The organism is Streptomyces sp. NPDC002076 (assembly GCF_053593835.1).
This window is the reverse complement of sequence record NZ_JBSFDI010000009.1, coordinates 166737-224407: the sequence shown is the minus strand read 5'-3', so window position 1 is coordinate 224407 and position 57671 is coordinate 166737. Positions and strand designations below refer to the sequence as shown.

Below are 57671 nucleotides of genomic sequence, written 5' to 3'. Positions count from 1 at the left end.
ACCACCGCGGCCCAAATGCGGTGCAGCAAAGCCCAGTCGGGGTTGTCCCCGCTGAGAGTGACGGTGGCTAGCAGGTCGCATCCCCAGATGCCCTGCTCGTCATTAGGCGATGCAGTGATCACAGACCCTGCGATCTCTGCTACGCCCACGTGTACTTCCAGTGTCAGCAAGTCCGCGACTGGCCTGTCGCTCTCGCTGGAACCAGTACCGAGCCTGAACGCGGCCACCGAATCCCCGAACGGCCCCAACCACTCGCCCACCAGACGGTCGCCGCTCTCCAGCAGGTAGTCCAGCAGGCGATCAAGCGCCTCGTCGCCTCTGTCTTCTCCAGAGCGGCAGAAGAAGCTGAGTTGGTAGGCCACGATTCCCCCGTCGTCCGCGCTTGACCAGAAGTGCTTGCACTGCGTCATCATGCACGCCGCACTTGTGATCGCGGTCGGCGGAGTCTTCACGACTGGGTCAAGCTGCTGTGGTGGTGCGCGTCCTTGCTGGTGGGCTCGTGACGAAGTGGCGGTTGTCGCGGAGCAGGGCCCAGAGCACGTCGACGCGGCGGCGGGCGAGGGCAATGACGGCAGGGATGTGTTTGTGACCCTGGGCTCGCTTCTTCAGGTAGTAGGTGCGGTTGGGGCCGTCGCGGATGATGCTGGTCTGCGCGGAGAGGTAGAACACTCGGCGCAGGCGGCGGCTGTAGCGCTGGGGCCGGCGGAGGTTGCCAGTGCGGCGTCCGGAGTCTTTGGCGACGGGGACCAGGCCGGCTGCGGAGGCGAGGTGACCGGCGTCGGGGTAGGCGGCTAGGTCACCCGCGGCGACGAGTAACTCGGCGCCGAGGATGGGGCCGATGCCGGGCATCGACTCGATGACAGCGGCCTGCGGGTGGGTGTGGAAGGCGTCGCTGATCTGCCGGTCGAGTTGCTTGAGCCGTTCGTCCAGGGCCAGCACTTGCGCGGCGAGGTCTGCGGTGATGCCCGCGGCCGTGTCCTGGCCGGGCAGTTGGATGTGCTGGGCGTGCGCGGCGGTGAGGGCGGTGGCGGCGACACCTACGTCTTTACCGCATCTGCCGGGTCCGGGTATGGGGTGCGATGAGGGCTTGCGTGGCCGGTTCTGGTTCGATGCCGAGCTCGGTGAGGTGACGCGTGAGGCGGGTGTAGGCGTGCCGGGCGGCGTCGTGGCGTCCGGTGGCTTGGTAGAGACGGATAGTGTGCTGGGCGAGGCGTTCATGGTCGGGATGCAGGCCGCCCAGGTGTTCCAGTAGTGCAAGGACAGCGTCCAGCTCGTGTGGCGCGGCGCCGGCGCTTTCGGCTTGGCGGGCCAGGCGGAGGGCGGCGTCGGTGGCCTTCATGGTGAGGTGTTCGCGGATCGTGTCGGCCCACAGATAGTCACTGCCGTGGGCGAAGGGGCCTCGGTAATGGGACAGGGCGTCGCGCACGGCGGAGAGGCTATTTGCCCGGGATTCTTCCGTATCGGGGGCGGAGAATGCCTCTTTGAGGCTGGTGCTGAAATCCGCGAGGTCGGTTTCCACGAGTTCTGGATTGAGTTTGTGGAGTTCTCCCTGGAGTAGGACAAACTCCTGCGCCGTGATTCCGGTAGCGGCGCGCAGGGCGCGTCGTACGGCGCGGCGGAGGTTTTTGAGGGCGTTCTGGTCGCTGCCGGGGGCGAGGTGGAGTTTGTCGGCGATGTCGGAGGCGATGAGTCCTGTGGGGTGGGCGGCGAGGAGGGCGAGGAATTCGTGGACTTCGCCGCGCAGGTTGGTGCCGACGGGGTCTTGGTGGCCGCGGGCGTAGAGGGTGACGGGGCCGAAGACGTGGAGGCGTACGGGCTTGGTCTGTGCCGGTCTCGTGGGCTCGACCGCATTCGGGTGCGGGGGCTCGTCATCCGCCGGAGGCGGGGTGGGGGTTTCTGAATGTTCGGAATCGGGGCGCGGCGCTGGCGCGGGGAGAACGCGCAGGCGGGGGCGCTGGCCGTGGGCGGTGAGGAGGACGTCAGTCACGTCTCGTCCTGCTTCGGGCGTGAGGTGGAACAGCCGGAGTGTCCCTGGGTGGTGATCGTGTCCCTCGCTGGTGACGGTGCCGTCGTCGGCGATGTGCCACGAGATGGAACCGGGCAGCGAGGTGCCCAGGGTGAGGACGATCAGCGTTGCGGGGCTGCTGCGCGAGGCCAGGGCCTGCAGCTGTCCGGTGTGGGCCGCGTCCGGCGTGGCGAGTAGGAGGAGGGTGCCCGGCTCGGTCTCCGGAGCGGAGTGTGGGCTCGCCTGCGAGGCTGCCGCGGGCGGGGTGTCGTGCTCGTCGTGGGTGCGGGCGTGGGCGATCAGGTGCTGTTCTGCGGCTCGGACGGCCTCTGCGAGGTCGGCGCTCTGGGTCAGGGCAGTGAACTGAGTGGGCAGTCCGGGCAGCAGGCTCTCTGCCAGGTCGTGGGGGACGACCGCCGTGACGCGCGGTGGCCCGGGGCGCTGGCGTTCGGCGGCGGTGAGGACGCCGGCCAGCAGGGCGCGCGCGGCGCCCTCGGCGCCGGGACCCCTCCAAGCGCAGCCTCCGGGCAGGGTCAGCTCGTCGAGGGAAGCCTCGGCATCTTCCTGTACTCCGATGGTGACCGTGCCCGTTGGACGGGGCTGCTGAGACGGGGTGCGGCGGGGGGCCAGAAGGTGGGCATCGGCTGGGTGGCGGGGCCGGGTGGCCGCGTGGGCGGCCTGTGCGGCCTTGTCCACCAGCGGGCTCAGAGCGGGTACTTCCGTCTCGTGGCCGGGCTCGCGCTGGCGGTGTTGGTGCCAGTACCAGTAGCGGCGTGCGGCCAGCAGTCCGGCCGCCGCGGTGATGCCGATCAGGCTCGCCTCTCCGAAGCTGATGGCGGCCGGACCCTGTTGCGGAGAGGGCTTCTGGGTCGTGGCCTCGTCGTGTCGCACGGATTGTGCGGGAGCGTGCTCGCCATCCTCTTGTCGTCCAGTGTTCTTGCGCTGGTCGAGGGGCGGCGGCGCCGGCGCGGTCTGGGAGGGCTTCGTGGGTGTGGCAGCTGGTGCCGGATCCGCTGGGACGGGAGGAGATGTCGTCGGCGGGGTGGCGGCCCGGCCGATGGGGATGGTCAGTTGCCACCCAGGCCGGATCAGGTCTGGGTCGGTGAGCTGGGCTCCGTCGCCTTGGACGCGGTCCTTGTTGAGGGCATAGATGCGTGGCCACTTGAGCGCATCGCCCAGGTGGATGCGCGCGATATCCCACAGGGTGTCGCCTTCGACGACCGTGTACTCCGCGTGCCCGACGGCCTCAACCTCTCCGGGCGGTGTGGAGCGTGTTGAAGTGGGTCTGGTCGTCCCGGCGCGCGCCGAGGCCAGCTCGGCGACGGATGCCTGCTGGACCGAGACTGGGATGAGAGGCGCTGTCGCGGCGGTGTGCGGCCGTACCTCGCCCGGCGAGAGGGGCTGTTGGGCACTGGCTGTATCAGGGCGCCAGAGGCCGATCAGTGCGACGACGAGGGTGCCGATGCACAGCGCGGCAAGCGAGCCCTTCACCGACAGGGCGGCGACGTGTTCATGGTGCGCGTGACGGTCGCGCAGCAGTTGCGGGAGGTGGGTGGCGTACCAGATGGTCTCGCGGACCACGGTGGAGGCGAAGGCGGCCCAGCACACCCAGCCCACGATGGCCAACAGGTCGATCGTCATGGGGTCGCTGACCGGCTGGGCCAGCCGCTGTCCGAACTCGCTGAGGGAGGAGATGTGTTCGGGCCAGGGCGCACCGGTGGCTCGCCATAGGACGTAGGGCATTCCGGCCAGCAGGGTGAGCGTGACGGCCAGGGTCCCGGTGGCCGTGGCGGCAGCTGTCAGGCGCTGGCGCAGCTGCGGTGGATGTGTCATCGCCGGTTCGCTCTCGTCTGCCGGAGTGGATGGTGAAGTGAACGGTCCTATGGGGTGGTGCGTTCGGCGTGCGCGGTGCTGGTCGCGTGCATGGTGAGGGTGCGCAGGCCGATCAGTTGGAGGATCTGGGTGCGCTGGTGGTGGGTGACGTGGACGGTGACGGCTTCGCCCTTGACGGTGGCGGTGGCGCTGTCTCCGGTGGAGGCGACGTATGCGCGGGCCGCCGCTGCGGCCTTGTCGCGTACGAGCCGGACTTCTTCGCCGCGCCGGAGGCGGCCGATGTCCAGTTGTTGGGCGCCGGTGCGGGCGGCTTCCTGCGCCACATCCAGGGCCTGAGCCTTGCCGGTCAGGGCGAGGCCGCCGTCGACCACGATCCCGGCGAACAGCCACAGCGCGGCGAAGACGCAGACGACGAACGCGGTGACCTGCCCCCGATCGTCCCCGGCCGACAGCCCGATGCGGACCTGCGTCAGACGTTCTCGCAGTCGTCGTTTCACGGGGTGCTCCTGAAGGTGTCAACGACGGAGAAGGCTGTGTCGGCCAGCGTCACGTGGCCAGGCAGCCCGGTGTGGGTGAGGCGGCCCAGATCGGCGGTGCAGGAGACCCGTGCCGTCACGGTGGCGCCCGGCGTGAGTCCGCCGGTGGCAAGGCGGACGCTCGGGCGCCTGCAGGAGGCTCCCACCTCGCGCAGTGCTTCGTCGGCGGCACGCTCGGCCTGGGCGTGGGCGTCCTTCTCGGTGCGGGCTAGGGAGGCGGCGCGGGCTGCTTGGTGGGCGGCGTCCGCCACGACCAGACGGGCATCGGCGAGCAGCCCGAAAGCCACCACGACCAGGAACACGAGGACGAGCAGCGGCGTGACGAGCACCAGCTCCACCGCCGCCGAGCCCGTCTGCGCGTCGTCGCGTGTGCGGCGCGGCGCCCCGATCACGGCTGACCTCCGGTGGGTGTGGTGATCCTCTCCGTGGGGCCGGAGGCGGTGCCGGAAGCGTGCAGCACGAGGCCCGGGACGGGGAGCACGCGGATCACCGTCCCCTGCACGCGCACGGTGGTGTGGGTGGCGCTGCGCTCGGCGGTCACAGACGGAGAGGTCAGAACGCGGCTGCCCAGTGCTGCGAGGCTGCGTCGCGCCTGTGCCTGGCCGGCCGCCGCGGTGCCGTTCTCGGTGCGGGCGGCGGCCAGGGCCCGCTGGGCGGCGTACTGGGCGATGTGCCGTGCGTGCCAGACCAGCGCGAACTGCACCGCCAGCAGCGCGATCAGCAGCAGGGCCGGGACGACGAGCACCAGTTGGGTACTCGCCGCCCCGCGGTCGCCGCGCAGTCTGCGACGGAACCTGGTCACCGTTTAGCCGCCCAGGTCGATGCTGTTCGCCTTGGCGGTGACCTTGGCGACGATGATGCCCACCACGGTCAGGCCCAGGATCGCCAGCAGGGCGGTGACGACGATGGTCTCGGTGGTGTAGCCCGCGTCCGAGCGGGCCTGTCGGCGGAGTTCGGCCAGGTGCGCGCGTACCAGGCGGGCCAGGATGTCGAGTGGGAACATGGCGGAGCTCTCTCTAAGGGTTTCGTATGCGTACGGGTGGGCGCTTCAGGTGATCGACATGACGTGGGCGAGGGCCGGGTAGCCGATCAGCAGCAGGAACGCGGCGAACAGGCCGACCACGGGCAGCGACATCCGCTCGGTGGCCGCCTGGGCGGCGCCGTCGGCCTCCGAGATCCTCCGCCGCCGCATCGCCCGCGCCTTCGCCCCGAGCGAGCCGCGGATCTTGGCGCCTTCACTTCCGGCGAGGTTGAGCGTGGAGGCCAGCTCGGTCAGATCCGTCACGGCCAGGTGTCGTCCCAGATCCCCCAGATGAGACCAGGGGCTGGTGCGGGTGAGCTGGGCGACATGCAGGACGTGCCGCAGTCTCGCCGCCGCCCATCCCTGAGGTGCGGCCACGGCTTGGGCGAGGGCCTGCTGGATTCCGGCGCCGCCGGCGAGCGCGATCACCGTCAGGTCCAGGACAAGGCTGAGGGTGTGGCGCATCTCGCGGCGTCGCCGTGCGGCCTGCTGGCGTACCGACAGGTCGGGGGTGAAGAACAGCACGACGGCCAGGGCGAGTGAGCCGACCAGCGGCACCCACCAGCCCGCCCCGATACCGGCCCCCAGACGCAGCAGGAGCGTGGCGGCCCACGGGCCGACGAGTCCTGCGGCGGCGCAAACCGCCTTGCCCGCCAGATGCCGTTCCTCATCCGTGCCGCATACGGCCAGGTCCGCGCGCAGCAAGGCGGTGGGAAAACCCAGCGCCCGCACCAGCGGCACGGCACATCTGCCCAGCCGAGTAGCCCACTCCACGTCACCCGCCTCGCCCGTACGTGAAACCGTCTGCGGGACAGGAGTGTTGAGAGCGGTGAGGACATCGGCGAGCGCGGGCCGGGGTGGTCGCAGGCCGTAGACGAGGGCGGTCACCCCGGCGCCGAACAGGGCACCGAGCAGCATGACAATCACCGGGCACCTCCCGGTTCGGTACCCGCCGTGGTGCGGGAAGCGGTCGTGCTGATGAGCCGCACGGGTTCCTCGATGCGCCCGATCACGCTCAGGTAGGTGAAGCTCGCGGCGAACAGGGCACCCACCACGGCGAGCACCACCTGCCCGGTCAGCGAGTCGAAGGGGTCCATGTAGGGGCGGTTGAAGACCACCAGCCCCAGCACCATGCCCAGAGTGACGCTGACAGTGACGCGCACTCCGGTACGTACGCTCGCCCGTCCGGCGTCGATGCGCTGCCGCATGGCCACCTGCTCGCGCACCGACTCGGCCAGCTCCCCCAGCAGCGGCGCGAGGTGACTGCCCTGCTGCTCGGCCGCCATCACGAGCGCGGCGACCACGACATCGGCCAGTGGGTCATCGGCCTCCTGCGCGAATGCCCGCAGCGCAGTCGGCAGGGGATGCCCGGAGCGGACGGCGGCGGCCAGCTGCCGCATCTCGGGTTCGAGCGCTGCCGGGGCGATGTCCGCGGTCGCCAGCACCGCCTGCTCCAGACCGGCCGCGGCGGAGAGGGTGTCGCGCAGCATCTCCGTCCAGGTGGCCATCGCCTCCATCCGCTCCGTACGCCGGGCCGCGTGCCGGTCCGGGCCGAGCAGACCAGGAAGGGTGAGCACGGCGACCGTGGTCAGCACCGCCGCCACCGGCCATGTCGTCAGCACTCCTGCGGCCGCCCCGGCCGTCACCGCGATCACCACGCGCTGCGTGGTCCAGTCCGCAGGCAGCCGCGATACCAGTGCACGCCACAGGCCGGGCCGCCCCTCTCGCGCCGCCCGCCGCACAGCGCCGTAGCCGATGGCCACCAGGCCGAGCCCGAACACCGTCCCGCACGCGACCGCGACGCCCGTCGAGGCAGCGGGGCCGATCAGGCTGTTCATCAGGCTGCTCCCCACCACTGGTAGGCGGCTTCCCGGGCGTCCAGCCCGGCTGCGACCAGGTCATTGAGGGTCTCGGTGCGCGGTGGAGTGGCTGGCACGGCATGCCCGTCGGGGCCTGGGCGGTAGACCTCGTTGGAGACGATCTGTGCCCCGTCCGCGTCGATGACCTCGCGCACCGAATCGATGACCCGTCGGCCTGCGGCGTCCCAGCCCAGATGGACGACGAAGTGGACCGCGGAGGCCACCATCAGGTTCGTCGCCTCCAACGTGAGCCGTTCCGGGGATTGCGCAGCGTAGGAGGCGAGTTTGGTGAACACCCCGCGCGAGGTGGAGGCGTGGATGGTGGACAACGAGCCGTCATTGCCCTGACTCATGGCATTGCACATCGGGATGACCTCGGCCCCGCGGATCTCGCCGACGATGACCCGGTCCGGAGACATCCGCAGCCCCCACCGCACCAGCTCCGCCTGGTCGATGCCGCCCTGCCCCTCGATGTTCGGCTCCCGGGCCTGCATGGCCACCACGTTCGGGTGCGCCACCGGATCGGCGTCCAGACCGAGTTCGAAGGTGTCCTCGATCGTCACCAGCCGTTCCTCGGGCGGAATCTCGTGGGCGAAGGCTCTCAGCACCGTAGTCTTGCCGACATTGGTGCCACCGCCGATCACGATGTTCTTACGCGCCCGCACCAGCGCCCGCAGGAATCCCGCCAGCTGCTCGTCGCACACACCCAACCGCACGAGCTCCGCCATCGAGGTGGCCGGGAAACGGTGACGCCGGATCGTCAACGACACCCGCCCGGTAACCGCCATCACCGCAAACAGCCGGGAACCGTCGGGCAGCTGCAGGTTCAGGCGCGGCATGCCCCGGTCGAAGCGCCTCTCCTCTCCGCCCGTACGGGCAGCCAGTGTGCGGACCAGTTCCACCAGTTCCTCATCCGAGGCGGCCACCGGTGCCTCACGACGCCATGCGCCTACCGCGTCCTTGACCCACACCACATCGCAGCCGTTGACGCAGATGTTCTCGATCCGCTCATCGGCCAGCAGCCGCTCCAGGCGTCCGGTACCAAACAGCGCGTCCTTGACAGCTTGCGCGATCCGCTCCTCCACGGCGGCATCCATCACCGAACCACCCCGGGCCAACGCCTGACGCCGCTCCTCCCCCAGTTCCTCCGCGAGGAGAAGTCCCACAGTGGCCCGCCGCGCCGCTTCATCCTCCGCCGGCAAACCCGCCGACTCGCGCTCGTCGGCGTACGCCGCCAGCCGGGCCGCCACGCGCTGGCGCACCAGGTGCACCACTTCCTGTTCACCACCAGGCATCACCCCCGGCGGCATCAGCAGCTCGCTCATGATCGGCTCTCCCCGGCTCCCGGCACCCGAACCAGCCCCGTCCGACTCCGGCCACCCAGGTGCACCTCGTGTCTCTCGGTCACACGGCCACCGTCCGTGGCGTTCGCCCTCGTCGTGCTCTCCTGCGGATCTACCAGCTGACGCGCCAGCATGCGCGCGGCGGTCATCAGCGGTGTCGGACGGAACCCGGCGATGCGCAACGCGCTCTGCTTGGGGTTGTTCATCGCGGCCACGCCCTTGGCATCCCAGGGCAGGAAGACCACGTGCCTGATCCCGAGCGTGTTCGCGATCTCGTCAGCCGGGTACGGGCACGGCCCGACCACGGCCAACGTCAGCCGCCCGGCACACGCGTCAACGTCCAGGCCGAAGGCGGACACATGGGTCAGCGGCTCCGCCCCGCCGCGCGTCACCAGCACAACCTGATCCGCAGCCTGGAGCAACAGCTCGACATCCTCGCCAAGGCGGCCCACGTCCAGCAGCACCGTGCCAAGATCATGACCATCCCCCAGCAACACACGCCGCCCGGCCTCACCAGCCAGCAGCCGCACAGCCTCCCGGCACGGACCACGGCCGGGCACCGCGACCACCGCCCGCACACCGAAGGGCAGTTCACTCACCGCCCCCAGCAAAGAGCCCGGATACGGCTGCCCGGCCGCCGCCGCGACATCCAGCAGCGAGGGAGACGACGGCAGACCAAAGCGGATCATGAGGTCACCGCCGGAGGGATCCGCCTCCACCATCACCGGCCGCACCCCACCATCCACCCCCGGCGGCCACACCGCGGCAAGGGCCAGCGCCGTCGTCGTCACACCCGGAGCGCCCGAGACCGACCCGAGAACGACCATCCGCCTCACGGCGCCTCACGCCCCTCGGCAGGAAGCACCACCACGCGCGGATGCTCAAGCTGCGCCGCCCGCCGTGCCGCGCCGGTCTCCACCAACACCGTGACCACCCGAGGCCCGCCCGCCGACTCCGGCTCCCTCACGCCCGTCACCGTCCCCGCCACCGCCGATGGCGCCGTCTCCTGATCGCTGGCCGCTGCGGCACCGTCCGGGCCGGGAAGGACCGCAACACGCTCTCCGCGGGCGAGATCAGGCGGTGCGCCGCCCTGCTCCACGGCGAGCGCCACTTGCGAGTACCCCCTCGGAGGGAACACCGCGCTCGTGCCCACCTGGCCGGGAGCCAGCAACGATCCAGCGACCAGTGGCACCTTCGCCTGTCGCCCCAGCACGGTGCCCCGATCCGCGAGGGGCACCACACCTGCGTCCGCCGCCACCTCCACGGCACGCAGATCGGCCAGCTTCAGCACCCGCCCGGCCGGCACATCGTGCGCCAGCACGAGAACCTGCTCCCGCTCCCCCACCGCCTGCGCCACCAGGGCAAAGCCGACCGCTGAGACCACCACTGCCCCGGTCCCCGCCCACACCCAGCCCAGTCTGCGACGACGGGCGCCCGTCACCGGCGGCTGCTGTTCCGGGCCCGACCGGCGCGCTCCTGGCACCCGCGATCCGCCGCCGCTCAGAGCCGAAGAAGACATGGGGGCACCCACAACTCACCTCGCGATCAGAAGAATTCCAACGTTCACCGGCCCGCCCACGCAGGACAGGCCGCGCACTCAGCCCGCGTCGTCAGCGCGTGACGACGGTCTGTACCTCGTCCACCACCAGCTGCCGCTCAGCAGTCATCACCAGCCCCGGCACGACCCCGGTCTGCCCGCCTCCATGCCAGTCGACATCCCAGGTGACCTGCACCGACACCGTGTACGACCGGCCCGGCGCGGACACCGACGCTCGCTGATAGGTGTAACCACAGTCCGGCGACGACTCCTGGGGACTGTAGGCAGCCGAGTACGGCGTCCCCGGCCCCTGGCACACCACTTGCCCACCCTCACCCATCGACCACACCGCCCGCCGTGGCCGAGCCGTCGCCGTCACAGTCGCACCCTCCACCGAAGCTGACGCCGACACCGGCCCCCACGTAGAGTGCTCCACCCACATCCACGTCGGCACATGAACCACCTGCGCGAAGTTCTCGTCCGGACTCGTATGGATCACGGGCTTCGGCAACTTCAACCGCCTCACCGCCTGCTGGACGACCACCTCCACGGGCACCTGATGCCCGCCACCGCCCGGCTTTGGCTTCTCCGGCTTCTCGGGATCGAAGCGTGGCAAGATCCCCATACCGCCACCCATGTCGTATTCCCAACCGGTCGACGTGACCGTCGGCGGCCCTTCCGGTCCTCCCCCACCACCGCCGCCGCTGGGCTTCGCCACCGCGCCATGAGCCACCGGCCTGTCATTACCCGAACTACCCGGACTCCTTCTGACGCTCCGTGCCTCGGCATCGCAAACCCCAGGTGTGCACGTAACTGCGGAACCAGTACTCAACCCGTCATCGGCGGCAGCATGACGTGCAGGGAGTAGTACCACGATGCACAGCACCGCCATCACCATCGGCAAAGCGGAGCTGAGCCTCAACACGTTCCCACCCTGTCGATGTACAGACGCTCGACCGTCCAGGCCCCGTGTTGCTGTCGGACGGTCGCATCGACGCGATGGTGACCACCAGGAACATCGTCCTCTCGCTTGCCGTCTTTGGCGTAGTGCAGCCAATCGGTGGCATCTGCACAGTCCCGAATCACGACCGTCGCGGCATCACGCTTCTCCGCGACGGGGTCAAGACGCAGTTGCCCCTTGGTGACAACATCCTTCTTTCGATCCTGCGTCATCATGTAGCGCAGCAGCTCCAACGCCTCTCCCGAGGCATGCGCCTCCAGGCGCGGATACTTGGCATCCGATGTCTGCGCAGCGGCAACAAGATCGCCCCACATGGCCCGGTATGCATCCATCGCTTCTGCATGCTGCGCATTCGGCGTTCGAGAAACCGTCTTCTCCGGCAGCGGTTTGGCATCTGATGAACCGTCCGCGCAGCCGCCCAGGAACAGCCCTGCGATAGCCGCACTTGCCGCCGCCAGCGCCGCCGCCCGCCTTTGCGTTCTCACCCAGCCCCCACTTTCCGTCACCCAAACCGCTGGGGCGACAACTTTAAGTGATCGGATGCGACTGGAGTTACCCACCGCTGCAGTGCACAATCCCAATGAGTGGGGTGAATTCCGCTCCACAGCGTGACGGTGCGCTGCTCATATGCCGGTTCGCCATGAAGGCCCGGGCGGCCACCGGCTCTATTCGGCGCGCCCAGCTTTCAGGAACGCTTCGCAGTCCACGAGACGGCCGGGATTACGAACCAGGCCGTCTTCGTCCGCTTGCGGCTTCGGTATCCCCAGGCGCCCTTGGTGAGTTCATGGACGATGTGCAGGCCGCGCCCGCTCTCAGACAGTAACGCGTACAACGCCTCCAGGCCGCCCCCGCGGTTCTCCTCGGCCGGGGTGTACGGTGCCGTGGCCGGGAATGCGGGAATCTCCGGGATCTGCGGATCATGGTCTTCGACCTCGCAGATGATCCCGGCAGCGATGCAACGCAGGCGCATCTCGTACGGTCCCACCGCGTGTCTGGTGGCGTTGGTGACGAGCTCGGAGACGGTGAGTACCGCGTCGCTGATCACCTCGCCGTCGAAGCCGAGCTGGTCGAGGGCGCAGCGCAGGGCGGCACGGGCCTGGGCTGGGGCGTCGGGGGTGCAGCTTGTCCAGCGCCACACGACAAACGGGGTGGCGTTCAGGGCGTCGTGTGTGGTCATCGCCGCCCTCCTCGTGCCGCGTGGCGTCCGCGCACGACGCGGCGGTGGCGGCCACGGCCGGGACGTACGCACTCGCGCGCTTCGCATAGCGCGATTGGGCCGGCCGCCGTCACGAACGGCAGCAACAGCGCAGTGGTGAACAGAATCGGCGCCACGGCAGGGACCTCCCCGGTGATCGCGACTGGGTCGCGACCACGACACCGTGGCGCCGCGAAGAGCGGAACCCCACTCTGACCAGCTCTTTCAAGGACTTTTCGCCGCGCCGAACGCATCCGCTGACCGGTGGGCGTGAAGGGATGCAGCGGCTCGCGCTCGGCCGAGCCGGAGGCGGTTCGCGGGCAGTCCGCGGTCGACATACAGGTCGACTTCGGCGGGCGCTGCACCGATGGCAAGCGGGTCGAGCCCCACGGCGATGGCGAGTTCTCCTCGCTGGGTCAGCAGCCGTGCCAGCCGGGGATGCGCTGGCACTTGCACGGCAAACCGACAACCGTCGGGGTGCAGCAGGATGCGGGCGCCGGGGTGGAGGGTCACCCGCGGTCCGATGTCGGTCAGCGGCTGACCGGCTTCGACGAGGTGGAATGCGTCGGCGAGGGTACGCATCTGCTGTTCGATCCGCTCGTCGCCCTCACCGTGGCGCCGCCCCGGCGGGTGCGCGAGCAGCACGATCCCGAGCGGGTCGCCCTGGCCGTCGGCGCCGATCCAGGTCCAGACACCGAGCGCGGCAAACAGCCCCGCTGACACGGCCTGGGTTGCGGAGGGGGCTGGCGCGAGCGTGGAATCATTCTCGGCCCGGGAGGGGGCGTTGAGCTTGAACTCGGTCCATACCGTCTTGCCGGCCTCCTCATGAAAGGCCACGCCCCAGTCGTCAGCGAGCTCGGCGACCAGGAAGAGACCTCGCCCATGGCAGTCCTCGGCGGTGGCGTCTCGCACAGCCGGGGTTCCGCCGCCCTTGTCGCCCACCTCGATACGCAGCCGTCCGTCGCCGCAGACCACCCGCACAAGGAAGTCTCGTTCGGCGGGGCTGGCGTGTTCGATCGCGTTCGTGGCGAGTTCGGAGACGCACAGGAGTACTTCGTCGAATCGGTCGTCGAGCTGCCATGTGGTGAGGGTCTCGGCGACGAAAGTGCGCGCCTGCGCGGCGGAGGCAGGGTGGCTGGTGAAGTATCGCTGATGCTGCTGCACGGGCCGCCTATCCTTGCGTCTCAGTGCCGCTGGTTTGCCAGCCAGACGGGCGGCTCAACAGCAAGGCGAGCCGTTGCGCCGTGCCTGCCTCGTCACCGGACTCGCCCAGCTCGTACCCCCAGCCGGTGACGTAGAGCCCGTCACGAGTACCGACGGCCTCAGTGCAGGCCGGATTGACCGGGTTTACCACGCTTAGCCTTCGGTCATCTGTGTTTGTTACGGACAATCCCCATACTCTGAGCTGCTCCGCGAGAATGGCCGGTGCGGTGGTCGTGTCCATGCGACGATCTCACCGCAGTCCTGTGAGGCCCGGCATCTGACAACCTATGACACGGAGTTGATCATGCCTCTGGCTGTGACGATTACCGGCACACGGTCAACGGAGCACCGTGAACTCACCCGATACAGCAACTTGTTCAAGCAATTCCTAGGCCCATTCGCCAGTGACCAGGCGCACTTCTACATCGGGGGTGCGAAGGGCATCGACAGTCTGTCCATGCTGTGGCTTGCGGAGAACTCAGAGGCGAAGATCACGATTGTTGCGCCGGGCACGATCGCCCAGCAGCCGCCCGAAGCGCAGCAGGCAATCCAGCGGCGCCGTGAGAGGGTCCACGAGATCATCGAGCTGGGCGCGGAGGAGCTGCGGACACCGGCGTATCACGCGCGCAACTGCTGGATGGTCGACCGGTCCGACATGGTGATCGGCTTTCCGCTCCATGGTCCCGAAGGCACGTCCGGCACCTGGCAAACCATCAACTACTGTGCCCAGCAGGGGAAACCTCGCCTGATCGTGCCCGTGTCACCCATACAGCGGGCATCATGAGGGCATGAACGCGCACGACCGGCGCGTCGGCGCCGCCACCCTCAAGCGCCTCAGGCTGTCCCGCGGCTGGTCCCTCGCGCACACCGCGCGGGCCATCATCCACACGGCGTCGCGGCTCGGGCAACCCTTGGGCTCCAGCATCGCGAGTGTGCAGCGGTCCGTGGCCCGGTGGGAGAGCTCGACAGCGCCCATCCTGCCGGGCGAGCGGTATCAGCTCCTGCTCGGCCACGTTTATGCGCGCGGCTCCGACGGACAATACAGTCTCGGCCTTGGCTCGGACTTTGCCGAGCTGCTCGATGCCCTTGCTCACCTGGGGGAAAGCCAGCGCCAGCTCCACCAGCTGCGCGCTCTGCTCGTGCGCACCGCCACAGATGGGGGCGGTGGCCTGCTTGCGTTGCTCGGGCCGTCGACGCAGCGCGCCTTGAACGAAGCGCTCGCTGATCCAGCCCGTATCGACGGAGAGCTGCTCGGAAGAATGCGTACGGCCATCGACGACGTGAACGGGCAGGTCGGCAGCATCCCGTTCGTGCGCCTGCAATTGCTGCTCGCGCCCATCATCGAATCCTGCCGCCGACTCCTCGCAGATGCCGTGCCCCCGCCGAGGCTCCCCGAACTGTGCTCGATCGCTGCGCAGGCATACACCCTCGCCGGCCGTCTCGCCTTCGAGACCCGCGACGACGACGCATCACGCGCTCTGTACGCCGCAGCCACTGACACGGCCAGCCGCATCGGCGACCCGTGGCAACGCGCCGTCGTCCAAATGAGCCACGCTCTGGTCACCCTGTACTCGACGCCTGGTATCAGCGCCGCCCGTACCCTCGTCGATGCCGCCGTACGCGACGCGCGAGCCGGTGCGAGCATCACCGTCCGCGGTCGCGCTCACGCGCTGCAGGCAGAGATCGCCGCACGCGCCGGGGCCCAGCGGCACGCGCAGGCCGCACTGTCGCTGGCGTGGTACGACATGGACGGTGACCGGGAGGGCGATCCTTCATCGAGCAGCTTCTCGCCCGCCCACCTGCGCGGTTTCGACGGGCTGTGCGAGCTGTACGTCGGCGATCCTGCAGTGGCCCACGATGCGTTCGCCCGGTCCGCGCAGGCGCTCACCAGGCCACGCGAACGCGTGCAGCGCGCCATCGTTACCACCGATCAGGCTCTCGCCCGCATCCGGCTCGGCGATCCGAGTGCCGCCGCCGAGCTGCTGCACGAGTGCATCGACGGGGCCTCGAGCACGGGCAGTCGGGTTGCCACCATCCGGCTCCGCCGGGCACGGCAGGAGCTGCGTCCGTGGCGTACAGAGGGTTTCGTCGCCGATCTTGATGACCACTTGATCGGTGCTCTTGGGGCGTAGCGATGGTCGTGGAGGTGGGAGATGCCAGCAGGGGACAGTCGTTGCCTTGAGCCACCGGTCTTCGATGTAGCCCGCCATACTCGTCTTACCCCCAGCCTCGCCTTGCGTCTCTCGGCGCGATCTGTGTCGCGATCAGACACACAGACGATCTCCGTGTGCATGAAATTCCGAGTGCTGCTGAACTCCTCAGACCCGTTTTCCCACCCATGAGGGCCGGGCTTGTCAAGCGTAGGCGTGGTCCCGACCCGCGGCTTTTGTTCTGTGCCGAGGCGCTTTCGTTTGTGGGCCTTCCTGGCTTGTCCGGCAGGGCTCTGCCGTGCGGGGAGCCGCTGCTGTCGGGAGCGAGGAAGCGTCACGAGTCTTCAGGGGTGTGGTCGTTGATGTCCCCGATGTTCTGATGGCCTGGCGGAGTTGGCTCACATCCACCCATTCGGCGTCTGGCCGGGCAGGTCGGCGCCATGACCGTGGTTCGGGGATCCGGGCTGCTCAGTCAGGTCATCGAGCACGGGCGACGGCCCGTCTCATGGGCAAACGCGAGCTCACCCGGGGTCTGTGACCGCCCCTGGCGGTTGTCATCGGCTGCTGTCATCGGGACTCCTGCCGGCCGTGTGGGACCTCGGCTGCGCGCAGCAGATGGTAGGCGCGGGCCAGCAGGCGGCGGGCGATCGCGGTGGTGGCGATCTTCTTGCCCCGGCGCCGGGCGAGGCACTGGTAGGAGGCGGCGAATTCCGGCGAGCGTTTTGCGGTCTGGGCGGCCTCACACAAGATCCACCGCAGCCAGTCCGAACCCTGCTTGGAGATGTGGCCGTGCCGGACGGTCAGATCCGAGCTGCGGACGGTTGGGGTGAGGCCGGCCCAGGCGGTGAGCTTGCGGGCGGAGGCGAAGCGGCTGATGTCACCGATCTCGGCGACGATGATGAGGGCGGTGAGCGTGCCCACCCCCGGCAGCTGGGTGAGGGTTTTGACTCGCGGATCACCACGGGCGTGGGCCAGCAGCTGTTGGTCCAGGGCGTCGATCGGTTCTTTGAGCGCGTCCATCAGGACCAGGAGATCGTCGACCACTCGGCGTGAGGCGTCCGGCAATTCCAGGCCGTCCAGCCAGAGGCGTCCCGGAGCGGTGAAGTAGCTGCCGGGGCGGTCGCAGCCGTAGTCCGCCAGGACGGCATGCACACGGTTGCGCAGCAGAGTGCGCAGACGCACCAGCTGGCAGCGGTGGCGCAGCAGGGCCCGTTGCTGGCGGACCTGGAGCGGGGCGATCCACGCTTCCGGCAGCAGATCCGCGCGCAGCAGCTGCGCAAGGGTTGCCGCATCAACCTTGTCGTTCTTCAGCCGGGCGGAGGCGATGGCCTTGCACCGCAGAGGGTGCACGAGGTGCGGCTCGAAGCCGTAGTCCTCCAGCAGTTCCACCAGCCAGCCCCAGCCGTAGGCGGCCTCAAAGGCCACCGGGGCTCCGATTGGAAGATCCCCGATCACCGAGAGCACCGTCTCGACCCCGTTGAGCACGTTTCGATTCACCTGCACCGCACCGTCGTGATCAACGACCGCGATCTGCGAGCGCTTGCGGTGCACGTCGATGCCGACCTAGACCGACATTGAGGGCCTCCTTCCCGAGCACGTACGGGACCCGGAACCAGAATCCACCGGGCTGTGCACGGAAGGGGGCCCGGCCCTCATAGAGTCAGGTCAGGCAGCCCGGCGACGCTCGCGCTGCCGCGGGCCTTGTTCAGCGGGTTGAGGGCCGGGTTCGACCGCGAGTCCGCCTGCTGCTGTTCACTGAGCCACGCATCGAGGAGATACCGGCAGTACATGACCCTCCCGCCGGACCCCATCCGGAAGCTGGGCGGCCCCTGCCGTCGATGGCGCCACACATACAGGGTGTTCACCGAAATACGCACGTAACTTGCGGCGTTCTGAACATTCAGGAACGCGGCTTCAACTCCAGGCTTGGACTGGTTACGCATCGAGTGTCTCCGGGGTAAGCGCTGTAAAAACAGCGGACGTTCCATCCTTCCCGCCCACCGCGCGGCGAATCCGCACGGATGACTGCTGGCGAGCAGGATCAGAATCCGAAGAATCAGTGATTTGGTGCGGCTGCCCTGTCGTGATAGCGCAAGGTGTCGGTCAGCGTCTGCTGACGTTCGCGGCCTCGGGACTTGCGCTGGCAGACGTATGTTCCGGCTCGCTGAGGTCGCTCAGTCCGCCGCAGTATTGAACTACGGCCAGGGTCCACTTCTGCCGCAGGACGCTTGAATACTTCACCGGCGACCAGACAGGCCCTGCGGACGAGGTTCGAGCAGAGCCGTTCGGCGAACCCACCGAGTTCCCCAAGAACGAGGCGACGATCCCATGCCCTCGATCACCGAAATCATTGAGAGCTTCGAGATGCTGATCAATCTTGCCAAGTCTACTGCCGTGAAATTCCGGGGACTTGAGATCCACCGAAGCATCCCAGAATTGGACGCTATCGAGGCCATGTGCAAAGACGCTATCCCTACTGGGACGATGCCGTAGAGCACCAGAGCTACTTCACAAGCTTCCCCTCGGAGGGCTGGGGGGCCGACGGCCGTCGTAACGGCCGCAGTCATCTCACAGCCGAGAGCGGCCATCCAGTGCCAGCCGACAATCTCCTGCTGCGCCACGATGGGCCGTCAACCCGTGCTCGGCGGCCACTTATAGGCAGAGACAGTCTCGGCATATGGCTTCAGCATCGGTTCGACCTCGCGACGCAGGAGATCCGCGTCCGCGACGGACAGCGTAAGGGAGGGGCGACGCAGTCGTACGCTCCAAGAGGCGGGGTCGGGGAACGCCTCAAGGCGGCTGACGAAATCTCGCAGGACCAATCCTTCGAGGAAGGGCGCGAGGCCGTGGATCCGCAGATCGCAGCCCTCCGTGAAGGAGCGCTCGGCGAAGACCACAGGCTCGTCGAGGGTGCGCACCTCGCTTGCGACTTCCCCGCGACCGATCACGCGGCCCTGGTCCCGGGCAGGTTTGCCGAAGCAGCGGCGGGTGGAATACAAAAACACCTCGTCGCCCTCCCGAATAGTGCGAACCGCCCGAGCACGCGCTGCCGGGAAGGCCATGCGCTGCTCATTGAGGACCCAACTGAGGGCGGTGCGATCACCGATGATCACGAGGTGCGTGGCTGGCATGCGGCCCAGGATATCGACACGGGGCTCCAGGTTGGGCGCCATCCCGCCCGGTCCAGCCTCCACCCGGGCGCCCAAGCGGTGCGCCAGCGGGTGACGAGAGTGCCGCCCTTCGCCTAAGCCAGTTACTGGCCGCGCGAGAAGAGGGCTGCCTCCACCTGATCAGGCGCGACGCAATGCTTCTGTGCGTGGTCGTGCAACGCAGTAAGGTACTGCCCGTACTGGTCGGTGGTCCAGCCGTTCTCCGGCCAGGAGGCGTCGCCGGCCACCTTGGCCTTGGGGGGCGCGGGAGACGACGCTGTCCAAGATGACCGCTCGGCGCGGCCCGATGCCGGTGTCGTCGTGTCCGGCGAAGTAGAGCACCTTGGTGAAGAAGGCCGGGCCCAGGTGCGGGATGCGTTGGTCTTCGTGAAAGGCTCGATACGCGTCCGTGGCTCCTCGTTCACGGAGTATCCCGAGTGCGGCGCCGAGCTGGGCATCGATGACCGCAGACGTGGAGTGCTCGAAGATGCGCCCGCGTCGGCTCACCGATTGCGCCTTGGCGCCACTCCCCCGCACCAGGGCGGCCACGAGCAGGTGGCGGCGGCCCCTGACCGTGTCTGCTTGCCGGGCGACACTGAAGACGGTCCGCCGATCAACCCGAGGCCAACGTCCCACGCGCGCACAGGCGTCGAGGGCCGTTGGCTCCTTCGCGGCAGGGGAAGCGGAGACGGCGTGGCAGGCAGAATGCGGCACGGTCAGGCGCCCGCGACGGGCACCGCATCGCCGAGCTCTGCCGCGATGCGGCCAAGGGAGGCGCGCGGTGGTGCAGTAGGCGGTGTCGGACGGTTGACGCCGGGCACGCGCAGTAGGCACTCGGCGGAGGCGCGGAGGAGTTGGTTCTCGGGGATATCGGCGGTGTACTCGTCATATGCGTTCTCGACGGGGAAGGTTAGGCCGAAGTGGCGGCGGATCTGGTCGGCCTCACGGGTTCGGCTAAGCACGAGCAGGGAGGTCTCCTCAGTGGTGCATTACCCCTGCAGCGCTCCCTGGCGCAGGGCGCGTTTGAGTTGGTACTTCGTAGGCGTGGGCGAGCGCGGAGACGAGTTCGTCGTGCTCGGCACCCTCGACGGTCTCGTCGCGCCAACCTTCAGGTTGCGGGCGTAGCCGAGCAGGAAGAACAGCCGGGCGAACGGTGATCGAGGTGCTGCCCGCACCGTGAGGGTTGCCGCACCATACCTCAATCATTCCCCCTCGCGGATGTAGGTCACCCCGAACGCCTTGACCTGGCGGTATATCTGGTGCCTGGTAGCCAGGTCGAATGCATCACCGGTGACATACTGGAAGATATCGAGACCGCGGCCGAGCACGATCTTCCAGCCGGTGTCGGTAACGATCGAACGGTCGTGGATCGTGTTGGTGAACGAGACGTCGAGGTTGATGCCGCCGGCTGCTGCGCCCTGCTTAACCTTGAGCAGGAGCTCAAGCTGCTTGCGGACCTTGTCCTCACCGCCGTTGCTCTCTGAGGTGATGAGTTTGACGTTGACCTCGTCGGCGGCGTCTTTGACGGCTGCGATCTCCTCGATGAGTTCCATGAGGTTGCGGGCCTGGTGGAACTGGCGAATGTAGGGGTCTGTGATCGTAATTTGCCCAGCCCCGCGCAGGTAAGGGGCGAGCAGCGTGTCGAACGAGACGCCGCGCTGGTTCTCCTGGAACTCACGGTGCCCCTCGAACAGCGGAGCCACCACATGCGCGTGCTCATCCAGAGTCCTATCCTGGACGGTGGGTACCGCCGCGCCGGTCAGCGGTTCGATCGCGCTATCAGCAGCCTCGGAACGCTCGCGGCGCTCGCAGTGGTAGTAAGCCGGGTATTCGTCCTCCTCCAGGGTCGAGACTGCGTGCCAGGTGCCGCTTCTGTCCAGGTACCCGAACTTGACGTCGGCCATCGTCGAGTCGATCCGCAGGATCTGGTCCTTGACGCGCTTGCGCCCCTCGATCGCGAACCGCAGGATCTCCTCGATCTCCTCAGGCGCTGCGTCCCCGTGCGGGTAGAGGATCTTCATCAGCCCGGAGAACGTCTTATGGATCCCGTCGCGGTCACGCGTCGAGATGTCCGACGAGAGCGAGAAGTGTTGCTGGTAGCGGTCCGAGTAGTCTTGGGAGCGCATCGACTTGAGTACTTCGGCGATGTAGTCGACGACGAACCCGTAGCCGTCTGAGAACATCTCCCCGCGGATGGTGTCGACCTCCCACCCAGGGATGTAGTGGTGCAGCCGGTCGAGGTAGGCGGAGTCGTGGTAGCTCTCGGGCAGCTCGTCGAACAGGTCGGAGTGCTTGAGCATGTACGGCACGGTGTGCGAGGTATTGCCGACGAATACCATAGACGCCTCAGCGCCGAGCGTCTCAACGCCGCGGGAGAAGGACTTGTTCGCCATGTAGTTCTTCATGATGTCGACGAGCGCCCTGTCGGTGCGCTTCTTCTTGCCCGCGAACTCATCGAACGCGACAACATCCCAGTAGCCGACCAGGCCGATGCGCCCGTTGGCGTTGTTGACGAACAGCTTCGGCACAGTGACTTCGCCACCAGAGATGAGCATGCCGTGGGGCGAGAACTCTGAGAAGATATGAGACTTTCCGGTACCCTTGGGGCCAAGCTCAACAAGGTTGTAGTTACGCTCGACGAACGGGATGAGCCGCACGAGCTGGAGGAGCTTGGCCCTCCTCCCGAACAACTCGGGATTGAACCCGATGGACTGCACGAGCAGGTCGATCCACTCGTCAGTAGTGAACTCGCGCCGAGCCACCAAATAGCCCTCGATGTCGAAGTTCGACAACTGGATGGGCTTGATCGACCCGAGAATCCACGGCACGACCCGCGGGTCGGCACTGTGGAAGTACTCGATGTCGCAGATGCACCAGACTCCTCCGACGAGCAGCTTCGGGTGCGCCTTGATCGTGGCGGGCTCGACAAGCACGCCCTTGATGCCGAGGTTTGCGAACTCGGCCTCGTAGACGTCGTCCTTCTCGTTGAGCGTGGCCGTGACCTTGTCGATGATCCGGTGCCGCCCACGCTCGCGGATCGTGGATTTCACCAGCTCGGACTGATTCCGGTGCACGTAGTGGTCGGCCAGAATCTTACGCACCGTGTCGATGCCTGCCTGAATGGTGGCCTCGTCGTCAGAGGCCGCGTACTGCCCGAGCAGGTACTCCAGCACGTAGGACGGCACGATGGCGTTGCCCTTGACGGCCTTAACCAAATCCTTGCGTACGACGGCGCCTGGGAAGAGTCGGTTGATCTTGCGGTCCAGTTCACTCTGCACCGGAGCAGCACCGGCTCGCGCATCCGGGCCAACCGGTGCCTCCTGGCTGACCTCGCTCACTTCGCTCATGGCCGTACCCTCCCTAGAAGTCGAAGTCCGAGGCGAACGAGCGCTTCAGCGTGTACATCGCCTTGCCGTAGACGCGCCACTGGGTCGTGTTGGGGATCAGTTCCTCCAGGCGGAACTCGACCACCCTGTTGTTGTACTCGTTCGCATCTTGGCTGAGCAGCATGACGGCGCTCTGATACCGGTCACGCTTGTCAGCAGATTTCTGGTCGAACACCAGCTGAGCATGGTTCGAGATGAGGGTCTCGCCGAAGTACAGGCCGGCTCGCACAGTGCGTGGCTGGACCTTCTCGCTGACCGGCTCGGTCTGGAAGAGCTTGACGACCAACTGTCCGGTGGTGATCTTGTCCGACTCGGGCAGGATTTCGACGTTGACCAGCCGAGTGTCGCTCTTGCGCTTCTTGTTGATGGCGAGCACCGGCACGACGATCTCCTGGAGGCTTGCCCCACCGTGGACGAACCTCGCGCCGGAGCCCTTGAGTCGCAGTCGGTGGATCGACTTGGGAATCTGCACCTCGTAGTCGCTGTCGAGCCCGAGTTGCGCTGAGTTGAACGTCTTGAACGCCGGGTCCGTCTTCAGCCCTGTGCCCAGCACGTAGCGGCGTGCCTGCACGGCGATGTTGTCGCCCTGGGGGGCGACGGATAGGTAGCCTGCGTCGTCGAGCGCGGAGTCCTGGAAGAGGAAGCCGTGGTCGGCGGTCACGAGGATGTTGGTCGCGTTGGCGTTCGTCAGGCGCTTGACGAGGTCGACGAGCTCCTCCAGCGTCTTCTCCGCGGCCTCGAACACCTGCCGTTCGGTACCTTGCTTGTCCCCTATCGCATCGATGCGGTTGTGGTAGACGTACAGCACCTGGTGCTGCTGGTACAGCTCGCGAATCTCGTCGCGGGTCATACCGAGCAGGTCTTCGGCGGGGACTGCCGTGCCCATCACACTGGCGAGGATCTTGCTGCGATTGTCAGTCCCTGCAGACGGCTGGCCGTCCACATCGACGCGATCGCCCTTGCCGGCGTATCCGATCGTGGTGTGCGGCAAGAGCGCGGCCATCCCGAGCTGGGTGTAGCTCGGCAGCACACCCAGAACGGCATCAAGGGTCGCGTCGAAACGGTCCTCCTGGCGAATACGCGAACCCAGTTCGTCGGCGATCTCGTAGCGCAGGGCATCGGAAATGATGACGACGGCCTTACGACGGCCGTCCCGTGTGATGGGCCTGACGTGGTCAGCAAAGAACGAGGTCTGCGGCCGGAGCAAAGCGGAACGCCACCGGTCGACTCCATCAACATGCTGCTGCCAAGCGGCGCCCAGGGTGTAAAGGAACTTGTTCGCATAGAACGACTCGACCTGTGCTCGCAGTCCCTCCAGGGGTCCGGCGAACTCGGCGGTGCGGGCCGCGTGGGTGAACTGGCGGTAGAGCTGGTCGATGCGGAACCACTCGTGCCGGTACCGATCCAAGCCCTCGTCGAAGGACTGCATCGACAGGCTGAGCGTGCTGAGCGCGGTCAGCAGGTCGGAGGCGCTGCCGATCGCGGCGTACAGCTTGCGGTACCCGTCGATCCAGATGCTGGTCTGGCGGCTGCGGATGACCTCAGCGATCTCGCGGGCCGCGACGGTGCGGTCGGCGACCGCACGCGCAAGATCACTGATGATCTTCCGGTCGACTTCCTCAAACAGGTCATTGCCCAGCAGGTCCTGGAAGTCTGCGTCCTCGATCGTGCTCGCGTAGTCCAGGTCTCGGGCTACGCGTTTCGCGAGCGTGGTCATCGCCTTCTGGCTACGGACGTCGTAGCGCAGGCTTCCGAAGTCGAGCTGGATGTTCCGTAGCCCGCCGGGACGTTCAGATTTGAACCCGTCAATCGCCTGCCGGAACATCCACAGTACGAAGTCGTCGATGCTCGGGCTCTGCGACTCGTAGCCGTAGATCGAGGCGACGCCCTGCCAGAAGAAGTCGTCAAGGCCGTACTCGACGAGGATGCTGTACTTCGCCTCCGCACCATTAGCATTCTCGACCAGCAGGGTGCGGGTGATCTCCATGAGACTGTGCTCACGCTGCCCGAGCAGCACAGCCGACATCTTGGCTTGCAGCAGCCGCGCATCATCGCCTGCATGGAGCAGCTCCCTGAGGATCTGCACTCGCTTCGTCGCCCGGAAGAACTTCTCGTGTGCCCGCACGACCTCGCCGATGCCATCGGCGGCGAGCCCGAGTTCCTGCTGCACCAGTGAGGTCCGGTCCGCAGTGAACACCCCGTAGGCCAGCTCCAGGTCGAGCAACCAGTTGCCGATCCCTGTCGGCACGGCACCCGAGCGGTAGACGAGGAACTTCGTGTCAGGCTCCACGTGCAGCAGCCGGTGCTTGACCGCATACTCGTCGTTGGCGACACGCACGATGTCGACGCCATCCAAGCCGAGTGAGTCGAGGTCAGCGGCGTACTCGCCCTCGGGGTCGTGCCAGAACACCACCCGCTGCGTCTCGAAACGATGCTCCAGGTGTGACCGGACGGCGGATGTCTCAGTCATTGCTTGCCTCAAGGCCGGGAATCTTCTTCAGGGCGGCACCGAGCTTCGGGTAGTTGGTCTTCACGCCGTCATCGAGGTCGATCTGTACCTGCTGGGTCGCCAGCGGGTACAGCACGTCGTGCTCGTACTCGTCAAGCTCAAGCAGAACCTTGCGCAAGCGGTCGACCTCCTTCTGCGCGGCAGCCTTCTCCCGAGCCGTGCCCGTCCCCGCGGCGAGTCGCTCGTGGTGCTGTCGGCTGGCCTCCAACTTCGCCTTGTACTCGCGCAGGTACTCGTTCAGCACGGTCGAGGCGGTCGACGGCGTGTAGCGGTGCATGTAGATGAGGGCGTTGAACGATCCCTTGGGGCTGGAGAACATCCAGTAGATCGGGCGCTTCTTGTACCGCTGAACGTGGTCCTTGTAGAACGACTTCACGAAGTAGTCGCGCAGGTTCTTGACGCCGAGTGACTCTGTGACGAAGCGCAGATTCTCTTCAAAGTGCTGCTCGCCGAACGCCACCCGAAGGAACTGGCGGAATCGCGCCACTATGTCGTCCTCGAACCAATCGCCATCGACGATCGGAATCACATTGTCCTTGTCGGGCAAGAACGACGGGTCCGGCACCTTCGCGATGTAGTCCTGGAGCGTGTCGCCCTGGTTGGCGAGGATCAACCCCGGTTCGTCGAGGCTGTAGCGCCCGAGCATGCAGCCGACCGCGTAGGAGACGAGATCGCCGGCCCGCTGCTGGGCATACAGCTTCTCCTGCTCGGCTGCTGACTTGCCCTCCCCGAAGCGGGCGACTGGGTTGCAGTGCAGCGTGATGCGGTCAAGCGATACCTCGACGTCGACCTCAGACGCCAGGCCGTATGCTTCGGCGACCTCCGCGTTGACTTGGGTCTCCAGTTCCCGCGCACGAGCGGCGACGGCGATGCCGCGTTCCAGCGCATCGGCGACCGCTTTCCGCAGTAGGCTCTCGCCGTCGGCCACGACGTCCAGGGCGCCGAACTCCCATGCCGTCTCACGGCTGTTCCAGTCGGCTCTGTGAATGTCGACGAGTTCTTCGACGGAGGAGACGGCGGTGTCAGACACGTCGACGACCGGCAGCTGAGCGAGCGTGCCCACCTCGACGTTGAGGGTCGGTGACGTCGCTGCCAGCATCTCCCGGGCGACGGTCGCATTGCAGATCGCCGCCAGGTGCAGCAGGTCCCGTTCGTTCCCGAAAATCGACGAGCCGGCGTCGGCGAAGATGAAACCGGTCGGAAAGAGACGGAACGCGGGCAGCCCTGTCCCGACCTTCGACCAGGACACCGATGGGCGGAAGTACAGCTGCGGGCTGCGGATCACCGCCTTGGGGCGCTCGGCCATCAGCTCCCGGCCGTCATGCTCCCAGTTGACGACCCAGTCATGATTCCCGTACCACTTTCGGTAGTCGCCACCTTTGTTGTAAGGGAACCACTTGAACGCGCTTCCCGCGGCTTCCTCCCTAGTGAGGCCAGGGCCGAAGCGGTCGGCGCTCACCTCGGTCCACAGGCGGAGGAAACGCTCGTTGTCCGCAGTCGCCATTCCCTGCCGCGGTACCCCGACCTGCGCGAGTGGCCTCCCCAGAGAGAACGCCTTGAGCATCTGGGCGGACAGCCAGTAGGCGATCCTCATGTCCGGAACGGCCGTGAACTCACTCGGCGCGAACAGCGCGTATCGCTCATTGGTGACAGGGAACGTCAGGGGAACGCCGGTTGAGTCCGTCTCGTAATAGCGGACACACTGGAACGTGGCCTTCGCCCTATGATCGGGCACGTTCTGAATCACGGTGGCCGCGGTCCCGAAATTGATGCCCATGCTGGTGCTGCCTTTGCCGACGTAGGGCATGTGCACCATGTTCCGAATGCTCTTGCGCGTGACGATCGTTTCGCGGAGCTCCTTGTATGTGAGGAGGAACATCCACGCCTCCATCGTCACCATCGCGGAATACCCGCCGGACGCCACCATGTCGAACGATCGCTCGATGAACATGGAGAAGAGGTCGGACTTGGTGCTCGGATACTCCTCCTTGACGTACTGGGCGAGGCGGGACGCCATGTTCTTGCCGCCCATATATGGGGGGTTGGCGATCAGCACGTCGTAAGGCTGGGACAGGTAAGCGGCCTGCTTGATGACGATCTCGGCACGCTCACGCAGATCTTGCGCGAACAGTCCGTGGTCGTCGGGGTTACTCACCTGGAAGCGCTGCCTGACCGACTCAACCACGGCTCTCTTCGGCCGGATGAGGGCGCCGAAGGTGTCCGCGTGCGCGAACTGGTTCCAGAACGCCTCCTCGGAGGCACGGTCACCGTTGCCGGTGACGAGGGCATCCAGCTCGTCGGAGGTGAACGAGACGGGTTCGAGCACGCAAATGTTCGGCTCGACCTGCTTGTTGAAGAACGTTCGCTGACGAGCGCGGCCCTTCATCGTGAGCGCGAACGCAGCCAGCGCACCGGCACGGGGGTCGATCTCGGTCCCGTAGAGGTTGTTGGCGAGGATGAGCCCCGGGATATCAGACGGCGCGTAGCCCTCTTCCTCGTATATGGCGTATAGCAGGTCGAACGCGTAGGTGAGCATGTGACCGGAGCCACATGCGGGGTCAATGATCTTCAATTCTTCAGGGCCGGCAACCGTGAGGTAGTCGGTCTCTTTGTCGACCGGAGCGATGTAGTACTCCATCTGATCGGCGAGCCGCGAGTTGGGCCGGTTGAGCAGCCATAGGCGCCCGAGGGAGTTCTCGACGAGGTAGCGGACGATCCAGTGCGGGGTGAAGAGCTGGGTGGCGGCCGGGATCTCGGCGGCGCCGGCCTTCTTGTTCTTCTTGAACCCAGCGAAGACCTCGTCCTTACGCTCGGAGATGTAGAACTGGTACAGCCAACCGATGACCTCGACGTCTTGGCAGACGTCCCTGGTGAGCACGGTGACGGCCCGGGCTAGCACGGAGTCGTCTGCGAGCAAGCTCGCGGGGATGAGCAGCTCGGTGTAGTCGCCTTCACGCTCAAACATGAACGGCATCGAGCGATTCCAGTGACGGCAGTACTCCGCGAGCAGCAGCGAGTACGCCTCGCCCTGTGGGTCGTCGCTTCGGCGCGTACCATTGAGCAGGCTCGTCACAGTCTCGGCGGTGCGCGTGTTGGTGACGACCGTGCTGTCGATGTTCCCACGTTTGGCTTCCGCGAGGATCTCCGGCTGGCCATCCTCGCGGCCGTGTTCGGGTGAGACGACGCCAATGCCGGTGTAGCCGTTGGCATCCATAAACCGCAGCGCGATGATGCGGTTGAACCAGGTGTAGGCAACTTTGTCGGCCACGGTCTCGCGGCCCGCGTCGCCGCCGCCGGCAGCGTTGACGGCCTTCTCCAGTGCCGCGACGGCGCTGCGCTGCTCGACACGCTCGGGCGAGGAAGGGGCGAGCACGACCGTGATGCGGGCCGCAACCTCGCGGATGAGTGCGGTGCGCGCCCAGGTGGCGAAGGACTTGAGCGGAGCGGTTTCCATCAGAGTGCGATTCGCTTTCCGTCGTTGAGTGTGGACAGCAGCGTGCTACGGAGCGCGTCGAGGTACCGGTCGACGTCCTCGATCGTCTCCAGCACGCCGTGGACACCCGGCACAGTGATGGTCTTGACCGAAACGGTTTGCTTGACGGGTGCCGGCACGGGGCCGTCGTCGCCCGTGGGGCGTGTGGAGGACACGAGCTGGTCGAGCAGCTCAGGGTAGGTCGTCTCTTCGAAGCTGTTGCCCACCTCGCGGACCAGGGCGATCTGCGTCTCCCGCTCGACGCGAGCGATGATCTGGTCGATCTTGCTCGCGACCCGCTGTTGTGCGTCCTCGGTGGCGTTCGCGTAGTAGACGCTGCCGAGCACCTCCGCCTTGCGCCCTTCGATCGCCTGAATCACCGTGGCCCGGTTGCTCGCGAGTGCTTCGCCGATCTGCTTGCTGAGTGCCTCTGCGGCTTGCTTGAGCTGGGTCATGCGGTTGCCACGGAACGCATTGGGATCTCCGAGCAGCCGCTTGACATCGGCGTCGCTACCGGTGGGCAAGTAGCCAAGGTTGTTCGTGTTCGCCGTGAGCAGCGTGACAGCTTCGTCGTAGATGACCCGCTGGCCTCCGCTGAGGAACGACTGGATCGGGTCTGTCACGGATTCCTTGGCGTCGAGCAGCTCGTCACCGAGACCGAACTCGGTGAGGTACCACTCGTCGGGCTTACCGACGGCCTGTTCGAGCAACGCGATCGGTGCGGTTAGCTGCTCCACGAATGGGTACTTCGACCCGTTCATCTGAGCCTTCAGCTCGTCGAGCTTGCCGCGCAGCTTGTCGCCGCCGTGACGGGCCAGCTCCAGGGGGTCCTTCGGCGCGGTCGCCTCGTCGAAGAAGTCGCTGCAGAACTTGCGGAACATCGCGACCTTGCGCTCGTCGAAGGCCTTCTGCGGAGCGACCACCGCATGCGAGTGCTTCTGCGTGTTGCGCAGCACCGTCGCGACCTCAGTGCGCTTCAGGGTGTTCCCATCGACGGTGATCGTGAGCTTCGAGGTGCCGACAAGCCACGCGATGACGACCTCGATCGAGGCAAGATCCCAGCCGTAGGGTTTTGCCTGGAACGCACCCACAATCGTCTTGACGGTCGCCTGCTCGCCGAGCCGGTCTCGTTGCAGAACGAACGAGAACACTTCGTCGCCCGGGGTAGCGAGCATCGACAGCGACGGGTCGTCGAACATGCCCGACTGGTCGGGGTTGGCGAACGTGGCGACCTGCTGCTCGCTGTAAGTCGCCCCGCCGAGCAGGCGGAGCTGGGTGTAGGTACGGCTGACGAGGTCTTGGAACCCATCGGTCACACGAGCGATGGCGTCCTGCGATGCGGAGGTCACGTCGGCGGCGTTGATTACGAGGTCTGCCTTGCCGATGGCCCGGCGGATGCGCTCGACGATTTCCTTCTCGCGCTCGACGTTCTGTGTCGCCTTGGAACGAAGGATCTGGTCCTCGATCGCCGAGAGCGAGGTCGTCTGCTTGCGCTTGGTGTACTTCTCGGTCTTGATGAGCAGCCGCAGGTCGGACAGGGCACGCTCGTCGGGTTCCAGGATGACGCGCAACTCGTCTTTGCCGGCGCTGTGCATCCGGGTCTCTTCGGGGCCGAACGGGTACTCCGGAGTGATGAAGTGAACTGTCAGCTCGCGCTGCTGTCCATACACCTGGTCATCGAGCTTGTAGCCGAACGCGAAGTCCTGTCCATTCTTGGCGTACCGAAGCTTGTTGGTGCGGATGACATCGCTCGTGAGCATCTTGAACAGGCGACCGCTGACCTCGGACGCGTCGATGTCGACGTTCTTGATCTCTTCCTCAATGACCTGTTCTTCGTTGGTCAGGTACACGTAGACGTTGCCGTTGCGCTGCACGTATGTCTGGGTCTCCAGCAGCGTCAGGGCCTCCTGTACCTGCTTGGACAGGGCGGGCAGGTCAAGGCCGAACTGGTCGTAGACCAGCACGGTCAGGTTGCGCGGGGTCGCGTGGAAGCCCTCGACGTACTTGACCAGGAACAGCGCCTTGAGGAGGCGCACAGCAAGCGCGTTGTCGAGGTTGCGTTCGGCAACGTCGATCGAGCGCTGCGCGGCGGACTTCAGCGAGGCACGGATGCCCGCGAACATGTGGTCGAAGGTCGCGAGTCTGCCGACCTCGACATCGCCGACGTCCTTGGCGACCTGCTGCACGACGCCGAGCATGGAGCGCTCACCGACCGAGCTGTTGCGGCCCTCGAACACGTTGTGGTCCGAGATGCCTTCTATCGCCGCCTGGAAGAGCGGGAACTGGTAGCTGACGAATGGGTACGTGCCGGCAAAGTGCGCCTCGTCGGTGTAATTGCGGTAGGTCTTCGCACCGTCAACGAAGTCGAACAGCGTCTTGAAGTTCGCGTGCTGCTCAGCGTAGATCTTCGCGAGGGCGGACTTGCCCGCCTCATTCTTCTCCAGAAGACGCTTGCGGATGACCTCCTCAACATCGGCGCTGGTGAGTTTCACTCGAGTCCTGAATCGCGCCTGGATCTTGGAGAAGTCGTTGCCCTGCTGCTTGGTGCGGTCGCCGACGACCTTGTCCATGTCCTCCTGGGAAGTGACGAACACCCACGCTCGCCCCTGGCACTTGGTGTTCAGCGACTCGGCGATCGTCTGGAGGTTCAGCATCAGGTGCGTGTTGGACCCGATGAACTGGCCGACCTCGTCCACGAAGAAGTTCAGCCGGAAGCCCTCGTCCTGCTTGTCGACCCACGCCTTGACCTCGTTAGCGAAGTCCTCGATCGACACCGCGTACTCGCTGCGGTACTTCGTCAGGATGTTGGTCGGCGTCCCTTCGGTCTGGCCGCTGACTTCGGCGTACGCCTTGGCCACATTGGCCTCTTCGAGGACACCCTCCTCGCGGCCATGCGTCCAGTCGCGTCCCGCGATCTGTGCGTACGCGGCCTTGAAATCCTCGTACTGGCCGCGGTTGTCCAGGTCCCGCTCGAATCGCGCCACGTGGCCCTGGTTGCCGTAGTAGCCACAGCTCTCGTCGAAGACCTTGACGAACACCTTCAACAGTGCGTCGTTCTGGTCCTTCGTGATGAGCGTCGCCTTCTGATCGATGTTGAACAGCAGGCTCTTGGCGGGGATGCGGTCGGCCTTCGTCAACAAGGCCGGGAGGAACGCTCCCTGCGCTTTCGACCGGAAGCTCTCGGACACGCGCTCGCGCGGGAACTCCTGCCCGTCTACGTCGCCGAGCAGGTGGGCAAGCATCTTGAGCAAGTGAGACTTACCGGAGCCGAAGAAGCCCGAGATCCACACACCGTTCGCGTTGGTGTAGTTCGTGTACGCCTCAAGCAGGAGTTCGAGGCCCTTGGCCGCCTCGTTGGTCAGGACGTACTCGTCGACCTCAGTGCCCAGATGCGCGGTGTCGTCAGCCTTGATGACGCCCTCGATCGGACGCTGGACATCCTTGGCGAAGATCGCGTTCAGCTTCATCGAGTCAAGCCTCCTGTTCCAAGATGTTCTTGGCTCGGTAGTACTGGTCGTCTTTGAGTCGCCCGAACAGCACGAGCGACGACCCCAACGTGTCGGACTGCTCGTAGCGGCCAGGGAAGAACAAGAGCATCGGCTTACCCGTCACAACGCTCTGCAAGTTGTTCAGCACGTTGTGTGAGCGGATGTACGGGAAGACTTCGCCGATGCCGCTGAGGAAGAAGATGTCGAAGTCGCCCTCGGCGAGCTTGGCGCGGATCGCAGGTGAGATGTGGTCCTGCGGGTCGAGCATCCCCTGAAGCAGCTCGCGGAAGTCGGATTTGTCCTGTTCCGGTTCGAGGGCGAGCAGGCGATCCCAGACTCCGCGCTCTTTGAGCATCTCCACCGACAGGTCGTAGAGATTGATCTCACGGACCTCGATTCCCTTGTTGGCCAGTCGGTTCTTGATGCGCTTCTTGGCCCCCGCGACCACGAGGGCGCCCTCGGGGTCGTAGGGGTAGATGAAGAACGGCACCTCGTTGCTCAGGCCCTCCATCTGGAGGAACCGCTTGCCACTGAGCACCTGAAACAGATGCTCTTCCTGCTTGGACAACTCGGTCGGCGTCACCGCTCGGCCCTTCCTGTAACGTCATCATTGGTGGGGAAGAACCGCAGATCGCTCGGGCTCCGCGTACACAAGGCACCAGCAACCCGCTGCGATAGCACGGCTTGGAGCAGGTGTCCGCAGTCGGAGAGCAGGCCGGCCTCGTTAAGCATCCGAAACATGTTCGAGCGCAGTCTGCGCAGCGTCGAGTCCTTGACTTCAGCCAGCTCGGGATGCCACAGAGCCTTGCCGCGCACGAAGCTGTCGTAATCGTCGTACGTGAGCGTCGGTGTCAGCAGGAGGAACCGCTCGCGCACCACCTCCTCGGCGAACTCACCGATCAGGTCATAGCGACGGCAAGCAGCCACCCACAGCAGGTGTCCGCGCTCGGTGGCCGTCGTGTCGATGAGCAGCTCGATCTCGTCGTCGGTAAGCACGGCGAGCCGCTGGGTGACCTCACGGGCGAAGCGTCGCCCCGACGCGACTGTGCGAGCTTGCAACAGGTTGTCCTGCTCGATCACCGCGCGCACCTTCGACCAGTCGTGCTCGCGCAGGTACATCGGCGCGGCGATGACAGCCTCACGCATGAGGAGGGCGCCGCTGGTGAACGAGAGCGCATAGCGCGACGCAGGGGCGGTCCCTTTCGACACGGGTCACACCTCTTTTCGGAAATCAGGCAAGTCGTCCAGGATACGGCGACCCACCGACACCTCCTTCGTGTCAGTGGGCAAACCGTCAGGTCAGCCCGGACCTGCGTGGCCGCTCGATGACGCGGCACCCCCGCCACGCACCCACTCATCGATTTCACTGGCCTGGAACTTCCAGAGGCGGCCGAGCTTGTGGGCTGGCATGCCCTTCTCGGCGATCCACCCGTACACCGTGTCTTTCGTGATGCCGAGGTGGGCGGCGATGTCGTCGGCGGACAGCCACGGTTCAGTCACGGTGGAACCTCCAGTCGACATTCAGCGTGAGCGCATCGGGCATGCCTACCCTACCGGTGCCTACGGCGGTCCAGACCCGGTTTAGCCGGGTGTAGCCGGACCATGCCGCGCTGCTCCGTATCTTTCCCGGTTCAGTGCCGGGCACGGTGGGGCATGGAGGCTTCACTCTCGGTAGCCGCCGATCTCGACCCAGCGCCCAGCTGAAGGAAGCGGCGAAAGGGGCTCGGCAACCGGTGAAGTGTCTGCGCAATTCGATGCTGATCACGAAGACCGCTTGCGAGCTGGGCTTCCGTCGCTGCTGGCCCGGGCTACAGGGCGTTCTGTAATCAGCCTTCCTATCGTGCGAGACCGTTCCGCCGAAGGGCTCGCGCCTGTCCGACGCCAAGGCCTCGAGGGTCCGCTGCTCGGCGGCCTTAGCGGGTGGGTGAATCCGAACCCGGCCCTGGCCTCCTCTGCCCTTGAGGTCCGTCGGCCGGCCAAAGGGCACGGACGCGGCCCGCCACCCGCACCCTCGACGAGCGACTCAAGGCCGCCCGCTCCAACCTCAGCTTCCAGGACCGACGAGTCGCCGATCTCGAAGCCCAGATCGCCGCCCCCCGGGACAACACCCTGACATGAGGCATACAGCCCTCCTGGGTGCCATCGATGAGGCGGCACCCAGAAGTGCCACCTTGTCCGTTCCCAGTTGAGGTGATCAGCCGGATCGCCTCTGATCAGTGCCCGTTCAGTTCTGCTGGGACGCTCGGCATCCGATCGGTCCCAGCAGAAGTGAGCAGAACGGTCCCGTGCTTTGACGTCGATGTTCCTCGTCACCCTGACCCGCAACGCCCTTGCCGGCAAGGGACGTTCCACCGGATACCTCCACGGCCCGCCCCGAACAGCCCTGCGTTGGATCACCTGTACCACCCGACACGGAGGACACCTGATGCCCCCCCCCAAGCCAGCCCCAGCCAATCACCAGCCCAGAGATGGTCGTGCTCGGCACCGTTGTGGGGCTCACCGTTGCAGCGTTCTCGGCCGCACTGTGGGGGAACGCCGAGCAGAGCGAGCGCGGATTCCGGCTGCTGGACTGGCTGCACAAGCGCAACGAGACCGAACTCCCGCCCGCAGAGTCGGAACTGTAACGCTCAGCAGGCTCGCCCCGTCTATGGCGTGACGCGCCTGCGGGAGAGTGGACCCCTCGCGCGGGCGCCGACCAGTTTCCAGTGAGGCGGGGAGAACAGCATGTGCTGTGCAGTCGCCAGTTCTCGTTCCAATGCTCCTCGTGCGCCGAACCGCCGGGACTCGTCACGGTCGCTTATCAGGTCGTGCGGGAACCGCCAACCTTCGCTGGGAACGGACACACCCCAAGGCAACCCTCCAATCGTCAGGAATCCTTGACGGCAGCCATGTTCGTCAGGAATCCTTGACGGCATGACGCTTAAGGCACAGTACGACCTTGATGGACACCGCTTCGACTCACGGACAGTCCTGGACGAGTCCGATCCTGAGAGCCCCTATGCGGTTGGCGCTTCCGCGGCCTGCAGTTGCGGATGGACCGGCACAACCGAGTATCGACTCGACGTCGAGCCCGGCCGCGAGGATTATGCCGAGCGATCAGCCCGCACCGAGTGGGCACTTGACCACGCGAACGGCCTGATGAGCACTACGATGCCTAGCGCACTTGCGGACCAAATCCGCAGCGTTGCAAAGGAATTGGATGCACTCGTCGAGGCGGATCGCCCGATGGCGGCCTTGTCAGCGATTCGCCTCAGCGGAGGTCTGTTCGCCGAGCAGGCCCGCAGTGCCGCACAGCGGGCTTCATATCTTGATCATTCATGGTCCGAGATCGGCAAGGCGCTCGGAGTCTCCAAGCAGGCCGCCTGGGAGCGCTACGGCAAGGCTCCGACGCCGTCGAGTTAAGCGATGCTGGCTCAGCCCATAAATACAGCCTGACTCCACGAAGTCCTTCGAGCTTCTGCTGCCAGCGGGCCCGTCAGCCTCGATGCTCGATGGAGGACGGGCCGCCTCAGGACACCTCCCGAATGGGCAATCCGGACCGGATTCCATCACCATCACGGACATGTAGTCTATGAGTCGTCGCAGTTCAGAGCCGCTTCACGAGTTCCTGCGGTCGGTAATGTCGAGTGCAAGAAGGGCGCCGACGGCGGTGTCCTCTCGCAGGCCGTCTCCTACCTGTCCTGGCTGGACTCCGCACGTCATGAGTTCGAGGCGCTGGTCAAGGCGAAGCTGCGTTCCGAGGCCGCCGAGTCGATCGACTGGCGGAACCCGCGGATGGTCTGCATCGCGGCCAGCTTCTCGCACCACGACCGGGTCGCGGTAAAGCGCCTACACGAGCGGGTCGACCTGGTGCGCTACCGCGTCTTCGACGGCGGGCTGCTGAGCCTGCTGCTGATCGAGTCCGCATCTGGGTCTCCCAGCCCCGTTCCGGCTCGGCGGCAGCGTCGGAGCCCCGCGGGAGGCCGATGCCCTGATTCCTTGGTTGATCAATCCTGACAACGGATATCGTGAGCGGTGCGTAGAGGCTGGGGAGGGGCTATGGCGCGCTGGGAAGTTGAAGACGATGCCTGGGACGACATCCGCGAGCAGTTGAGAGCCGAACTGGTCAAAGTTGCCCGCAACCAGTCCTTGATCCCCTATGGGAGGCTCGTGCGCATCACGCCCGAGCTGGACGGCCCTCAGTCGCATGCCTTCCACGAGATGCTGGGCGAGATCGGAGATGCCTGCCACGCCGAGGGCTTGCCTTTGCTCAGCGCGCTCGTGACCTACGACGAGCCTGCGAGGGGTCCAGGTCCCGGCTTCTACGCGTCTGCTACGCGTCTGGGCCTGTCTGTTGGAACCAACCGCACGGCGCAGATGGACTTCTGGGCGCGCGAGGTCGGGAAGTGTCACGACGAGTGGAGCGTTAGGCGACCGTAGGGATCTACCGAGCGGCGCCTCTGCAAGTAAAGGCGCGAAGTTAGTCCAGGTAGGTGCCGGCGAACGCGCCGTCGAAACCGAGCGCAGCAAGTCCCTGCTCAACGCTGGGGTAGGTCGTCCCGTCCGCTGTCAGCAGACCGGGCGTCGATACAACCGGATGGCGATCGGCTGCGACAAAACCCTGCTCGCCCCCATCGCGAGGCTCTCACTTGTCGTACCCGCAGTCGATGCAGCCGGGACTACGTTCTGGAATCCGACGAGGTCCGACCTGTGTCCCTGGAGACTTCACCGACCCGAACAGGTCGATATCGAGCCATCGCGCTGGCTCGCGGGCACCGGAAATCCATGCGCCGAGCTCGGCAAGTGCTGCATGGACGGTCAGTCCGTTCAGGTAGACGACCGAGGGGTTGGCGACGCCGGTTCCGTACCCGTGTAGGCGGTCGACGGCTTGTTGACGGTCCGGTTTGGCCCAGCGCGAGATCTCCGCCGAGTCGAGTTCGTTGAGGCAGGTCAGGCACGCGGCGCCGGGCAGCATGAAGAAGACACGGCCGCCGATCGCGACAGGCTGTTGATGGTCATCGACGCCTGTAGCGATGTCGAGAAGCGGGGTACATGTGTCGATGGCGATCTGGTTGAGGCGGTGCCGCGGGCCATCGTGGTCGACGCAGCCGATGAGCAAGTCGACATCCTGCAGTTCGGGATGTTCGCGTGCGGGTGTGAGCCCGGGGAAAATCTGGACCTCGATTCTCGGGTCGATCGAGTGCATGCTGCGGCGCGTGACGATCGTCTTTGGGCTGCCGATATCGGCTTGGTCGGCGGTGACGAGCCGGTTCAGGTTGGTTGTCTCGACGAGGTCGTCGTCAAGGACGATGACCTTACGGAACCCGATGTAGGCGAGCCCGAGCGCGACGTGTGACCCTGTGCCTCCGGCGCCGACGACCGCCACGCGCAAGGCAGCGACGGCCGCTTGAGCCAGGGGTCCGAGGAGCAGGGTCTGGCGGGCGAACCGGGTGTCGGTGAGAGGCGGCGCGTTGAGCACTTTGATGTGGTCGCCAAGTACGGTGACCGTGTCGAATGGCTTACGTTCGAGCTCGCCGTCGGTCCCGGGACGCCACCAGTCGGCACGTGCCATTCCTTGCGCCCATACTGCAGCCCCGTAGGGTGTCCCGCCCAGCAGGTCGACCGCGTAGGGCGACATCTCAGCGAGCGCACGCTCATCGATGGGTGAGAATCCTGGTGGCTTCAGCCGGTGGTTGTGAAATTCGACGAGACCGCGTCCGGTGGCGACCGCATGGTTGTGGATGCGATCGAGCGCCGTGTCGGCCAGGCGCCAGCCGTCGTGGTTCGGCTCGATCTCTTCGTCGTCGATGAGTGCGATGTCGACGACCTCGAGGACGGGACCGCCCTCGCCGTTGTGCAGCAGCTTAGTGAAGGCAAAGGCGAATCGCTCGCCGCGCGCGTCGGCCAGATGCCGCTCGATGCGTTCCCAGTGCTCGGTTCGCGTGAACTTCAGAGTGCTCATCGGTTCAGCTCGCCTCCTCGAAACGGGACAGAGCGCCGGCCAGGTAGTCCGCGAGGTTGCTGCCCTGTGCGGGGTCTACGTGGGGGTGCCAGTCGTTCGGGTCGATGTGGTAGGAGAACTGCAGCCAGGGGCACCCGGCGTGCTGCTGTATGCCCTGGCTATTGCCGGGCGTTGCGCCGCCAGCCAGGGTCAGGTCCGGGCGGGCGCAGATGTTGTCTGGCTGGCCAGCGGGATAGTTCACGGGGACGGCGAACAGGACGTCCGTGTCGGTGTGGGACCAACCTGCGGGCAGCGGGTGGTCTCGCAGTGTGACGACGAGAGCTTCAGGGTCGATGGTGGCGTTCGGGAACGCCTGGCGCAGCAGCTCTTCCTCCTGTGCCAGGCGTTCGGCGAGCCGGTCGGGCACGGACACGCGATCAGCCTCGCTTGAAGCGGGGACGGCGCTTGAACTGGGCGCCGGGCACGAGGTGGACTGTCTCGTCGGGCGTGATCGTGATGCGGCTGCCGTCCGGCAGGATCTGAACCAGGCCTTCGGCCGGGTTGATGCCGGCCATCGCCATGATCTGCGCGCCTGTAATCGTCGGCTTGTCGTGGGTGTATTCCACGCCGTTGACCTCGAACACGAACGTGGGCTGCTTGGTGTGGTCTGTCTCGGTCTGACTTTCTGCGGCTGCCATTGCGGGGCCTCCAAGGATCGACCCGCCGGATGCGGGCTTTCACCTCCTGGTCGTTGGCGGCAGGCCGTCCGCAACCCCCTTCACGCAAGAATGTTTCAGGCCGAATCTGTGGTGGCGTAGGTCAGCTCCACGACGTCCGGTGCGGCGCTGGCCAGACGGCGTGCCAGCCGTTCTTCATAGGTGGTGATGAGGATTTGCCCTACGGTGCCCTCCTGGACGGCTGACACCAAGGTCTGGGCGACTGCGGCGCGGCGGCGCGGATCAAGGTGCTCGAGCGGTTCGTCGAAACACACGGTCGAGGCACGTGCAACTGAACTCGCCAGCAGCAGTCGCGTCACGAGCAGAGCGGTGGACCGTTCTCCGCCGCTCAGGTCGCCCACCGTCAGCGTGGCGTCCCCGTGGGGGATGGTGAGGTTTCCATCGGCGTCGAAATGCAGTCCGTCGGTGCCGAACACGAGCTTCCAACGGCGGCCGACCTCGTGCGCGATCGGTTCGATGTAGTCGGTCAGGTAGCGGTCGGCCAGCTGGTGGATGGTCTTCTCGGTGACTTCCATGACCATGTCTTCACGTGCGGCCGCGATGAGGGTCGACTGATCGTGTGCGGCTTGCCGTAGTCTCGCCAGCTCGCTCCTGGCTGCTCCGAGTCGAGCCGACGCCTCACCGTGGCGTTCAGCGAGATCTGAGAGGCGTTGACGTGCTTCGGCCAGCTCGGTGACTGCCTCTGCGCCAGGATCGTCGCCGACCGGTTCCGTCGGGGGGTGTAGCGCATTGAGGGCGTCGCGGAACTCGGTAATCGCGGTCAGCCGCTCGCGAGCCCGCGCGGTGTCGCGCGTGCGCTGTTCGATCTCGGCGTGCGCAGCGTGGTCCACACCGCCGTGTGCGGAGGCCGCAGCGTCGCGTTCGGCTGGCGTCAGCGGGCGAAGGCAGGTCGGGCACTGATCCGTGGCAGACGCAAGGATCTCGGCAGCCGATGCTGCACGCGCTGCCCGAACCTCCGCCGCTGACGTGGCCGCCAGGCTGGACTCGAGCTCGCTCGAGGCGGCACGCTCGTTGCTGGCGATCGCAGACCTCGGATCCTGATCGCCGAGAACGATAGAACCGGCCATGCGTGCGACGAGTCGCCTTACCTGCTCGTCGAAGGCATGGGCGTTCTGCCGGTAGTCGCTCCAGGCCTGCGCGAGAGTTGCTGCTGGTTCCAGCCGGTGCGCCAAAGCATGCGCGGCCTGTCTCTGATCTGCGATCCCGGACAGTTCCGCCTCCAACCGTGAGACAGTCTCGGTCATCGATGCGATGGCGTCATCGGTTCCGCTCAAGTCATCGCGCAGAGCCTTGATCTTCGCCGCAAGCTCGGACCTCCGCGTATTGATCGCTTTGGCGGCCTGCAGCATCGGTGTGATGCCGAAGATGTCGGCGAGGTGGTCCTTGATCGGAAAGCCGGTGGCCTCCCCTTTCGCCCCGACGCCGAAGATCAGAGCGTCGAGAAGTCCCGGATCGGCCGCCCAAGCACGGCGCAGGAGTTGCGTGTAGGCCTCTTCGTCGATCGCACTGCCGTTGGCCTTCGCAGCGAAGCGAGCGGTGCCGCTGCGCTTGATCGACCTGGTCAACTGTACCTCGGTGTCCGCCAGCACCAAGTCGAGGCACACTGTCGCCGATTCGTGGCCGACGCGGACCGCCTGGCCGAGCCGGCGAGCCGGGGGCGCACCGAGCAGGCCCCATCGCACGGCCTCGACCAGCGACGTCTTGCCGACGCCGTTCGGAGCGACGAAGAACGTGACCGGGCGGCTGAGCTCAAGGTTCAGCGTCTCGTAGGCCCGCCAATGGCTCAGGCGAATGCGTCGGATCACGATGCGGCAGCCCCCGCCATCTCCGCCAGACGATCGACGAAGTCATCTGGCATCAGGCCGCCCGTTTGCACACTCACTACGAGGGCGCCGAGTTCCGCCGCATCGACGTTACCGAGTGCAAGCTGACCTTCCTTCTTGTACTCGAGCCGAGGCTTCGCACGAAGAGCCTGCGCGATCTGTGCCCCACTCACCTCGCTCGCCACGGCGTCGAGAGCTGCCGTACCCGGAAGCACGTCGAAATCGGCGACCCGGTCCCAGCGCGGCAGACGCCGCTCGAAGAACCGTCCCAAGGCGAGCCCCAAAGGCTCAGGCAACATCGAGCTGCGAGGGTCGCGCCACCCCAGTACCGGACTGATGGAACGCGTCACGTCAGCAGGCGACAGAACGACCGCCCGCTCGGCGTCACCGGAAGTGACACAAATCGCCGAGATATCGGCGTACAGGTTAAAGAACCGCCCGATTCCCTCCGGTGCGCTCGACCACGTGTCGGTGTCACCCACAAGGACGGCTACCGCTTCCGCCAGCACAGCGCACTGCGCAAACGCCCGCATACCTTCGGGTGCCTCCGGCGACCACGTGGGGTGGAACTCCATCGAGACACGGCCTCGAAACCGAAAGGCCACCTCCTCAAGCGAGGCCTTAAGCGTTTCGTCCACTTCTCCGCCCGAGGCCCGCAGAGCCGAGTCGGCGGCCATAGGCAACGGAGCGGACGACGTATCTGCCACCAGGCCCAATCGACGAGCGACGGGGTCCTGCTCGAGAGGTGGGAGTTCCGGGTCTCGATCGGCCAACGCCTTCACAATCTCGAACTGCCCCGTGATCGCCGCTCGACGGCTCGGCGGCAGATCCGACAGGTCCGGCTGGGGGCCGAGGCCGCGTAGGAACAGTAGGTACTCCTCGATAAGCGCGTCGTTCAGGTTATCCAGTTCCTCGTTGTCCGTCACTGTGCCACCTCCCGTCCCGTGGTTCCTTTACGTCGCTGCGCTTCGATTCGACGCAGCGTCTGATCGCTTCGATGGCACGCTTTCGCTGCCGACTCGCTGCTTGGTGCGTTTTGCCGTTGCGGAACGCCCAGTCGGACAAGAGCTCCTCTCCCATGATCGTCTCTACTACGAGATCGCGTTGCTCATCGGTCAGAAACCCGAAGCATCCCTCGGCCAGAGCGACGACTCGTTCGTCTTCCTCTGCGGCTCGCACGTCGTCGTCATGGAACTCCACCGCCGCCATAGTTACCCGGTCGGCAAGGAACTTCTTGATCCCTTCACGCTCGCGCACGACTCCCCTGCCGATGTCCTGCCCCCGTCGGTAAGCGATTACCTTCGCCAGCCCGATGACCGATGACACATCAGCGGGATCCTTATCACGCAACTGCTCGAACGCCTCACCGACGGCATCCTCGACGTCGTGGGCATCTGGAATGGAAGAGGTGATCGAGCGAATCCCACGCCGGGCTGCCTGGTACATGGCTCCACGGACCGTGTTGTAGAGCTCAAGCGCGTCGAGCCGCCCCTGCCGCCATCGCAGTTGCAGTCTTTCGGCTTCGGTGTCCGTCCCAGGCTCGTCCATCACTCGTACGTCGGTCGGAAGGCGGCGACCGCAACCCCCTCCCGGAAAGTTTTTTGGCTCCGCATCGTGCCTGCGCGCGGTACGACTCTGCCCCAGTGCGCCCCATGCGAACCAGAAGTCGCGCAGCCAGGCCGCAGCGGGTAGACACAGCATGACGAGAAGGGTCTCGTCGCAGCAGGCCGCCGGCCGGTTCGCGACGGTTCGTCGGGCGGTTGGGGGCGGAACCAGGACAGGCACGGGCTTCCAAGGTCATGGCGGTTTCTGCGCCTCGTGGCCTGTCTGGAAGATCGTGCCGACCGACGCGTCATGCTGATTCCGCCTGCCCTTGATCAGCTCCTCGAGTAGTGCTCGCGCGCATCGACCGTGGAACCCGGCATCGGGGGCCGGATGGCCTGTCGGCGCCGGACTGCGCGGCCTATCCGTGGACGGCAAGTCCCTGCGTGGGGCGACGAAGGCCCAAGGATGGAACCAGCCGCTGGTCCAGGGCGCGATGATGGCAGGGGCTGGCCAAGTCCCGCACGTTCTGGTCGAAGTGGCCGCCGACACGTACACCGCTCGATGGATTCGAACCAACTGGGCGAGTTCATGAAACGGTGGCCGGACAGTTGGACGAGCTTCGCGCGATGCACTCCACGCTCACCCCAGCCCGCGCCGAATGGGCCGCGCGGACTGACACGACAGTCAACGCCCAGGCCGCGTAGTCCGGCTGAGCCAAGATCGCCCCCATGCCAGCGGTTCCAACGCCATGCCCCGACGACTGTTGCGAACGGCCAGCTCTGAGGTCCCGCTCGTCCTTCCACACCAGGGACTTTTTAGGGACTTTCAGCCCTGTCTGAGGGACTTCCGAGGGACTTTTTGCCGCCTAACGCGGCAAGCTGCTGAAAGACGGGAAAGAGCCTCCGTCCCAGATCAGAGGCCCTTTCCCAGGCAAAGCCACAGGTGGCGGCAGACGAGTCGGGCTGTACGCCGGGTTCAGTCCGACCGGGAATGGACCAACGGGCCCCACGGCCAGCCGCCTTACCCAAACGATCATTGGCCAACACAGGACGTCAAAATCGACGTGCGACATCTCTATACGGGATGTGTCAGCACTGACGAGTCACCTGACCCCGGCGCCCAACAGCGCATGCTCCAGCCCGCATCCGAGGCACACTCAAGTCCGGACGACCCCCAGAAGCTCCACGTGTCGCTCCCCGACGAGACACCCGAGGTGACCGAGTCCGTCGCTGCCGCCCTTCTGCACCTCCTGCACGCCTTGGTCGCCGATCCCGTCCAGGCGTGTCCCGAAGCCGGAAATGGCTAGCGAGGGTGGATCTCGCTGGCTCTTCTCATCCATTCGAGGTACGACAGACCGCCACATAACACCCGCAACGCGATACACGCCATACGCCCCGGGGGTCTGACCGCACATGATCCGTTTCGCCTTCGCCGGACGCTGTTCCACCGAGGATCTCCAAGATCCCGAGGCCTCAAGGAATTGGCAGCTCAGCCGTGCCCGAGCCCTGATCGAGCCCGCCGGGGGCCAGATCGTCAGCGAGTACTTCGACGTCGGACACAGCCGCTCCCTGCCCTGGCAGCGCCGCCCCCGCGCCAACGAACTCCTCCAAGCCCTCCGCGACCCGAACCGCGGATTCGACGCTGTCGTGATCGGGGAGCCGCAGCGCACGTTCTACGGCAATCAGTTCGGCAACACCTTCCCTGTCTTCGTCCACTTCCGCATCCCCTTGTGGGTCCCGGAGGTGGGCGGCCCCATCGACCCGGATAACGAGGCCCACGACCTGGTCATGTCCGTCTTCGGCGGCATGAGCAAGGGTGAACGCAACCGAATCAAGATCCGGGTGCGGACGGCGATGGGCTCCCAGGCCCAGCTCCAGGGCCGCTATCTAGGCGGGCGGCCGCCCTACGGCTACCGGATCGCCGACGCAGGCCCCCACCCCAACCCCTCGAAGGCCGCCGCCGGCCAGCGCGTCCACAAACTCGAGCCCGACCCCGCCGCCGCACCCGTCGTGCAGCGGATCTTCCGTCTGTACGTGGACGGCATGAGCTACAGCGCCATCGCCGCCCAGCTCACCCGGGAAGGCATCCCTTGCCCCTCCGCCCACGACGCCACCCGCAATCCACACCGCAAGAAGACCGCATGGCAGCAGGGCGCCGTGCGCGCCATCCTCCTCAACCCCCGCTACACCGGCCACGAAGTCTGGAACAAACAACGCAAGGAAGAACGCCTCCTCGACGTCGACGACGTCACCCTCGGCCACCGCACCCACATGACCCACAACCCGCCCGACGAGTGGATCCACTCCAACGAACCCGCCCACGAAGCGATCATCAGCCCCGATCTCTTCGATGCCGCCCGCATCGTGCGCACACAGCGCGCCCGCAACCAGGGGCGGCAGGAGCGCGCCGGCAAGCGGGGCGCGCGCCCCTACGCTCTGCGCGGCCGGGTCCGGTGCAGCCTGTGCGGGCGCAAGATGCAGCCCGCCACCATCCGCAGCCGCGTCTACTACCGCTGCGAATTCAAAGAGGAAGAAGCCGCCCTCTATCCCGACCTCACCCACCCGCGCACCGTCTACCTGCGAGGAGACATCGTGTGCCAGGCCCTGGACCGATGGATCGCCCGGGCCTTCGCACCGGACCGGCTCTCCGCCACCATCGAAGCGCTCACCCACGCGAGCGCCGCAGCAAGCACCGCAGAGCCCCAGAGCCCCGAACAGGCCCAAGCACGCCAGGCGATCAAGGAATGCGAGCGGCGGCTCGCCCGCTACCAGGCAGCCCTCGATGCCGGAGCCGACCCGGCCGTCGTCACTCGGTGGATCAACGAGGCCCAGCGGGACAAGGACGCGGCGCAGAAGAAGCTCGACGCGCACCCCGCCGTCACTCGGAAGAAGCAATCCCCGCTCGACGCGCGACAGATCCGGGAGATCACTGAGAGTCTTGGAGATATTGCACAGCGTATCCAAAGGGCCGCCGTCGAGAAGAAAGGTCCGCTCTACGACGCCCTGGGCATCACCATCAGCTACGAACACGCAACGAGGACCGCGACCGTAAGGTCGAGGCCCTCGTTACCGTATCGTCAATCGTTGTGTCCGAGGGGGGACTTGAACCCCCACGCCCGATAAAGGGCACTAGCACCTCAAGCTAGCGCGTCTGCCATTCCGCCACCCGGACTAGGTGTCTGCCGCCTTGCCGGGGGTGTTCCCCGCGGCGACATGGACAACAATACCAAGGTTTCGGAGTGCGTTTCACCTGCGTATCCGTCCCCTGGGGGCGGCCCGGGGCGAGCCGGGCCGCCTGATCGGTCGCGGTGTACGGACTGCGTGATCCGGTGTACACACCGTGAGGGTCACGGCATGAGCTGGTACTCCGGGAAGTTCCCGGGCAGCCGCTCCCCCGCCGGGCCCCGGGTCACGGCGCGGACCAGGAGATCGCCGCCGACGAACGCGCCCCGCCAGGATCCGCCGAACCCGCCGAACAGCTCGTCGCGGTCGCCGCGGGACCGGGGGACGCCGTGCCCGGTCTTGAAGGCGCGGATCTGCGGGGCGAGCCGGTCGTAGGTGGCCCGGTCGTCCGTGGCGAGCGTGGCGACCAGCGCGCCGTTGGACGCGTTCATGGCGGCCAGCAGCTCGGCCTCGGTGTCGACCAGGACGATCGTGTCGACGGGTCCGAAGGGTTCCGCGTGATGCAGGGGGGAGGACGGCGGTGGGTTGAGGAGGGTGACCGGGTGGACGTAGGCGGAGGTGTCCTGGCCCGGGAGGAACCGCGTGTCGTCGGGGCGCCCGCGGTGGAGCGGTACGGCGCCCCGGTCGACGGCCTCGGCGACCTGGTCGGTGAGTTCCTTGGCCTTGGCGGCGTTGATCAGCGGGCCGAAGTCCAGCTCGGGGAGCGGGTCGGCCGGGTCCGCGACCGCGAGGGGGTGGCCGACGCGGACGGACCGGACCGCGGGGAGGTAGGCGGCCAGGAACGCGTCGAACAGGGAACGCTGCACGACGAAACGCGGGTAAGCGGTGCAGCGCTGTTTTCCGTAGTCGAACAGCTTGGGGATCACGGAGGTGAGCCGTTCCCAGCCGGAGAAGTCCCAGATGCCCCAGGTGTTCAGGCCCTCCTGTTCCAGGATGTGCCGTTTGCCGAGGCCGGCGACGGCGGTGGCGACGTCGGCTCCGGTGTCGCGGCCTCCGACGAAGGACACACAGCCGATCTCCGGCGCCCGCACGAGCGCCTGGTTCAGCTCGCGGCCGCTGCCGCCGACGAGGGTGACCGGCACCCCCTCCCGGGCGGCCAGCGCCATGGCCAGGGTGAGGCAGGCCGCACCGCCGTCGGTCGGGGTCTTGGCGATCACGGCGTTTCCGGCCAGGGCCTGCACCAGGGCGGCGTGCACGAGCACGCTCATCGGATAGTTCCAGCTGGCGATGTTGGAGACCGGTCCCTCCAGTGGGGTCCGGCCGGCGAGCATGGGCTCGATGCCGTCGGCGTACCAGGGCACGCCGTCGATCGCCCGGTCGACGTCCGCGAGGGCGAGGCGCCAGGGCTTGCCGATCTCCCAGACGAGCAGCAGGGCGAGCAGATCGCGGTGCGCGGTGAGCGCGTCCAGGGTGGCGGCGATCCGCGCCCGCCGTTCGGGCAGCGGGATGTGCCGCCAGGCGCGGTGCTGGTCGAGGGCCGCTCGTACGGCCTGCTGGGCGGTGGCGCCGTCGAGCCGCGGGGCCCCCGCGATCGGGGTGCCGTCGACCGGGGTGATCGCAGGGAGCGTCCGTCCGTCGGGCCGCCAGGCCGCACCCCACAGATTGAGGACACGGTCGTCCCGGAAGGCCTCCGGCGCGGCGGCGAGACAGCGCCGCCAGGCGTCGGCGTAGGCCGTGCCGGGTTTGAGCAGCGCGGGGGTCGGGTGGTTCGGGGGCGGAGGGTTCGGGGTGAGGGTGGATGTCATACGTCGGCTCCGCTCTCGGTGCACGGTCGGGGCGGGGTGGGACGGGGTGGGGTGGGGTGGGATGGGTGGGGAGCGGTGGGGGATGGCTCGAGGATGGGGTGGCGGGCTTGAGGTTGGTTGGGATGGGGGTGGGGGCTCGGTGGGGCTCGGATCGGTTCGCCGCGGTGCTCCGCGCGCCCGTCCTGGGGGTCGGCCCGGTCTCCGGCTCCGGCGCACCCGCCATCTCCAGGACGCAGGACACCCCGGCCGCCGGCTCGGGGCGAACACAGGTCGGTGGCGACGGCCGCCCGGGTCAGGTCAGTCGGCCCGCAGGACGTCCAGGACCAGCCGGGCCGTCTCGGTCGGGGTGCGGCCTACGCGGACTCCGGCCGCCTCCAGGGCCTGCTGTTTGGCGCGGGCGGTGCCGGTGGAGCCGGAGACGATCGCGCCGGCGTGGCCCATGGTGCGGCCCTCGGGTGCGGTGAACCCGGCGATGTAGCCGACGACGGGCTTGGTGACGTGGTCGCGGATGTAGGCGGCGGCGCGTTCCTCGGCGTCGCCTCCGATCTCCCCGATGAGGACGACGAGTTCGGTGTCGGGGTCGTCCTGGAAGGCGGCCAGGCAGTCGATGTGGCTGGTGCCCACCACGGGGTCGCCGCCGATGCCGACGCACGTCGAGAAGCCGATGTCGCGGAGCTCGTACATGAGCTGGTACGTCAGCGTGCCCGACTTGGAGACCAGGCCGACGGGGCCGGGCTTGGTGATGTCGGCGGGGATGATGCCGGCGTTGGACTGACCGGGGGTGATCAGGCCGGGGCAGTTGGGGCCGATGATCCGGGTGCCGGTGTGCCGGGCGTGGGCGGTGAAGGCGACCGTGTCGTGGACCGGGATGCCCTCGGTGATGACGACGGCGAGGGGGATGCGGGCGTCGGCGGCCTCGATGACGGCGGCCTTGGCGAAGGCGGGCGGCACGAAGACGACGGTGACATCGGCGCCGGTCGACCGCATGCCGTCGGCGACCGACCCGAAGACGGGCACGGCCTGTCCGTCGAAGTCGACGGTCTGCCCGGCCTTGCGCGGGTTGACCCCGCCGACGACGTTCGTGCCGGCCGCGAGCATGCGCCGGGTGTGCCGCATGCCCTGGCCCCCGGTCATGCCCTGGACGAGGACCTTGCTCTCCTTGGTGAGGTGGATGGCCATGTCCCGGCTCCTCAGGCGGTGTGGGCGAGTTCGGCGGCCCGGCGGGCGGCGCCGTCCATGGTGGTGGCCTGTTCGACGAGGGGATGGGCGCGTTCGCCGAGCATCGCGCGTCCGCGTGCGGCGTTGTTGCCGTCGAGGCGGACGACGAGCGGCTTGGTCAGCCGGACGGTGTCGACGGCCGCCACGATTCCCTCGGCGACCGCGTCGCAGGCGGTGATTCCGCCGAAGACGTTGACGAAGACGGACCGCACGGCCGGGTCGGAGAGGATCACCGACAGTCCGTCGGCCATCACCTGCGCGGAGGCCCCGCCGCCGATGTCGAGGAAGTTGGCGGGGCGGGCGCCGCAGCCGGCGACGACGTCCAGGGTCGACATGACCAGGCCCGCGCCGTTGCCGATGACCCCGACCTCGCCGTGGAGCCTGACGTAGGTGAGGCCGCGCGCGGCGGCGGCCGCCTCCAGCGGGTCCTGGTGCTCCTCTTTCCGCGCGCCCCAACGGGCCTGCCGAAAGCGGGCGTTGTCGTCCAGGGTGACCTTGCCGTCCAGGGCGAGGATCCGCCCCTGGGCGGTGCGCACCAGCGGGTTGACCTCGACCAGCAGGGCGTCCTCCCGGACCAGTACCCGCCACAGCCGCAGCAGGACGTCGACGGTCTGTGGGGGCAGTCCGGCGGCGCTCGCGATCTCCCCCGCCTTGGCGGACGTGACACCCGCGGCCGGGTCGACGGGAATCCGTGCCACCGCCTGCGGCCGGGTCGCCGCGACCTCCTCGATCTCCATGCCGCCCTGGGCGGAGGCGATGGCGAGGAAGCCGCCGGCGGTGCGGTCGAGGACGTAGGAGACGTAGAACTCCTCGGCGATGTCGACCGGTTCGGCGAGCAGCACCGTGCCGACCCGGTGGCCCTTGATGTCCATGCCGAGGATCTGGCGTGCGGTCAGCTCCGCCGCGGCGGGGCCGGCGGCGAACCTGACCCCGCCCGCCTTGCCGCGCCCGCCGGTCTTCACCTGCGCCTTGACCATGGCCCGGCCGCCGAGCCTGCGAGCGATCTCGCGGGCCCGCTTGGGCGAGTCGGTGACCTCGGCCCGCGGCACGGGGATGCCGTGCTCCTCGAAGAGCTGCCGTGCCTGGTGTTCGTACAGGTCCATGTGCGGCTCCTGTCTGCGAGGTCGTCGTGGGTCCGGCCGGCACTGACCGAAAAGGGCCGGACTCCGATGACCGAAAAGTGTGTTCGCCCCCTGGACACCACCCACGGGATGCGGGATAACAAGCTTCATACAGTATTCGTCGACTGTATGCAATCTACTGCATACAGCTCGCCGGCTGTCCGTATGCAGTGCACGCGAGCCGCCCAACTCCTACGAAAGGGACAGGACTTCGCCATGCCCGACGACACCCAGGACGTGATCTCCGGTGGTCATCTCGTTGCCAAGGCGCTGAAGGCCGAGGGGGTCGACCGCATCTACACCTTGTGCGGCGGCCACATCATCGACATCTACGACGGCTGCGTCGACGAGGGCATAGAAGTCGTCGACGTACGCCATGAGCAGGTCGCCGCGCACGCCGCCGACGGCTACGCCCGGATCACCGGCAGGCCGGGCTGCGCCGTGGTCACCGCCGGCCCCGGTACGACCGACGCCGTCACCGGGGTCGCCAACGCCATCCGCGCGGAGTCCCCGATGCTGCTGATCGGCGGCCAGGGCGCGCTCACCCAGCACAAGATGGGGTCCCTGCAGGACCTGCCGCACGTCGACATGATGGCGCCGATCACCAAGTTCGCGGCGACCGTCCCGGACACCGCCCGCGCCGCCGACATGGTGTCGATGGCGTTCCGCGAGTGCTACCACGGCGCGCCCGGCCCCTCCTTCCTGGAGATCCCCCGCGATGTCCTGGACGCGAAGGTGCCGGCCGACAGGGCGCGGGTACCGAAGGCCGGCGCCTACCGGGCCTCCACCCGCTCGGCCGGCGACCCGGAGGCGATCGAGCAGCTCGCCGACCTGCTCGTGCACGCCGAGAAGCCGGCCGTCCTGCTCGGCAGCCAGGTGTGGACGACCCGTGGCACCGAGGCGGCCGTCGAGCTGGTACGGGCCCTGAACATCCCGGCGTACATGAACGGCGCCGGCCGCGGCACCCTCCCGCCCGGCGACCCGCACCACTTCCAGCTCTCGCGGCGGTACGCCTTCTCCCACGCCGACGTCATCGTGATCGTCGGCACGCCGTTCGACTTCCGCATGGGCTACGGCAAGCGCCTCTCCCCCGATGCGACGGTAGTCCAGATCGATCTGGACTACCGGACGGTGGGCAAGAACCGCGACATCGACCTCGGCATCGTCGGCGACGCCGGCCTGGTGCTGAAGTCCGTCACCGAGGCCGCCTCCGGGCGCGTGGACGGCGGGGCTTCGAAGCGCAAGGAGTGGCTCGACGAGCTGCGCGCCGCCGAGCAGACCGCGATCGGGAAGCGGCTGCCGCAGCTGAGGTCGGACGCCTCACCCATCCACCCGTACCGCCTCGTCAGCGAGATCAACGACTTCCTCACCGAGGACTCGATCTACATCGGCGACGGCGGCGACATCGTCACCTTCTCCGGGCAGGTCGTCCAGCCCAAGTCGCCCGGCCACTGGATGGACCCGGGCCCGCTCGGCACGCTCGGCGTCGGCGTCCCCTTCGTGCTCGCTGCCAAGCAGGCCCGTCCGGACAAGGAGGTCGTCGCCCTCTTCGGAGACGGCGCCTTCTCGCTGACCGGCTGGGACTTCGAGACCCTGGTCCGCTACGACCTGCCGTTCGTCGGCGTCGTCGGCAACAACTCCTCGATGAACCAGATCCGTTACGGCCAGGCCGTCAAGTACGGCAAGGAACGCGAGCGGGTCGGCAACACCCTCGGCGACGTCGCCTACGACAAGTTCGCGCAGATGCTGGGCGGTTACGGCGAGGAGGTCCGCGACCCAGCCGACATCGGCCCCGCGCTGCGCCGGGCCCGGGAGTCGGGCAAGCCGTCGCTCATCAACGTCTGGGTCGACCCGGACGCCTACGCCCCCGGAACCATGAACCAGACCATGTACAAGTGAGGGGACCCAAGGTGACCACCAAGGCACTCGACGGCATCCGCGTCCTGGACATGACCCACGTCCAGTCCGGGCCCTCCGCCACCCAGCTGCTGGCCTGGCTCGGCGCCGACGTCATCAAGCTGGAGGCGCCGAGCGGCGACATCACCCGCAGGCAGCTCTGCGATCTGCCCGACGTCGACTCCCTCTACTTCACGATGCTCAACTGCAACAAGCGCAGCATCACCCTGAACACCAAGACCGAGCGCGGCAAGGAGATCCTCACCGAGCTGATCCGGCGCTCGGACGTCATGGTGGAGAACTTCGGACCGGGCGCGGTCGACCGGATGGGGTTCACCTGGGAGCGCATCAAGGAGATCAACCCCCGGATCGTCTACGCCTCCATCAAGGGGTTCGGCGAGGGGCCGTACACCGGCTTCAAGGCGTACGAGGTCGTCGCGCAGGCCATGGGCGGGTCGATGACGACCACCGGTTTCGAGGACGGGCCGCCACTGGCGACGGGGGCGCAGATCGGTGACTCGGGCACCGGAGTGCATACAGTGGCCGGGATACTGGCGGCACTCCTCCAGCGCGAGCGCACCGGGCGCGGCCAGCGCGTCAATGTCGCCATGCAGCACGCGGTGCTCAATCTGTGCCGGGTGAAGCTGCGCGACCAGCAGCGCCTGGCGCACGGGCCGCTCGCCGAGTACCCGAACGAGGACTTCGGTGACGAGGTGCCCCGCTCCGGCAACGCCTCCGGCGGCGGCCAGCCCGGCTGGGCGGTCAAGTGCGCGCCGGCCGGCCCGAACGACTATGTGTACGTCATCGTCCAGCCCGTCGGCTGGAAGCCGCTCAGCGAGCTCATCGGCCGGCCGGAACTCGCCGACGACCCCGAGTGGGCCACCCCCGAGGCCCGGCTGCCGAAGCTGAACAAGATGTTCCAGCTGATCGAGGAGTGGTCCTCGACCCTCCCCAAGTGGGAGGTGCTGGAGAAGCTGAACGCGCACAACATCCCGTGCGGGCCGATCCTGTCCACCAAGGAGATCATCGAGGACGCCTCGCTGGCCGCCAACGAGATGGTGGTGCGTGTCCAGCACCCCGAGCGCGGCGAGTTCGTCACCGTCGGCAGCCCGCTCAAGCTCTCCGACTCCCCCGTCGAGGTGAGCAGTTCACCGCTGCTCGGTGAGCACAACGAAGAGGTCTACATCGGCGAACTGGGCCTCGGTGACGAAGAGTTGCGCCTGCTGAAGTCGAACGGAGTGATCTGACGTGATGGCAGAGGACCGGGAGCTGCGGGTGCGCGCGCTCCTCGACTCGGTGCGCGCCGAGGGCCGTACGGCGCTCACCGCGCCCGAGGGCAAGGTGATCGCCGACGCGTACGGGATCGCCGTACCGGGCGAGGAGCTGGCGACGGACGTGGACGAGGCGGTGGCCGCGGCGGCACGCTTCGGCGGGCCGGTGGTCATGAAGATCGTCTCGCCGGACATCCTGCACAAGACCGACGCCGGCGGTGTCGTGGTGGGCGTGGAGGGCGCGGCGGACGTGCGGGCCGCGTTCTGCCGGATCGTGGAGAACGCCCGCGCCTACGACGCCGCGGCCCGGATCGAGGGCGTGCAGGTGCAGGAGCTGCTGCCGAAGGGGCAGGAGGTCATCGTCGGCGCGGTCACCGACCCGACCTTCGGGAAGGTGGTGGCGTTCGGGCTCGGCGGGGTGCTGGTCGAGGTGCTGAAGGACGTGACGTTCCGGCTGGCACCGGTCACGGCCGACGAGGCGCTGTCGATGCTGGACTCCATCCGGTCGGCGGAGATCCTGCACGGGGTGCGCGGGCAGGCCGGGGTGGACCGGTGGGCGGTCGCCGAGCAGATCCGGCGGGTCTCCCAACTGGTCGCGGACTTCCCGGAGATCGCCGAGGTGGACCTCAACCCGGTGATCGCGACACCCGAGAGCGCGGTGGCCGCCGACATCCGGGTGATCCTCGCCGAGAAGCAGCCGGCGGCGAGGAAGACGTACACCCGCGACGAGATCCTCGCGTCCATGCGCCGGCTGATGCAGCCGTCCTCGATCGCCGTGATCGGCGCGTCCAACGAGGCGGGCAAGATCGGCAACTCGGTGATGCGCAATCTCGTCGACGGCGGTTTCTCCGGGGAGATCCATCCGGTGAACCCCAGGGCCGATGACATCCTGGGCCGCAAGGCGTACAAGAGTGTCACGGACGTTCCCGGTGAGGTGGATGTGGCCGTCTTCGCCATTCCCGCAAGGTTCGTGGCAGCCGCGCTGGAGGAAGTGGGACGGAAGAAGATCCCCAACGCCGTCCTCATCCCCTCCGGGTTCGCCGAGACCGGCGAGCACGAACTCCAGGCGGAGATCGTGGAGATCGCCGAGCGACACGGCATCCGTCTGCTCGGCCCGAACATCTACGGCTACTACTCCACCTGGCAGGACCTGTGCGCCACGTTCTGCACGCCGTACGACGTCAAGGGCGGGGTGGCGCTGACCTCGCAGTCCGGTGGCATCGGCATGGCCATCCTCGGCTTCGCCCGCACCACCAAGACGGGTGTGTCGGCGATCGTCGGCCTCGGCAACAAGTCCGACCTGGACGAGGACGACCTGCTGACCTGGTTCGGCGAGGACCCCCGCACCGAGTGCATCGCCATGCACCTCGAAGACCTCAAGGACGGCCGGGCGTTCGTGGCGGCGGCGCGGGCGACCGTGCCGAAGAAGCCGGTGGTGGTGCTGAAGGCGGGCCGTACGGCGGCGGGCGCGAAGGCGGCCGGCTCGCACACGGGCGCGCTCGCGGGCGACGACGCGGTGTACGACGACATCCTGAGGCAGGCGGGCGTCATCCGGGCGCCGGGCCTGAACGACATGCTGGAGTACGCCCGCGCCCTGCCCGTCCTGCCCGCCCCCGAGGGCGACAACGTCGTGATCATCACCGGCGCCGGCGGCAGCGGCGTGCTGCTGTCGGACGCGGTGACCGACAACGGGCTGTCCCTGATGGAGATCCCGCCCGACCTGGACGAGGCGTTCCGCCGGTTCATCCCGCCGTTCGGCGCGGCCGGCAACCCGGTCGACATCACCGGGGGCGAGCCGCCCTCGACGTACGAGGCGACGATCCGGCTCGGCCTGGAGGATCCGCGGATCCACGCGCTGGTGCTCGGCTACTGGCACACCATCGTCACCCCGCCGATGGTGTTCGCCCAGCTGACGGCGCGCGTGGTCGCCGAGTTCCGCGAGCGCGGCATCGAGAAGCCGGTCGTGGCGTCCCTCGCGGGGGACGTCGAGGTCGAGGAGGCCTGCCAGTACCTGTTCGAGCGGGGGGTCGTGGCCTACCCGTACACGACCGAGAAGCCGGTGGCCGTGCTGGGGGCGAAGTACCGCTGGGCGCGGGCGGCCGGACTGCTGGGGGGCGGTTCATGAGGTGAGTGACGCGGGGGCCGGCCGGTGCGCGCCGGCCGGCTCCCGGGACCTGCGCGCGCACGAAAGGCAATGGACAGGGGGCGCTGGCCAGAACTTTCGACGCAAGGGGTGCAAGTCGCGAGATGGAAACCATCGATCCCCCCGCCTCCGTGCTGTGCAGGGAGGTGAGGGACCGCAGGGGCCGCGTGTACCGGGTCGGCGAGAGCGATGTCGAGCTGCTGGGCCGTGGCCGGATCTGGATGGTCGTCCTGCCCTGGGTGGGCATGGCGGGCATCAGTGGGGCCGCGTACGCGTTCTTCGCGGCGCAGGCCGGTCTTCGTGCCGCCCACCGGTGGGGCGGGGACCCGTACTGGCCGCCGGGCCTGTGGGCGCTCGCCCAGGCGGCGGTCGCCCTGCCGGCCGGGCGGCTGCGGGAGAGCGGCCGGCTTCCGGCCCGCGCGGCCATGACGACCGGAGCGCTCGGCACCCTGGCCGGGTACCTGGCGCTCGCCCTCGCCCCTCAACTCACCGCCGTCCGGCTTGTCTTCGCCGTGTGCGCAGGTGCCGGGGCCGGACTGGTGCACGCCACCTGTCTGACGCTGCCGGGCAGGTGGTGGCCGGAGCGGCGGGGCGGCCCCACGGGAGTGGTGGCGAGCGGGCTCGCCTTCGGGGCCGTACCGCTTCTCCTCCCTTCGGTCCTGGACGCCGACCCGCGCATGCTGCTCGCGGTCGCGGGCGCCGGAGCGTCCCTGGCCGTGGCCGGCGCCGGCCGTCCCTTCCGGGACCCGCCGCGGAACTGGTGGCCGCCGCGGCCCGACCCGCAGTCCGTGCCGCCGACTCCGGCCGCCCGGCGCGCACGCGAGAAGAACCCGCCCGCCGTACGCCACCACACCCTCCGACAGGCGGCCCGGAGACCGGAGTTGTGGCTGCTGTGGCTCTGCCTGCTGGGCTCGGTCGGTGTCACCGTGCTGGGCGTCGTCGTGCAGGCGGGATATGCCCAGCAGTTGGGCGTCTCCCCCGAGTTGCTGTGGTCGGTGACCGTCGCGGGTGGCTCCGCGGCGGCCGTGGCCGGTGCGCTGTCGGACCGCTCGGGGCGGCGCACCCTCCTGATCGCGGCCTGTCTGCTGCTGGGCCTCGCACAGTTCGGCGTGCCGATCGCGGCCCGCACGGGCAGCGGTGCGCTGCTCCTCGGCTGTGCGGCGGCGACCGGGGCCGCCGGCGTCACGGCCCTGGCGCTGGTCACCGCGCTGGCCGCGGACCTGTTCGGTGAGAACCACCACGCGAGCGTCCACGGACTGCTCGCCGGCGCCTGGCTCCTGCCGGTCGCCGCCGGCTGCGGCACAGGGGCGGCCGGGTACGCCGCCCGGGACCCGCATGCCGCGTTCCTCCTGGCGGGCTGCACCGGGCTCGCCTGCGCCGCTGTGGCGCTGCTCCTCAGAACGCCGGGCAGGCTCAGCGTCCGGCGCATCGTCCCCAATCCCCACCCCCTCGGCGAGGAGATGGCCTGACATGACGGCTGATCCCACAACACGGAACACGCCGGCCGAGCCCGGCGCGGCGAACCGCTCGTACCGCGAAGTCACCGACTCCCGGGGGCGGGTCTACCGCGTCGGCGAGACGGACCGCGACATACTCGGCCACTCGCGCAAACTCATGGTGTACCTGCCGTGGATATCGATGATGGCCATCAGCGTCTCGGAGTACGCCTACGGCTCCGCCGAGGACACCCTGTCCGCCGCGCACGGCTGGACCCAGAGCAACACCTTCTGGATCCTCAGCGTCTGGGTGTTCTTCCAGGCCGGCATCGCCTTCCCGGCGGGCTGGCTGCGCGAGCGGGGCATCCTCACCGCGCGCCGTGCGATGTACCTCGGCGCCGCGATGTGTCTGCTCGGCTTCCTGGCGCTGTCCCACCTCGACAACGTGCTCCTGGCCATCCTCGGATTCGGTGTCGTCGGCGGTGTCGGCTCCGGGCTGATCTACGCGACCTGCATCAACATGGTCGGCAAGTGGTTCCCGGAGCGGCGCGGCGCGAAGACCGGCTTCGTCAACGGCGGCTTCGCGTACGGCTCGCTGCCGTTCATCTTCATCTTCAACTACGCCTTCGACACCGGGAACTACGACGAGGTGCTGGACCTGATCGGCGTGTATGTGCTGATCGTGGTCGCCGTGTGCGCGTGGTTCTTCAAGGACCCGCCGAAGAACTGGTGGCCGGCCGACGTCGACCCGCTGTCGTTCTCGGGGACCGCCAAGAGCGGTGCGAGTCTGGCCAAGAACCCGCCCGCCGTACGGCAGTTCACGCCCATGGAGGCCATCCGGACCGGCATGCTGCCGCTGATGTGGATCACCGTGGTGATGACCGCCGGGGTGTCGATCTTCGGGATCTCCTTCCAGGTCGACTTCGCCAAGAAGGTCGGCTTCGGCCCGCTGGTCGCGGCCTCGTCGATGGGCGTGATGGCCGTCATCAACGGCGTGGGGCGGGCCGCGGTCGGCTGGCTGTCGGACCGGTGGGGCCGCAAGACGACCCTGGTCTTCGTCATCGTGGTGCTCGGGCTCGCCCAGTTCGGCGTCATCTGGGCGGGTGACGTCAGGAACGAGTGGCTGTTCCTGTTCTTCGCCTTCCTCTCCGGCTTCGGCGGCGGCGCGTTCTACCCGATGTTCGCGGCGCTGACACCGGACTACTTCGGCGAGAACTACAACGCCACCAACTACGGCCTGGTGTACAGCGGCAAGCTGGTCAGCGGTCTGTTCGGCGGCGGCCTCGGCTCCATGGTGGTCGGCGCCTGGGGCTACAACGGGGCCTACGCGCTGGCCGGCGGGGTGTCGATGGTGGCGGCGGCGATCGCGTTGCTGCTGCGCCAGCCGGGCCGGGGCAAGGCCGAGGAGACCGGGAAGGCGGTCACGGCCCCGAGGACCCAGCCATCGTCCTGAGCACGACTCCCGACTCCCGGATGTTCCCCCTCCACGATCCGCTCACCGATCACCGGAGGGGGAACACCGCACGCACAGCACGCTCGGCTTCGCCGCACGCCCGCAGACCTGGCCACCGTGTCGGTGACCGGTGCCGGTCTAGTCAACGGGCGTGCATGGGACGGGCTTTGGCGTCGGCGATCGCCCTGCGGTTCGTGACGCCGCTCGTGTCCGAGCACGGCTCCTGGCACACGTCGTGGAGCGGCACGGGCTGCTGCTGATCACGCCTTCGGCGAGTCCGTGATCTCCCTCGATGTCGGCATCGCCGATCCGCCGCTCACCCCGGGCCTGTTGTGCGGCGCATTCGTCGCGGCCGGCATCAAGAAGGCCCTCGGCCATCCGGCCCAGCACCCGCAACCGGGACCGGCGACGCCGCTCGCGGGCCGGGGGTGCACCTCCTCGCACCCCACTCAGCCTTCCGAACGGCCCTGCGACTGCGGCCTGTCCGCCTCCGGGCGGCCGACGCGGCGCTCACCTGGCCGGCGTTCGTAGGCC

The 57671-nt window shown here is 67.4% G+C and carries 48 protein-coding genes, 1 tRNA gene and 2 pseudogenes (1 of these 51 only partly in view); 11 read left to right on the top strand and 40 right to left on the bottom strand.

All coding sequences use genetic code 11. The features are described 5' to 3' along the window. From ACWCQS_RS21105 to ACWCQS_RS21025, 17 genes and pseudogenes are all read right to left on the bottom strand, one after another. Nucleotides 1-452 carry the 5' portion of a hypothetical protein gene (locus ACWCQS_RS21105; RefSeq protein WP_451005832.1) on the bottom strand. It extends 73 nt beyond the left edge of the window, so 452 of the gene's 525 nt are visible here — the first part of the coding sequence; it begins with the start codon at nt 450-452; its stop codon lies beyond the left edge, outside the window. A gap of 7 nt (nt 453-459) precedes the next feature. Continuing rightward, nucleotides 460-1038 (bottom strand): annotated as a pseudogene (locus ACWCQS_RS21100) (transposase); the annotation flags it as partial. Nucleotides 1039-1045: 7 nt separating this feature from the next. Then, nucleotides 1046-3838 (bottom strand): BTAD domain-containing putative transcriptional regulator, encoded by a 2793-nt coding sequence (locus tag ACWCQS_RS21095; protein WP_451005831.1) that lies wholly within the window; start codon nt 3836-3838, stop codon nt 1046-1048. A gap of 47 nt (nt 3839-3885) precedes the next feature. Further along, nucleotides 3886-4335: a pilus assembly protein TadG-related protein gene (locus ACWCQS_RS21090; RefSeq protein ID WP_451005830.1), complete on the bottom strand. Its 450-nt coding sequence runs from the start codon at nt 4333-4335 to the stop codon at nt 3886-3888. Continuing rightward, nucleotides 4332-4712, bottom strand: coding sequence for a TadE/TadG family type IV pilus assembly protein (locus tag ACWCQS_RS21085; RefSeq protein ID WP_451005921.1), 381 nt, complete (start codon nt 4710-4712; stop codon nt 4332-4334). Before ACWCQS_RS21085 ends, ACWCQS_RS21090 begins: the two co-directional genes overlap by 4 nt. 50 nt (nt 4713-4762) lie before the next feature. Then, nucleotides 4763-5176 (bottom strand): TadE/TadG family type IV pilus assembly protein, encoded by a 414-nt coding sequence (locus ACWCQS_RS21080; RefSeq protein WP_451005829.1) that lies wholly within the window; start codon nt 5174-5176, stop codon nt 4763-4765. A gap of 3 nt (nt 5177-5179) precedes the next feature. Beyond that, nucleotides 5180-5377: a hypothetical protein gene (locus ACWCQS_RS21075; protein WP_351604320.1), complete on the bottom strand. Its 198-nt coding sequence runs from the start codon at nt 5375-5377 to the stop codon at nt 5180-5182. A gap of 45 nt (nt 5378-5422) precedes the next feature. Continuing rightward, nucleotides 5423-6322 (bottom strand): type II secretion system F family protein, encoded by a 900-nt coding sequence (locus ACWCQS_RS21070; protein ID WP_451005828.1) that lies wholly within the window; start codon nt 6320-6322, stop codon nt 5423-5425. Continuing rightward, nucleotides 6319-7233: a type II secretion system F family protein gene (locus tag ACWCQS_RS21065; RefSeq protein ID WP_451005827.1), complete on the bottom strand. Its 915-nt coding sequence runs from the start codon at nt 7231-7233 to the stop codon at nt 6319-6321. Before ACWCQS_RS21065 ends, ACWCQS_RS21070 begins: the two co-directional genes overlap by 4 nt. Beyond that, complete coding sequence (locus ACWCQS_RS21060; RefSeq protein ID WP_451005826.1) at nt 7233-8579, bottom strand: CpaF family protein; 1347 nt, start codon at nt 8577-8579, stop codon at nt 7233-7235. Before ACWCQS_RS21060 ends, ACWCQS_RS21065 begins: the two co-directional genes overlap by 1 nt. Beyond that, entirely contained in the window at nt 8576-9388 is an 813-nt protein-coding gene (locus tag ACWCQS_RS21055) for a MinD/ParA family ATP-binding protein (protein ID WP_451005825.1), read from the bottom strand. Before ACWCQS_RS21055 ends, ACWCQS_RS21060 begins: the two co-directional genes overlap by 4 nt. 41 nt (nt 9389-9429) lie before the next feature. Then, a complete protein-coding gene (locus tag ACWCQS_RS21050; RefSeq protein WP_451005824.1) occupies nt 9430-9984 on the bottom strand; it encodes an SAF domain-containing protein in 555 nt (184 codons plus the stop codon). A 223-nt stretch (nt 9985-10207) separates the two neighbouring features. Next, the gene (locus ACWCQS_RS21045; RefSeq protein WP_451005823.1) at nt 10208-10852 is read right to left on the bottom strand and encodes a hypothetical protein; all 645 of its coding nucleotides are present in this window, start codon (nt 10850-10852) and stop codon (nt 10208-10210) included. Nucleotides 10853-11052: 200 nt separating this feature from the next. Further along, entirely contained in the window at nt 11053-11580 is a 528-nt protein-coding gene (locus tag ACWCQS_RS21040; protein WP_451005822.1) for a hypothetical protein, read from the bottom strand. Nucleotides 11581-11780: 200 nt separating this feature from the next. Next, nucleotides 11781-12272: an ATP-binding protein gene (locus tag ACWCQS_RS21035; RefSeq protein WP_451005821.1), complete on the bottom strand. Its 492-nt coding sequence runs from the start codon at nt 12270-12272 to the stop codon at nt 11781-11783. 243 nt (nt 12273-12515) lie between these two features. Further along, nucleotides 12516-13454, bottom strand: coding sequence for an ATP-binding protein (locus ACWCQS_RS21030; RefSeq protein WP_451005820.1), 939 nt, complete (start codon nt 13452-13454; stop codon nt 12516-12518). Nucleotides 13455-13461: 7 nt separating this feature from the next. Further along, nucleotides 13462-13734 carry a hypothetical protein gene (locus ACWCQS_RS21025; RefSeq protein ID WP_451005819.1) on the bottom strand — a complete coding sequence of 91 codons (273 nt, stop codon included), beginning with the start codon at nt 13732-13734 and terminating at the stop codon, nt 13462-13464. Between the two features lie 63 nt (nt 13735-13797). On the opposite strand from ACWCQS_RS21025, the gene ACWCQS_RS21020 reads away from it, so the two are divergent. Together ACWCQS_RS21020 and ACWCQS_RS21015 are read left to right on the top strand one after the other, a co-directional pair. Beyond that, nucleotides 13798-14277: a hypothetical protein gene (locus tag ACWCQS_RS21020; RefSeq protein WP_451005818.1), complete on the top strand. Its 480-nt coding sequence runs from the start codon at nt 13798-13800 to the stop codon at nt 14275-14277. A 4-nt stretch (nt 14278-14281) separates the two neighbouring features. Then, nucleotides 14282-15625 (top strand): hypothetical protein, encoded by a 1344-nt coding sequence (locus tag ACWCQS_RS21015; protein WP_451005817.1) that lies wholly within the window; start codon nt 14282-14284, stop codon nt 15623-15625. A gap of 585 nt (nt 15626-16210) precedes the next feature. Here the strand turns inward: ACWCQS_RS21015 and ACWCQS_RS21010 are convergent. From ACWCQS_RS21010 to ACWCQS_RS20950, 13 genes and pseudogenes are all read right to left on the bottom strand, one after another. Then, on the bottom strand, nt 16211-17194 hold the full coding sequence (locus ACWCQS_RS21010) for an IS110 family transposase (RefSeq protein ID WP_451005816.1): 984 nt from the start codon (nt 17192-17194) through the stop codon (nt 16211-16213). 101 nt (nt 17195-17295) lie between these two features. Then, a complete protein-coding gene (locus ACWCQS_RS21005) occupies nt 17296-17586 on the bottom strand; it encodes a helix-turn-helix domain-containing protein (protein WP_451005815.1) in 291 nt (96 codons plus the stop codon). 687 nt (nt 17587-18273) lie between these two features. Continuing rightward, complete coding sequence (locus ACWCQS_RS21000; protein WP_451005814.1) at nt 18274-18774, bottom strand: hypothetical protein; 501 nt, start codon at nt 18772-18774, stop codon at nt 18274-18276. Nucleotides 18775-18896: 122 nt separating this feature from the next. Next, nucleotides 18897-19040 (bottom strand): 8-oxoguanine DNA glycosylase OGG fold protein, encoded by a 144-nt coding sequence (locus ACWCQS_RS20995; RefSeq protein ID WP_451005813.1) that lies wholly within the window; start codon nt 19038-19040, stop codon nt 18897-18899. Nucleotides 19041-19056: 16 nt separating this feature from the next. Beyond that, nucleotides 19057-19506: pseudogene (locus ACWCQS_RS20990) on the bottom strand (8-oxoguanine DNA glycosylase OGG fold protein); the annotation flags it as partial. Nucleotides 19507-19508: 2 nt separating this feature from the next. Further along, nucleotides 19509-19754: a 5-methylcytosine restriction system specificity protein McrC gene (locus tag ACWCQS_RS20985; RefSeq protein ID WP_451005812.1), complete on the bottom strand. Its 246-nt coding sequence runs from the start codon at nt 19752-19754 to the stop codon at nt 19509-19511. Between the two features lie 240 nt (nt 19755-19994). Further along, a complete protein-coding gene (brxL, locus tag ACWCQS_RS20980; protein WP_451005811.1) occupies nt 19995-22139 on the bottom strand; it encodes a BREX system Lon protease-like protein BrxL in 2145 nt (714 codons plus the stop codon). Between the two features lie 13 nt (nt 22140-22152). After that, nucleotides 22153-24648, bottom strand: a complete 2496-nt coding sequence (gene pglZ, locus ACWCQS_RS20975) for a BREX-1 system phosphatase PglZ type A (protein ID WP_451005810.1) — start codon at nt 24646-24648, stop codon at nt 22153-22155. Further along, nucleotides 24641-28141, bottom strand: a complete 3501-nt coding sequence (pglX, locus tag ACWCQS_RS20970) for a BREX-1 system adenine-specific DNA-methyltransferase PglX (RefSeq protein ID WP_451005809.1) — start codon at nt 28139-28141, stop codon at nt 24641-24643. The genes pglZ and pglX overlap by 8 nt, the downstream gene beginning before the upstream one ends. After that, on the bottom strand, nt 28141-31626 hold the full coding sequence (gene brxC, locus ACWCQS_RS20965) for a BREX system P-loop protein BrxC (protein ID WP_451005808.1): 3486 nt from the start codon (nt 31624-31626) through the stop codon (nt 28141-28143). Before brxC ends, pglX begins: the two co-directional genes overlap by 1 nt. 4 nt (nt 31627-31630) lie before the next feature. After that, entirely contained in the window at nt 31631-32230 is a 600-nt protein-coding gene (locus ACWCQS_RS20960; protein WP_451005807.1) for a DUF1788 domain-containing protein, read from the bottom strand. After that, nucleotides 32227-32856 carry a DUF1819 family protein gene (locus tag ACWCQS_RS20955; protein ID WP_451005806.1) on the bottom strand — a complete coding sequence of 210 codons (630 nt, stop codon included), beginning with the start codon at nt 32854-32856 and terminating at the stop codon, nt 32227-32229. Before ACWCQS_RS20955 ends, ACWCQS_RS20960 begins: the two co-directional genes overlap by 4 nt. A 90-nt stretch (nt 32857-32946) precedes the next feature. Next, nucleotides 32947-33147: a helix-turn-helix domain-containing protein gene (locus ACWCQS_RS20950; RefSeq protein WP_451005805.1), complete on the bottom strand. Its 201-nt coding sequence runs from the start codon at nt 33145-33147 to the stop codon at nt 32947-32949. Between the two features lie 974 nt (nt 33148-34121). On the opposite strand from ACWCQS_RS20950, the gene ACWCQS_RS20945 reads away from it, so the two are divergent. The 3 genes from ACWCQS_RS20945 to ACWCQS_RS20935 all read left to right on the top strand — a co-directional run bounded on the left by ACWCQS_RS20945 (nt 34122) and on the right by ACWCQS_RS20935 (nt 36066). Further along, nucleotides 34122-34271 (top strand): hypothetical protein, encoded by a 150-nt coding sequence (locus ACWCQS_RS20945; RefSeq protein ID WP_451005804.1) that lies wholly within the window; start codon nt 34122-34124, stop codon nt 34269-34271. 289 nt (nt 34272-34560) lie between these two features. Further along, on the top strand, nt 34561-35049 hold the full coding sequence (locus ACWCQS_RS20940; RefSeq protein ID WP_451005803.1) for a hypothetical protein: 489 nt from the start codon (nt 34561-34563) through the stop codon (nt 35047-35049). A 636-nt stretch (nt 35050-35685) separates the two neighbouring features. Beyond that, nucleotides 35686-36066, top strand: coding sequence for a hypothetical protein (locus tag ACWCQS_RS20935; RefSeq protein ID WP_451005802.1), 381 nt, complete (start codon nt 35686-35688; stop codon nt 36064-36066). A gap of 205 nt (nt 36067-36271) precedes the next feature. Here the strand turns inward: ACWCQS_RS20935 and ACWCQS_RS20930 are convergent, their stop codons facing one another. The 6 genes from ACWCQS_RS20930 to ACWCQS_RS20905 all read right to left on the bottom strand — a co-directional run bounded on the left by ACWCQS_RS20930 (nt 36272) and on the right by ACWCQS_RS20905 (nt 41675). Then, nucleotides 36272-37588 carry a HesA/MoeB/ThiF family protein gene (locus ACWCQS_RS20930; RefSeq protein ID WP_451005801.1) on the bottom strand — a complete coding sequence of 439 codons (1317 nt, stop codon included), beginning with the start codon at nt 37586-37588 and terminating at the stop codon, nt 36272-36274. A 4-nt stretch (nt 37589-37592) separates the two neighbouring features. Further along, entirely contained in the window at nt 37593-38000 is a 408-nt protein-coding gene (locus tag ACWCQS_RS20925; protein WP_451005800.1) for an E2/UBC family protein, read from the bottom strand. A 4-nt stretch (nt 38001-38004) separates the two neighbouring features. Continuing rightward, nucleotides 38005-38265 carry a multiubiquitin domain-containing protein gene (locus tag ACWCQS_RS20920; protein ID WP_451005799.1) on the bottom strand — a complete coding sequence of 87 codons (261 nt, stop codon included), beginning with the start codon at nt 38263-38265 and terminating at the stop codon, nt 38005-38007. Between the two features lie 95 nt (nt 38266-38360). Then, a complete protein-coding gene (locus ACWCQS_RS20915) occupies nt 38361-40109 on the bottom strand; it encodes an AAA family ATPase (RefSeq protein ID WP_451005798.1) in 1749 nt (582 codons plus the stop codon). After that, a complete protein-coding gene (locus ACWCQS_RS20910) occupies nt 40106-41053 on the bottom strand; it encodes a hypothetical protein (protein ID WP_451005797.1) in 948 nt (315 codons plus the stop codon). The genes ACWCQS_RS20915 and ACWCQS_RS20910 overlap by 4 nt, the downstream gene beginning before the upstream one ends. Then, entirely contained in the window at nt 41028-41675 is a 648-nt protein-coding gene (locus tag ACWCQS_RS20905) for a hypothetical protein (RefSeq protein WP_451005796.1), read from the bottom strand. The genes ACWCQS_RS20910 and ACWCQS_RS20905 overlap by 26 nt, the downstream gene beginning before the upstream one ends. Nucleotides 41676-43084: 1409 nt before the next feature. Here ACWCQS_RS20905 and ACWCQS_RS20900 point away from each other — a divergent pair. Continuing rightward, the gene (locus tag ACWCQS_RS20900) at nt 43085-44794 is read left to right on the top strand and encodes a recombinase family protein (protein ID WP_451005795.1); all 1710 of its coding nucleotides are present in this window, start codon (nt 43085-43087) and stop codon (nt 44792-44794) included. On the opposite strand, the gene ACWCQS_RS20895 is transcribed toward ACWCQS_RS20900, so the two are convergent. From ACWCQS_RS20895 to sucC, 4 genes are all read right to left on the bottom strand, one after another. Further along, nucleotides 44759-44843, bottom strand: a tRNA-Leu gene (locus ACWCQS_RS20895). The genes ACWCQS_RS20900 and ACWCQS_RS20895 overlap by 36 nt on opposite strands. A gap of 175 nt (nt 44844-45018) precedes the next feature. Then, nucleotides 45019-46599 (bottom strand): aldehyde dehydrogenase family protein, encoded by a 1581-nt coding sequence (locus ACWCQS_RS20890; RefSeq protein ID WP_451005794.1) that lies wholly within the window; start codon nt 46597-46599, stop codon nt 45019-45021. Between the two features lie 297 nt (nt 46600-46896). Beyond that, nucleotides 46897-47778 (bottom strand): succinate--CoA ligase subunit alpha, encoded by an 882-nt coding sequence (sucD, locus tag ACWCQS_RS20885; protein WP_451005793.1) that lies wholly within the window; start codon nt 47776-47778, stop codon nt 46897-46899. Between the two features lie 11 nt (nt 47779-47789). After that, the gene (gene sucC / locus ACWCQS_RS20880) at nt 47790-48920 is read right to left on the bottom strand and encodes an ADP-forming succinate--CoA ligase subunit beta (RefSeq protein WP_451005792.1); all 1131 of its coding nucleotides are present in this window, start codon (nt 48918-48920) and stop codon (nt 47790-47792) included. Between the two features lie 234 nt (nt 48921-49154). Between sucC and ACWCQS_RS20875 the strand changes: the two genes are divergently transcribed. The 5 genes from ACWCQS_RS20875 (at nt 49155) to ACWCQS_RS20855 (ending at nt 57137) form a co-directional block, all read left to right on the top strand. Next, complete coding sequence (locus ACWCQS_RS20875) at nt 49155-50837, top strand: thiamine pyrophosphate-binding protein (RefSeq protein ID WP_451005791.1); 1683 nt, start codon at nt 49155-49157, stop codon at nt 50835-50837. A gap of 11 nt (nt 50838-50848) precedes the next feature. Next, nucleotides 50849-52081: a formyl-CoA transferase gene (frc, locus tag ACWCQS_RS20870; RefSeq protein ID WP_451005920.1), complete on the top strand. Its 1233-nt coding sequence runs from the start codon at nt 50849-50851 to the stop codon at nt 52079-52081. A gap of 4 nt (nt 52082-52085) precedes the next feature. Beyond that, on the top strand, nt 52086-54230 hold the full coding sequence (locus ACWCQS_RS20865) for an acetate--CoA ligase family protein (protein WP_451005790.1): 2145 nt from the start codon (nt 52086-52088) through the stop codon (nt 54228-54230). A 164-nt stretch (nt 54231-54394) separates the two neighbouring features. After that, nucleotides 54395-55717 carry an MFS transporter gene (locus ACWCQS_RS20860; RefSeq protein ID WP_451005789.1) on the top strand — a complete coding sequence of 441 codons (1323 nt, stop codon included), beginning with the start codon at nt 54395-54397 and terminating at the stop codon, nt 55715-55717. A gap of 1 nt (nt 55718) precedes the next feature. Next, nucleotides 55719-57137 (top strand): OFA family MFS transporter, encoded by a 1419-nt coding sequence (locus ACWCQS_RS20855; protein ID WP_451005788.1) that lies wholly within the window; start codon nt 55719-55721, stop codon nt 57135-57137. Nucleotides 57138-57671 lie beyond the last annotated feature (534 nt).

Coding starts and splice junctions, on each gene's coding strand:
- ACWCQS_RS21095 (WP_451005831.1), bottom strand. CDS start 3,838: ATGACACATCCACCGCAGCTGCGCCAGCGCCTGACAGCTGCCGCCACG.
- ACWCQS_RS20905 (WP_451005796.1), bottom strand. CDS start 41,675: ATGGACGAGCCTGGGACGGACACCGAAGCCGAAAGACTGCAACTGCGA.
- ACWCQS_RS20865 (WP_451005790.1), top strand. CDS start 52,086: ATGGCAGAGGACCGGGAGCTGCGGGTGCGCGCGCTCCTCGACTCGGTG.
- ACWCQS_RS20920 (WP_451005799.1), bottom strand. CDS start 38,265: ATGGCAGCCGCAGAAAGTCAGACCGAGACAGACCACACCAAGCAGCCC.
- brxL (WP_451005811.1), bottom strand. CDS start 22,139: ATGAGCGAAGTGAGCGAGGTCAGCCAGGAGGCACCGGTTGGCCCGGAT.
- ACWCQS_RS21005 (WP_451005815.1), bottom strand. CDS start 17,586: ATGCGTAACCAGTCCAAGCCTGGAGTTGAAGCCGCGTTCCTGAATGTT.
- sucC (WP_451005792.1), bottom strand. CDS start 48,920: ATGGACCTGTACGAACACCAGGCACGGCAGCTCTTCGAGGAGCACGGC.
- brxC (WP_451005808.1), bottom strand. CDS start 31,626: ATGAAGCTGAACGCGATCTTCGCCAAGGATGTCCAGCGTCCGATCGAG.
- ACWCQS_RS21020 (WP_451005818.1), top strand. CDS start 13,798: ATGCCTCTGGCTGTGACGATTACCGGCACACGGTCAACGGAGCACCGT.
- ACWCQS_RS20935 (WP_451005802.1), top strand. CDS start 35,686: ATGGCGCGCTGGGAAGTTGAAGACGATGCCTGGGACGACATCCGCGAG.
- pglX (WP_451005809.1), bottom strand. CDS start 28,141: ATGGAAACCGCTCCGCTCAAGTCCTTCGCCACCTGGGCGCGCACCGCA.
- ACWCQS_RS20855 (WP_451005788.1), top strand. CDS start 55,719: ATGACGGCTGATCCCACAACACGGAACACGCCGGCCGAGCCCGGCGCG.
- ACWCQS_RS21075 (WP_351604320.1), bottom strand. CDS start 5,377: ATGTTCCCACTCGACATCCTGGCCCGCCTGGTACGCGCGCACCTGGCC.
- ACWCQS_RS21025 (WP_451005819.1), bottom strand. CDS start 13,734: ATGGACACGACCACCGCACCGGCCATTCTCGCGGAGCAGCTCAGAGTA.
- ACWCQS_RS21060 (WP_451005826.1), bottom strand. CDS start 8,579: ATGAGCGAGCTGCTGATGCCGCCGGGGGTGATGCCTGGTGGTGAACAG.
- ACWCQS_RS20900 (WP_451005795.1), top strand. CDS start 43,085: ATGATCCGTTTCGCCTTCGCCGGACGCTGTTCCACCGAGGATCTCCAA.
- ACWCQS_RS21000 (WP_451005814.1), bottom strand. CDS start 18,774: ATGCCAGCCACGCACCTCGTGATCATCGGTGATCGCACCGCCCTCAGT.
- ACWCQS_RS21035 (WP_451005821.1), bottom strand. CDS start 12,272: ATGACCACACACGACGCCCTGAACGCCACCCCGTTTGTCGTGTGGCGC.
- ACWCQS_RS20875 (WP_451005791.1), top strand. CDS start 49,155: ATGCCCGACGACACCCAGGACGTGATCTCCGGTGGTCATCTCGTTGCC.
- ACWCQS_RS20930 (WP_451005801.1), bottom strand. CDS start 37,588: ATGAGCACTCTGAAGTTCACGCGAACCGAGCACTGGGAACGCATCGAG.
- ACWCQS_RS21015 (WP_451005817.1), top strand. CDS start 14,282: ATGAACGCGCACGACCGGCGCGTCGGCGCCGCCACCCTCAAGCGCCTC.
- ACWCQS_RS20940 (WP_451005803.1), top strand. CDS start 34,561: ATGACGCTTAAGGCACAGTACGACCTTGATGGACACCGCTTCGACTCA.
- pglZ (WP_451005810.1), bottom strand. CDS start 24,648: ATGACTGAGACATCCGCCGTCCGGTCACACCTGGAGCATCGTTTCGAG.
- ACWCQS_RS20890 (WP_451005794.1), bottom strand. CDS start 46,599: ATGACATCCACCCTCACCCCGAACCCTCCGCCCCCGAACCACCCGACC.
- sucD (WP_451005793.1), bottom strand. CDS start 47,778: ATGGCCATCCACCTCACCAAGGAGAGCAAGGTCCTCGTCCAGGGCATG.
- ACWCQS_RS21065 (WP_451005827.1), bottom strand. CDS start 7,233: ATGAACAGCCTGATCGGCCCCGCTGCCTCGACGGGCGTCGCGGTCGCG.